Source organism: Kitasatospora sp. NPDC127111, assembly GCF_042677465.1.
In the GTDB taxonomy this organism is placed as follows: domain Bacteria; phylum Actinomycetota; class Actinomycetes; order Streptomycetales; family Streptomycetaceae; genus Kitasatospora.
The window spans coordinates 25,686-82,296 of sequence record NZ_JBHXTG010000023.1 but is presented as its reverse complement, the minus strand read 5'-3'; the positions used below and the strand labels follow the sequence as shown (position 1 = coordinate 82,296).

At 72.4% G+C, this 56,611-nt stretch carries 49 protein-coding genes, 1 tRNA gene and 1 riboswitch (1 of these 51 running past the window's edge); of the genes, 30 read left to right on the top strand and 20 right to left on the bottom strand.

Annotation, left to right across the window (positions count from 1 at the left end):
- The 4 genes from ACFVHB_RS16795 to ACFVHB_RS16780 all read left to right on the top strand — a co-directional run.
- Positions 1–1,018: the 3' portion of an NAD-dependent epimerase/dehydratase family protein gene (locus tag ACFVHB_RS16795; RefSeq protein WP_380321756.1), read on the top strand. Its footprint begins 131 nt before the window's first position; 1,018 of the gene's 1,149 nt are visible here — the last part of the coding sequence; its start codon lies beyond the left edge, outside the window; the stop codon is at positions 1,016–1,018.
- A gap of 160 nt (positions 1,019–1,178) precedes the next feature.
- Entirely contained in the window at positions 1,179–1,619 is a 441-nt protein-coding gene (locus ACFVHB_RS16790; RefSeq protein WP_380321753.1) for a molybdenum cofactor biosynthesis protein MoaE, read from the top strand.
- Positions 1,620–1,801: 182 nt separating this feature from the next.
- The gene (locus tag ACFVHB_RS16785) at positions 1,802–1,990 is read left to right on the top strand and encodes a hypothetical protein (protein WP_380321750.1); all 189 of its coding nucleotides are present in this window, start codon (positions 1,802–1,804) and stop codon (positions 1,988–1,990) included.
- Between the two features lie 42 nt (positions 1,991–2,032).
- The gene (locus ACFVHB_RS16780) at positions 2,033–3,118 is read left to right on the top strand and encodes a PDZ domain-containing protein (RefSeq protein WP_380321747.1); all 1,086 of its coding nucleotides are present in this window, start codon (positions 2,033–2,035) and stop codon (positions 3,116–3,118) included.
- 77 nt (positions 3,119–3,195) lie between these two features.
- Here the strand turns inward: ACFVHB_RS16780 and ACFVHB_RS16775 are convergent, their stop codons facing one another.
- On the bottom strand, positions 3,196–3,759 hold the full coding sequence (locus ACFVHB_RS16775) for a PPA1309 family protein (protein ID WP_380321744.1): 564 nt from the start codon (positions 3,757–3,759) through the stop codon (positions 3,196–3,198).
- Between the two features lie 186 nt (positions 3,760–3,945).
- On the opposite strand from ACFVHB_RS16775, the gene ACFVHB_RS16770 reads away from it, so the two are divergent.
- From ACFVHB_RS16770 to ACFVHB_RS16760, 3 genes are all read left to right on the top strand, one after another.
- On the top strand, positions 3,946–6,969 hold the full coding sequence (locus ACFVHB_RS16770; RefSeq protein ID WP_380321741.1) for a UPF0182 family protein: 3,024 nt from the start codon (positions 3,946–3,948) through the stop codon (positions 6,967–6,969).
- Positions 6,970–7,025: 56 nt separating this feature from the next.
- Positions 7,026–7,099, top strand: a tRNA-Met gene (locus ACFVHB_RS16765).
- 575 nt (positions 7,100–7,674) lie between these two features.
- Positions 7,675–9,438 (top strand): tetratricopeptide repeat protein, encoded by a 1,764-nt coding sequence (locus ACFVHB_RS16760; RefSeq protein WP_380321821.1) that lies wholly within the window; start codon positions 7,675–7,677, stop codon positions 9,436–9,438.
- A gap of 93 nt (positions 9,439–9,531) precedes the next feature.
- Here ACFVHB_RS16760 and ACFVHB_RS16755 read toward each other — a convergent pair whose 3' ends face one another.
- On the bottom strand, positions 9,532–9,951 hold the full coding sequence (locus tag ACFVHB_RS16755) for a Fur family transcriptional regulator (RefSeq protein ID WP_380321739.1): 420 nt from the start codon (positions 9,949–9,951) through the stop codon (positions 9,532–9,534).
- 106 nt (positions 9,952–10,057) lie between these two features.
- Here ACFVHB_RS16755 and ACFVHB_RS16750 point away from each other — a divergent pair, with 106 nt between their 5' ends.
- On the top strand, positions 10,058–11,536 hold the full coding sequence (locus ACFVHB_RS16750) for a catalase (protein WP_380321736.1): 1,479 nt from the start codon (positions 10,058–10,060) through the stop codon (positions 11,534–11,536).
- A gap of 136 nt (positions 11,537–11,672) precedes the next feature.
- On the opposite strand, the gene hisN is transcribed toward ACFVHB_RS16750, so the two are convergent.
- The 5 genes from hisN to ACFVHB_RS16725 form a co-directional block, all read right to left on the bottom strand.
- Positions 11,673–12,470: a histidinol-phosphatase gene (gene hisN / locus ACFVHB_RS16745; protein ID WP_380321733.1), complete on the bottom strand. Its 798-nt coding sequence runs from the start codon at positions 12,468–12,470 to the stop codon at positions 11,673–11,675.
- 111 nt (positions 12,471–12,581) lie between these two features.
- Positions 12,582–12,905 carry a DMT family transporter gene (locus ACFVHB_RS16740; protein WP_380321730.1) on the bottom strand — a complete coding sequence of 108 codons (324 nt, stop codon included), beginning with the start codon at positions 12,903–12,905 and terminating at the stop codon, positions 12,582–12,584.
- Between the two features lie 119 nt (positions 12,906–13,024).
- Complete coding sequence (gene rsgA, locus ACFVHB_RS16735; RefSeq protein ID WP_380321727.1) at positions 13,025–14,080, bottom strand: ribosome small subunit-dependent GTPase A; 1,056 nt, start codon at positions 14,078–14,080, stop codon at positions 13,025–13,027.
- Positions 14,081–14,096: 16 nt separating this feature from the next.
- Entirely contained in the window at positions 14,097–15,428 is a 1,332-nt protein-coding gene (gene aroA / locus ACFVHB_RS16730; protein WP_380321724.1) for a 3-phosphoshikimate 1-carboxyvinyltransferase, read from the bottom strand.
- 77 nt (positions 15,429–15,505) lie between these two features.
- A complete protein-coding gene (locus ACFVHB_RS16725; RefSeq protein WP_380321721.1) occupies positions 15,506–16,222 on the bottom strand; it encodes a M50 family metallopeptidase in 717 nt (238 codons plus the stop codon).
- A 155-nt stretch (positions 16,223–16,377) separates the two neighbouring features.
- Between ACFVHB_RS16725 and ACFVHB_RS16720 the strand changes: the two genes are divergently transcribed.
- The 8 genes from ACFVHB_RS16720 (at position 16,378) to def (ending at position 24,421) form a co-directional block, all read left to right on the top strand.
- Positions 16,378–17,130, top strand: a complete 753-nt coding sequence (locus ACFVHB_RS16720; RefSeq protein ID WP_380321718.1) for an SOS response-associated peptidase — start codon at positions 16,378–16,380, stop codon at positions 17,128–17,130.
- A gap of 60 nt (positions 17,131–17,190) precedes the next feature.
- Positions 17,191–17,826, top strand: coding sequence for an alpha/beta family hydrolase (locus ACFVHB_RS16715; RefSeq protein ID WP_380321715.1), 636 nt, complete (start codon positions 17,191–17,193; stop codon positions 17,824–17,826).
- Positions 17,827–18,119: 293 nt separating this feature from the next.
- Positions 18,120–18,863, top strand: coding sequence for a sigma-70 family RNA polymerase sigma factor (locus tag ACFVHB_RS16710; RefSeq protein ID WP_380321818.1), 744 nt, complete (start codon positions 18,120–18,122; stop codon positions 18,861–18,863).
- Complete coding sequence (rsrA, locus tag ACFVHB_RS16705; RefSeq protein ID WP_380321712.1) at positions 18,860–19,270, top strand: mycothiol system anti-sigma-R factor; 411 nt, start codon at positions 18,860–18,862, stop codon at positions 19,268–19,270. The genes ACFVHB_RS16710 and rsrA overlap by 4 nt, the downstream gene beginning before the upstream one ends.
- Positions 19,271–19,580: 310 nt before the next feature.
- Positions 19,581–21,020, top strand: coding sequence for an HD-GYP domain-containing protein (locus tag ACFVHB_RS16700; RefSeq protein ID WP_380321710.1), 1,440 nt, complete (start codon positions 19,581–19,583; stop codon positions 21,018–21,020).
- Positions 21,021–21,118: 98 nt separating this feature from the next.
- Positions 21,119–22,405: an HD-GYP domain-containing protein gene (locus ACFVHB_RS16695; RefSeq protein WP_380321707.1), complete on the top strand. Its 1,287-nt coding sequence runs from the start codon at positions 21,119–21,121 to the stop codon at positions 22,403–22,405.
- A gap of 328 nt (positions 22,406–22,733) precedes the next feature.
- Positions 22,734–23,723, top strand: a complete 990-nt coding sequence (locus tag ACFVHB_RS16690) for a tetratricopeptide repeat protein (protein ID WP_380321704.1) — start codon at positions 22,734–22,736, stop codon at positions 23,721–23,723.
- A 50-nt stretch (positions 23,724–23,773) separates the two neighbouring features.
- The gene (gene def / locus ACFVHB_RS16685) at positions 23,774–24,421 is read left to right on the top strand and encodes a peptide deformylase (RefSeq protein ID WP_380321701.1); all 648 of its coding nucleotides are present in this window, start codon (positions 23,774–23,776) and stop codon (positions 24,419–24,421) included.
- A gap of 64 nt (positions 24,422–24,485) precedes the next feature.
- Here def and ACFVHB_RS16680 read toward each other — a convergent pair whose 3' ends face one another.
- The 5 genes from ACFVHB_RS16680 to ACFVHB_RS16660 all read right to left on the bottom strand — a co-directional run bounded on the left by ACFVHB_RS16680 (position 24,486) and on the right by ACFVHB_RS16660 (position 27,067).
- Entirely contained in the window at positions 24,486–25,547 is a 1,062-nt protein-coding gene (locus ACFVHB_RS16680; protein WP_380321698.1) for a ferritin-like protein, read from the bottom strand.
- 206 nt (positions 25,548–25,753) lie between these two features.
- Positions 25,754–26,005, bottom strand: a complete 252-nt coding sequence (locus ACFVHB_RS16675) for a type II toxin-antitoxin system RelE/ParE family toxin (protein WP_380321695.1) — start codon at positions 26,003–26,005, stop codon at positions 25,754–25,756.
- Entirely contained in the window at positions 26,002–26,256 is a 255-nt protein-coding gene (locus ACFVHB_RS16670; protein ID WP_380321692.1) for a type II toxin-antitoxin system Phd/YefM family antitoxin, read from the bottom strand. The genes ACFVHB_RS16675 and ACFVHB_RS16670 overlap by 4 nt, the downstream gene beginning before the upstream one ends.
- Before the next feature lie 107 nt (positions 26,257–26,363).
- A complete protein-coding gene (locus ACFVHB_RS16665; RefSeq protein ID WP_380321689.1) occupies positions 26,364–26,633 on the bottom strand; it encodes a hypothetical protein in 270 nt (89 codons plus the stop codon).
- Complete coding sequence (locus ACFVHB_RS16660; RefSeq protein ID WP_380321686.1) at positions 26,630–27,067, bottom strand: ATP-binding protein; 438 nt, start codon at positions 27,065–27,067, stop codon at positions 26,630–26,632. The genes ACFVHB_RS16665 and ACFVHB_RS16660 overlap by 4 nt, the downstream gene beginning before the upstream one ends.
- A 230-nt stretch (positions 27,068–27,297) precedes the next feature.
- Here ACFVHB_RS16660 and ACFVHB_RS16655 point away from each other — a divergent pair, with 230 nt between their 5' ends.
- Positions 27,298–28,158, top strand: coding sequence for a helix-turn-helix domain-containing protein (locus ACFVHB_RS16655; RefSeq protein ID WP_380321683.1), 861 nt, complete (start codon positions 27,298–27,300; stop codon positions 28,156–28,158).
- Between the two features lie 5 nt (positions 28,159–28,163).
- Entirely contained in the window at positions 28,164–28,373 is a 210-nt protein-coding gene (locus ACFVHB_RS16650) for a DUF397 domain-containing protein (RefSeq protein ID WP_380321680.1), read from the top strand.
- Between the two features lie 62 nt (positions 28,374–28,435).
- Here ACFVHB_RS16650 and ACFVHB_RS16645 read toward each other — a convergent pair whose 3' ends face one another.
- Positions 28,436–29,431: a ribonucleotide-diphosphate reductase subunit beta gene (locus ACFVHB_RS16645; RefSeq protein ID WP_380321815.1), complete on the bottom strand. Its 996-nt coding sequence runs from the start codon at positions 29,429–29,431 to the stop codon at positions 28,436–28,438.
- Positions 29,432–29,451: 20 nt separating this feature from the next.
- Entirely contained in the window at positions 29,452–31,842 is a 2,391-nt protein-coding gene (locus ACFVHB_RS16640; protein ID WP_380321812.1) for a ribonucleoside-diphosphate reductase subunit alpha, read from the bottom strand.
- Between the two features lie 189 nt (positions 31,843–32,031).
- Positions 32,032–32,173, bottom strand: a riboswitch (cobalamin riboswitch).
- 319 nt (positions 32,174–32,492) lie between these two features.
- Here ACFVHB_RS16640 and ACFVHB_RS16635 point away from each other — a divergent pair.
- The 5 genes from ACFVHB_RS16635 (at position 32,493) to ACFVHB_RS16615 (ending at position 39,448) form a co-directional block, all read left to right on the top strand.
- Positions 32,493–33,833 carry a hypothetical protein gene (locus ACFVHB_RS16635; protein ID WP_380321677.1) on the top strand — a complete coding sequence of 447 codons (1,341 nt, stop codon included), beginning with the start codon at positions 32,493–32,495 and terminating at the stop codon, positions 33,831–33,833.
- Positions 33,834–34,166: 333 nt separating this feature from the next.
- Positions 34,167–35,633: a glycoside hydrolase family 26 protein gene (locus tag ACFVHB_RS16630; RefSeq protein ID WP_380321674.1), complete on the top strand. Its 1,467-nt coding sequence runs from the start codon at positions 34,167–34,169 to the stop codon at positions 35,631–35,633.
- Between the two features lie 155 nt (positions 35,634–35,788).
- Positions 35,789–36,655, top strand: coding sequence for a hypothetical protein (locus ACFVHB_RS16625; protein ID WP_380321671.1), 867 nt, complete (start codon positions 35,789–35,791; stop codon positions 36,653–36,655).
- 66 nt (positions 36,656–36,721) lie between these two features.
- On the top strand, positions 36,722–38,173 hold the full coding sequence (locus ACFVHB_RS16620) for a glycosyltransferase family 2 protein (protein ID WP_380321669.1): 1,452 nt from the start codon (positions 36,722–36,724) through the stop codon (positions 38,171–38,173).
- Positions 38,174–38,227: 54 nt separating this feature from the next.
- Positions 38,228–39,448 (top strand): glycoside hydrolase family 113, encoded by a 1,221-nt coding sequence (locus tag ACFVHB_RS16615; protein ID WP_380321666.1) that lies wholly within the window; start codon positions 38,228–38,230, stop codon positions 39,446–39,448.
- On the opposite strand, the gene ACFVHB_RS16610 is transcribed toward ACFVHB_RS16615, so the two are convergent.
- The 6 genes from ACFVHB_RS16610 to ACFVHB_RS16585 form a co-directional block, all read right to left on the bottom strand.
- Positions 39,418–41,664, bottom strand: coding sequence for an acyltransferase family protein (locus ACFVHB_RS16610; protein WP_380321663.1), 2,247 nt, complete (start codon positions 41,662–41,664; stop codon positions 39,418–39,420). The genes ACFVHB_RS16615 and ACFVHB_RS16610 overlap by 31 nt on opposite strands.
- Positions 41,665–41,789: 125 nt before the next feature.
- Positions 41,790–42,287, bottom strand: a complete 498-nt coding sequence (locus ACFVHB_RS16605) for a GNAT family N-acetyltransferase (protein ID WP_380321660.1) — start codon at positions 42,285–42,287, stop codon at positions 41,790–41,792.
- Positions 42,288–42,439: 152 nt separating this feature from the next.
- The gene (locus ACFVHB_RS16600) at positions 42,440–43,285 is read right to left on the bottom strand and encodes a histidine phosphatase family protein (RefSeq protein WP_380321657.1); all 846 of its coding nucleotides are present in this window, start codon (positions 43,283–43,285) and stop codon (positions 42,440–42,442) included.
- 166 nt (positions 43,286–43,451) lie between these two features.
- Entirely contained in the window at positions 43,452–45,065 is a 1,614-nt protein-coding gene (mctP, locus tag ACFVHB_RS16595) for a monocarboxylate uptake permease MctP (RefSeq protein WP_380321654.1), read from the bottom strand.
- On the bottom strand, positions 45,062–45,331 hold the full coding sequence (locus ACFVHB_RS16590; RefSeq protein ID WP_380321651.1) for a DUF3311 domain-containing protein: 270 nt from the start codon (positions 45,329–45,331) through the stop codon (positions 45,062–45,064). Before ACFVHB_RS16590 ends, mctP begins: the two co-directional genes overlap by 4 nt.
- 285 nt (positions 45,332–45,616) lie before the next feature.
- The gene (locus ACFVHB_RS16585; RefSeq protein ID WP_380321648.1) at positions 45,617–46,408 is read right to left on the bottom strand and encodes a GntR family transcriptional regulator; all 792 of its coding nucleotides are present in this window, start codon (positions 46,406–46,408) and stop codon (positions 45,617–45,619) included.
- A 336-nt stretch (positions 46,409–46,744) separates the two neighbouring features.
- Between ACFVHB_RS16585 and ACFVHB_RS16580 the strand changes: the two genes are divergently transcribed.
- From ACFVHB_RS16580 to ACFVHB_RS16550, 7 genes are all read left to right on the top strand, one after another.
- Positions 46,745–48,034: an extracellular solute-binding protein gene (locus ACFVHB_RS16580; protein ID WP_380321645.1), complete on the top strand. Its 1,290-nt coding sequence runs from the start codon at positions 46,745–46,747 to the stop codon at positions 48,032–48,034.
- A 42-nt stretch (positions 48,035–48,076) separates the two neighbouring features.
- Positions 48,077–49,102, top strand: a complete 1,026-nt coding sequence (locus tag ACFVHB_RS16575; RefSeq protein ID WP_380321642.1) for a carbohydrate ABC transporter permease — start codon at positions 48,077–48,079, stop codon at positions 49,100–49,102.
- Complete coding sequence (locus ACFVHB_RS16570; protein WP_380321639.1) at positions 49,099–49,929, top strand: carbohydrate ABC transporter permease; 831 nt, start codon at positions 49,099–49,101, stop codon at positions 49,927–49,929. The genes ACFVHB_RS16575 and ACFVHB_RS16570 overlap by 4 nt, the downstream gene beginning before the upstream one ends.
- Before the next feature lie 6 nt (positions 49,930–49,935).
- Complete coding sequence (locus ACFVHB_RS16565) at positions 49,936–51,489, top strand: glycoside hydrolase family 3 protein (RefSeq protein ID WP_380321636.1); 1,554 nt, start codon at positions 49,936–49,938, stop codon at positions 51,487–51,489.
- 449 nt (positions 51,490–51,938) lie between these two features.
- Positions 51,939–53,237: an extracellular solute-binding protein gene (locus ACFVHB_RS16560; protein ID WP_380321809.1), complete on the top strand. Its 1,299-nt coding sequence runs from the start codon at positions 51,939–51,941 to the stop codon at positions 53,235–53,237.
- A gap of 180 nt (positions 53,238–53,417) precedes the next feature.
- Positions 53,418–54,476, top strand: a complete 1,059-nt coding sequence (locus ACFVHB_RS16555; protein ID WP_380321633.1) for an SIS domain-containing protein — start codon at positions 53,418–53,420, stop codon at positions 54,474–54,476.
- A 498-nt stretch (positions 54,477–54,974) separates the two neighbouring features.
- Positions 54,975–56,495 carry a sensor histidine kinase gene (locus ACFVHB_RS16550; RefSeq protein ID WP_380321630.1) on the top strand — a complete coding sequence of 507 codons (1,521 nt, stop codon included), beginning with the start codon at positions 54,975–54,977 and terminating at the stop codon, positions 56,493–56,495.
- Positions 56,496–56,611: the final 116 nt, after the last annotated feature.

Genomic DNA, 56,611 nt, shown 5'->3' with positions numbered 1-56,611 from the left:
GCTCGGCGAGCGGGTCGCGGCCCGCCTGGTGGCCTCGCCCGGGGTGAAGAAGGTCCTCGCGGTGGACGACCGCCGCGGCGAGGTGCCGGGCGTGCAGTGGCGCGTCCTGGACGTCCGGGACCCCGCGGTGGCCGAGCGGCTGGCCGGGGTGGACGTGGTGGTGCACCTGGCGATGGACCTCGGCATGGAGTCCGACCCGCGCGCCCGCAGCGCCTACAACGTGCGCGGCGCGCAGACCGTGCTGACCGCGGCCGCCGCGGCCGGCGTGCACCGGGTGGTGCTCTGCACCTCGGCGATGGTCTACGGCGCGCTGGCCGACAACGAGGTGCCGCTGGCGGAGGACTCCGAGCTGCGGGCCACCGAGGAGGCCTCGCTGGTCGGGGACCTGCTGGAGATCGAGCGGCTGGCCCGGCGGGCCCCGCGCGCCCACCCGGGGCTGCAGGTGACGGTGCTGCGTCCGGCCGTGGTGGTCGGGCCGGGCGTCGACACCGTGCTGACCCGGCACTTCGAGGCGCCCCGGCTGCTGGTGGTGGCCGGCTCCCGGCCGTGCTGGCAGTTCTGCCACGTGGACGACCTGGCGGCGGCGCTGGAGTACGCGGCGCTGGGCCTGGTCGAGGGCGAGGTGACGGTCGGCTGCGACGGCTGGCTGGAGCAGGAGGACGTGGAGCGGCTGTCGGGGATCCGGCGGATGGAGCTGCCGGCCTCGCTGGCGCTGGGCACCGCGGCCCGGCTGCACCGGCTCGGTCTGACCCCGGCCCCGGCCGGGGACCTCGCCTACACGATGTACCCGTGGGTGGTCTCCGGCAGCCGGCTGCACGAGGCGGGCTGGCGGCCCGCGTACACCAACGAGCAGGTGCTGGCGGAGCTGCTGGCGCAGGTCTCCGGCAAGCACGCGGTGGCCGGCCGGCGGCTGGGCGGCAAGGAGGCCGCGACGAGCCTGGGCGCGGCCGGTGCGACGGTGGCGCTGGTGGGTACGGCGGCGCTGGTCCGGCGGGCCCGCAAGCGGCGCCGCTTCTAGCGCCGCCTCCGGGCGGGACCTGCCGGGACGGTCCGCCGGGGAGGCCCTCCCGGCGGACGCCCAAGAACCAGCGAGGGCGCGTTTCTCACGATGCGAAATTCCGCAATCGTGATGCGGAAGCCCCTGCCCGAAACCACCCGGGATGGGGAATCATGGGGTCATGTCCGAGAACCACGACGCCATCCGCCTGCTCGCCATCCGCGACACCCCGCTCTCGCTCGACGAGGTGTACGAGGCGGTCGGCGACGACGCGGCCGGCGGTACGACCGTCTTCGTCGGGACGGTCCGTGACCACGACGGCGGCAAGTCCGTCGCCGCGCTGGAGTACAGCTGCCACCCCACCGCCGAGCAGGAGATGCGCCGGATCGCCGAGAAGATCGTCGCGGACTTCCCGGTCCGCGCGCTCGCGGCGGTCCACCGGATCGGCCGGCTGGAGATCACCGACAAGGCCGTGATCGTCGCCGTCTCCTGCGCCCACCGCGGGGAGGCCTTCGCGGCCGCCCGCCGGCTGATCGACGACCTCAAGCACGAGGTGCCGATCTGGAAGCACCAGGTCTTCTCCGACGGTGAGGAGGAGTGGGTCGGCGCCGGCAACTGCTGACCTGCTACAACACTGCTGACACGCAGGCGCGCCGGACCCTCACCCGAACGGGTGTGGGCCGGTGCGCCGAATACTCCCTGGCAGTGAGCCGATCGGCCCTCCCGTAACCCGGATGGCGCCACCTGCGTTGTCCGCCGGGGTGGTTAATCTGCTCATAGACACGACGAGCTGGGAGTACTGACATGGCTGCGCTCGCCTGGTTGATCATTCCGGTTGTCGCCGCTCTGCTCGCGACCGTCTGGGCCGGCTGGGCCCAGCGGGCACCGAAGGCCACGGGGGACCCCGCTTCGCTCGCCGAACACCGGCGCTTCATGGCCGCGATGGAACGCACCACCGCCGGCACCGCACCGCGCGAGGGCTCCGGCCGGTAGCCCGGGGGGCACGCCGTCGGCCGCGTCCCGTACTGTCGAGGCATGCCACGCCGCTCTGCGACGATGCTCGCCGCCACCCTGCTGCTCATAGCGCTGCTCTGCGTCTCGGTGCTGATGAAGGTGCCGTACACGGAGATGAGCCCGGGGCCGACGTACAACACGCTCGGCGTGCAGGGGAAGACGGGGCAGCCGGTGATCACCATCACCGGCCACGAGTCGTACCCCACCAGCGGCCACCTCAACATGACGACCGTCCAGGTCACCGGCGCCCGGTACGAGCCGAGCCTGGTGAACGCGGTGCTCGGCTGGCTCCGGGGCGACGTCCTGGTGGTGCCGCACGACAACGTGTACCCGCAGGGGCAGAGCGACGCGGACGCCAAGAAGCAGAACGCCGAGGAGTTCGCGCTCTCCGAGGACCACGCGCGGACGGCGGCGCTCACCCAGCTCGGCATCCCGATCGGCAGCGAGCTGATCATCCAGTCGGTCACCGCCGGCGCCCCGGCGGAGGGCCGGCTGCACGCCGGCGACCGGATCATCGCGGTGGACGGCACCCCGGTCGGCGACGCGGACGCGGTCGCCAAGGCGGTCACCAAGCACCAGCCCGGCGAATCGGTGGTCTTCAGCGTGGTCCCGATGGCCAAGGACGCCGGCGGCAAGGCCGATCCGACGGCGGCCAGGACCGACATCACCGTCCCGACCGTGAAGTCCCCGGACACCGGCTCGGCGATGGTCGGCATCCGGCCCGGGGTCCGGCACACCTACCCGTTCCAGATCGACATCGGCCTGCAGGACGTCGGCGGGCCGAGCGCCGGGCTGATGTTCTCGCTCGGCATCATCGACAAGCTCACGCCCGGGGACCTCACCGGCGGCAAGTTCGTCGCGGGCACCGGCACCATCGACGACGCCGGCAAGGTCGGCCCGATCGGCGGGATATCGATGAAGCTGATCGCCGCCCGGGACGCCGGCGCCGAGTACTTCTTCACCCCGGCGGCCAACTGCGCCGAGGCGAGCAAGGACACCCCGTCCGGGCTGACCCTGGTCAAGGCCGAGACGCTGGACGGCGCGCTGAAGTCGCTGGAGCAGATCCGCTCCGGGCAGACCTCCGCGCTGCCGTCCTGCGCCAAGTAGCCGGGCACGAGCAAGCCGGGCACGGCCTCCAGTCGGGCGGGCCGGGCCTTCAGCCGGGCCGGTGGCCGGGCGGACGCCTAGGAGAAGGTCGCCAGCAGCGCGTCGGTCAGGCCCGGGACGAGGTCGGGGCCGGTCAGCACCTCGCGCGCGGAGTCCTTGGAACGCAGCCGCAGCGCGATCTCCTTCTTGCCGTCGCGCAGCACGGCGGCGGTGATCCGCACCTCCTCGCGCTTGGGGTGGTTGGCCACCCACTCGGCGAGCTGGGCGTCGGTCGCGTTGCGCGGGCGGGACTGCTCGGCGCCGGGCGGCAGCATCAGCCGCTCGACGACCAGGGCGCAGCCGGCCACCGCGTCGGGCCAGGCGATGGTGCCGAGGAACTTGTCCAGCTCCATGCCGGCCGGCAGTTCGTCCTGCTCGACGGGGGTGAGGCCGGGCTCGTCGCTCTCGCCGAGACCGAGCTGCTCGGCGATCCGGGGGTCGGCCTTGCGCAGCGCGGCGCTGTCCACCAGGGCGAACAGCCGGGCCGGGAGGTCCCAGCCGAGGGTGGCGGCGTACTCGTCGATCTCCAGGGCGGCCCGGGTCAGCGGGGTCGCGGCCGGGAGCTTGGAGACGTCGTCGGGGGAATGGGAGACATCGGACATGCCTCAATCCTCACACGCCGGGGGGCCGGGACGGCGCCACCGCGGTCGCGGGGCGGTGCGCCGGGGCCGGGGAGGGCCGGAGTAACCGTCTGCTAACGGTGGGAACTCGGCCGAAGCCTGGTTTAGTTGCACTGACGACCGACCGATTCCAGACGACACAGCCGAGGTGCCACCGTGGTGTTCCAGATGCCCGAACGCTCAGGGCCGGGTTTCCGGCGCAGGGTAGGCCCGCCCTCCCGGCGCGCGCGGGTGGCCCTGCTGACCCTGGGTGTGCTCGCGGTGCTGTTCCTGCTGTTCGTCATGTTCGCGGGGTTCTGGACGGACTGGCTCTGGTTCAAGTCGGTCCACTACTCCTCGGTGTTCACCACCCAGCTGTGGACGAAGATCGGCCTGTTCGCGGTCTTCGGCCTGCTGATGACGGTGGTCGTCGGCTTCAACATCTGGCTGGCGCACCGGCTCCGGCCGCCGCTGTCGGCGATGTCGGTCGAGCAGCAGAGCCTGGACCGCTACCGGGCCGGGCTGGCGCCGTTCAAGCGCTGGGCGCTGATCGGGATCTCGCTGGTGATCGGCCTGGTGGCCGGCGCGGCGGCGTCGGGCCAGTGGCGGACCTGGCTGCTGTGGACCAACGGGACGTCGTTCGGCGTCAAGGACGCGCAGTTCGGCATGGACGTCTCGTTCTACGCCTTCGAGCTGCCGTTCTACGAGTTCCTGCTCGGCTTCGCGTTCAGCGCGGTGATCGTCTCGCTGCTGACCTCGGTGCTGGTCCACTACCTGTACGGGGGCCTGCGGCTGCAGGGCCCGGGCCGCCGGGCCAGTGCCGGCGCGCAGGGCCACCTGGCGGTGCTGCTCGGCGTGTTCGTGCTGCTCAAGGCGGCGGCGTACTGGCTGGACCGGTACGCGCTGGCGGTGAAGACCGGCTCGTACAAGGGCGTCAGCGGCTGGACCGGGCTGCGCTACGTGGACGCCAACGCGTTCCTGCCGGCCAAGACCATCCTGTTCTTCGTCGCGATCATCTGCGCGGTGCTGTTCTTCCTGACCCCGGTCCGCCGCACCTGGGCCCCGGCGCTGATCGGCCTCGGGCTGATGGTGCTGTCGGCGGTGCTGATCGGCGGGGTGTACCCGGCGATCGTGCAGCAGTTCCAGGTCAAGCCGAACGAGCAGGCCAAGGAGACGCCGTACATCCAGAAGAACATCGACGCGACGCGGCAGGCGTACGGGATCGCGGACAGCGAGGTCACCCCGTACGAGCCGGCGAACGCGACCAACGCGGACGCGCTGAAGCCGGACGCCCAGACCATCACCGACATCCGGCTGCTGGACCCGAACGTGGTCGGCCCGACCTTCCAGCAGAACGAGGCGCTGCGGAAGTACTACGCCTTCCCGAAGTCGCTGGACGTGGACCGCTACGGCGCCCAGGACACCGTGCTGGGCGTGCGCGAGCTGGACCTCAACGGCATCCAGCGGAACTGGATCAACGACCACTTCAACTACACCCACGGCTACGGCGTGATCGCGGCCAAGGGCAACCAGGTCGACGCCAACGGCAACCCGGTCTACACCGAGTCCGCGCTGCCGACCAAGGGCGCGTTCGGCCCGTACCAGCAGCGGGTCTACTACGGCGAGAAGACCACGACGTACTCGATCGTCGGCGGCGGCTACCAGGACATCGACTACACCGCCGAGAACGGCACCCCGGTGCACTTCTCCTACGACGGCGGCAGCGGCGTCGCGCTGGGCAACCCGCTCACCCGGGCCGCGTACGCGGTGAAGTTCGCCGAGCCGCAGATCCTCTACTCCAGCGCGATCAAGGACGGCGCGAAGATCATCTACGACCGCACCCCCAAGGAGCGGGTCGAGAAGGTCGCGCCGTGGCTGTCGATCGACGCCGACCCGTACCCGGTGGTGCAGGCGGGCCCCAACGGCCAGCCCGGCAAGGTGGTCTGGGTGCTGGACGGCTACACCACCTCGGACGGCTACCCGTTCTCGTCGAAGACGACGCTCGGGGACGTCACCAAGGACTCGCTGACCAACCAGCGCGGTGAGCTGCTGACCGCCGCCAACCAGGTCAACTACATCCGCAACTCGGTCAAGGCCACCGTGGACGCGTACACCGGCGAGGTGACGCTCTACCAGTGGGACGAGAACGACCCGGTGCTGAAGACCTGGATGAAGGCGTTCCCGGGCACCGTCAAGGCGAAGGCCGAGATCCCGGACACGCTGATGCCGCACCTGCGGTACCCGCAGGACATGTTCAAGGTGCAGCGCGACCTGCTCGCCGAGTACCACATGACCGACGCCGGCGGCTTCTTCAACGGCACCGACATCTGGCAGGTGCCGGCGGACCCGACCACCAACTCCAACGAGGTCCAGCCGCCGTACTACCTGACGGTCCGGATGCCCGAGGCCAAGGCCGCGAGCTTCTCGCTCACCACCAGCTTCGCGCCGAGCGGGCGGGACAACCTGGCCGCCTTCATGTCGGTCAGCGCCGATCCGGGCCCGGACTACGGGAAGATCCGGATCGCCAAGATGCCGACCGGCTCCGGGGCGCTCGGGCCCAAGCAGGTGCAGGCGAAGTTCAACTCGGACCCGTCGGTCGCCAACCAGCTCACCCTGCTGAAGACCGGCACCGACTCCGACATCGAGTACGGCAACCTGCTGACCCTGCCGGTCGGCGGCGGCCTGCTCAACGTCGAACCGGTCTACCTGACCGGCCGCAGCGCCAAGGTGCCCGTGCTGAAGAGGGTGCTGGCGACCTACGGCAACGAGAACGCGGTGGTCGCGGTCGAGGACAACCTGGAGAAGGCCCTGGCCAAGGTCCTCGGCGGCGCGGTGACCGGCGCACCGGTCACGCCGACGGCGCCCGGCACCACGCCGACCGCCCCGACCACGCCCACGACTCCGACCACGCCCACGAACCCGGCCACGCCCACGAACCCGGCCACCCCGGCGCCGGGCGTCACCGTCACGCCCGAGCTGCAGAAGGCGATCGCGGACGTGCTGAAGGCCCAGGCCGACGTCGACAACGCGGCCAAGGCGGGCGACTGGGTGGCCCTCGGCCAGGCGCAGAAGGCCCTGAGCGAGGCGGCCAAGGCGCTGGCCGCGGCCCAGCAGAAGGCCGGCCTCGCCCCGGCGGCCACCCCGGCGCCGACGGGCACGCCGGCCGCCTCGCCCACCGCCGCACCGACGGGGTCGCCCACCGCGAGCCCCTGAGCAGCGTGAACGGATTCCCGTTCCACCTCGCACCCGTGCTATGGTTGAGAAACCGACGCGGGGTGGAGCAGCTCGGTAGCTCGCTGGGCTCATAACCCAGAGGTCGCAGGTTCAAATCCTGTCCCCGCTACTCAGTGGCCCAGAGGCCCGGAGGATCATCCTCCGGGCCTCTGGCGTTTTCCCCCGGGGGGTCGTGGGCCCGCTCCGGTACTATCGACCGTCGCCAAGGACGCCGGCAGCGGGGTTTGTGGGGCCGAAGTGTCGGGAAATCGACAAAGCGCCGAAGCAATTTCGTCGGCTTCGGGTCCGCCCCGCCGAAATCGGCCGGGGCAGGTGTACGCGGGTAGCGGGTGATGCGACGATGGGACACATGGGGGATGGTGCGCGGCTGCTGACCGGCCGTCGGATCCGGCACGTCCCCCGGTGGTCTTTCCGGCCGCGGGCCGGGGGCGGGTGCCGCGACACTCTGGGGGAGCGGGAGTCGGCATGAGGCTGATCGGCAGGAGCGGGCCCGGCGCCAAGCCCGCGGCGACCACCGAGGCGGACACCGATGCCTGGGCGGAGAGCCCGGAGAACCACCCCGGCGCACTGCCGGCCCAGCGCACCAGCGGCCTGACCGAGCGCCGGCCCGGAGGCTACGGCCCCGACAGCCTGGTGCACGTCTCCGCCCGCCAGTTCTCCGCCGCCATCGGCCCGTACGGCGCCATGACCGAGCCCGCCGACGGGGACGACGACCGCGGCCCGGCGGCCTACGACGACGGCGGTTTCGACCCGGCCAGCTTCGAGACCGCCCTCGCCGCCCGCGAGCAGGCCGCCCTGGAGTCCCGGCACCGGCAGGCCGCCGACGACGGCGACCCCGAGGCCGCCAGCCGGCTCGGCACCCTGCTATTGCGCCGCGGCGACCTGGAGGACGCCGAGCCGTACCTGCGCAGCGCCGCCGCCGCCGGGCTGCGCGCCGCCGCCAACAACCTCGGGGTGCTGCTGCACCAGCAGGGCCACCGGGCCGAGGCCGCCCAGTGGTGGCGGCAGGCCGCGGTGGCCGGCAGCGCCCCCGCAGCGCACGCGCTCGGACTCCAGCTCCGCGACCAGGGCGAGGAGGAGGCCGCCGAGTACTGGCTGCACTTCGCCGCCGACCACGGCCACCCGCTCGGCGCCTACGCGCTGGGCGACCTGATGGAGCACCGGCGGGACGTGCGCGCCGAGCGCTGGTTCAAGGTGTCCGCCGACGCCGGGCACCGGGAGGCCGCCTACCGGCTGGCCCGGATGCGCGAGGCCGCCGGCGACAAGGAGACCGCCGAGGCCTGGTACCGGATCGCGGCCGCCCGCAGCCACGCCCGGGCGGCGCTGCGCCTCGGCGTGCTGCTGGAGGAGCGGTGCGGCACCGACCAGGCGCTGCTGGACGAGGCCGCCCGCTGGTACCGGCAGTCCGCGCAGAACGGCGAGCCGCGGGCCGCCTGCGCACTGGGCTTCCTGCTGCGCGACTCCGGGGACCTCACCGCCGCCGCCGAGTGGTGGCAGGAGGCCGCCGAGGCCGGTGACGGCAACGCCGCCAACGCCCTGGGCGCGCTGCACGCCTCCCGCGGCGAGTGCGCCGAGGCCGAGCGCTGGTACCGCAGCGCGCTGGACGCCGGCGACCAGAACGGCGCCTTCAACCTGGGCCTGCTCTGCGCCGGCGCCGGCCGCGACCAGCAGGCCGAACAGTGGTACCGCCGCGCCGCGTACGCCGGGCACCGGGAGGCCTGCAACGCGCTGGCCGTGGTGCTGCTCCAGCGCGGGGACGAGTCCGGCGCCGAGCCGTGGTTCTCCAAGGCCGCCGAGGCCGGCAGCGTGGACGGCGCCTTCAACCTGGGCGTCCTGCACGCCGGGCGCGGCGAGCAGCGGCAGGCGCAGGAGTGGTACGCGCGCGCCGCCGCCGAGGGGCACGGCGAGGCGGCGCTCCAGCTGGCGGTGGCGCAGGAGCAGCGCGGCAACCTCGCGGGGGCGCTGGAGCGCTACCGGCAGGCGGCCGCGGGCGGTTCGGCGGAGGGCGCGTTCCGGCTGGCCTCGGTGCTGGACCGGCGCGGCGACGCCGACGAGGAGGCCGAGCACTGGTACGCGGTGGCGGCGGACGCCGGTCACCGGCGCGCGCAGGTACGGATGGGCGTGCGGGCGGCGGAGCGCGGGGCGCTGGAGATCGCGGAGAGCTGGTACCGGCGGGCAGCCGAGGCGGGCAGCCGCAGTGCGGCGTTCAACCTCGGGCTGCTGCTGGCCCGGCAGGACAGCGAGGCCGAGGCGATGCTCTGGTACACCCGGGCCGCCGACGCGGGCCACGGCCGGGCGGCGCTGCGGCTCGCGCTGCTGGCGCTGCGCCGGGGTGAGCCGGTGCAGGCGGAGAACTGGTGCCGGCGGGCCGCCGACTACGGCCCGGCCGAGGTCGCGGAGCGGGCCGGGCGGCTGCTGGGCGCGCTGCACGCGGAGCTGAGCGCGTAGTCCCGCGGCCGGCGCGGGCGTGCCGGCGGGTGCGTTCCGCCGCGCGTGCCGTGGGGCGGGTGTCCCGAGGCGTGGCGTGGCCGTGACGGGGGGTCAGGGTCTGTTGGCGCAGTCCGGACAGAGGCCGCGGTAGGTGATCTCGGCGCCGGAGACGGTGAAGCCGAACCGCTCGGAGGCGGGCAGCGCGGCCAGCGGGTCGCCCTGCGGGTGGACGTCGCGGATCGCACCGCAGCCCGAGCAGACCAGGTGCTGGTGGGCGTGGTGCGCGTTGGGGTCGTAGCGCTTGGCCCGGCCGTCGGTGGCGACCTCCAGGACCTCGCCGAGGCCGACCAGCTCGCCGAGCGTGTTGTAGACCGTGGCGCGGCTGATCTCGGGCAGGCGCTCCACGGCGCGGGCGTGCACCTCGTCGGCGGTGAGGTGGACGTGTTGCCCGTCCAGGACCTCGGCCACGACCCGGCGCTGCGAGGTCAGCCGCCACCCACGTCCGCGAAGTCGTTCCAGCAGGTCACTCATGGGGACAGGGTAAGTGAAGCTCCGAGATTGGTTCCAGTGTTGACTTAGACAAAGTCCAAGTTAGGATCGAGTCTGTCACGACCGGATCACGCGGAGGCACCCTCTTATGACTACCCAGGACGAGCTGCGCCCCACCCTCACCACGGAGGCGGGTGCCCCCGTCGCCGACAACCAGAACACCGAGACCGCCGGTGTCGGCGGTCCGGCGCTGATCCAGGACCAGCTGCTGTTCGAGAAGCTCGCGCACTTCAACCGCGAGCGCATCCCGGAGCGCGTCGTGCACGCCCGCGGCGCGGCGGCGTACGGCACCTTCACGGTGACCGCCGACGTCACCCCCTACACCCGGGCGAAGTTCCTCTCCGAGGTCGGCAAGCAGACCGAGACCTTCCTGCGGTTCTCCACCGTGGCCGGCAACCTCGGCTCCGCCGACGCCGTCCGCGACCCGCGCGGCTTCGCGCTGAAGTTCTACACCGAGGACGGCAACTACGACCTCGTCGGCAACAACACCCCGGTGTTCTTCATCAAGGACGCCATCAAGTTCCCGGACTTCATCCACACCCAGAAGCGGGACCCGTACACCGGCTCGCAGGAGGCGGACAACGTCTGGGACTTCTGGGGCCTGTCGCCCGAGTCGACCCACCAGGTGACCTGGCTGTTCGGCGACCGCGGCATCCCGGCCTCCTACCGCCACCTCAACGGCTACGGCTCGCACACCTACCAGTGGCAGAACGAGGCCGGCGAGTACTTCTGGGTCAAGTACCACTTCAAGACCGACCAGGGCATCAAGAACCTCACCCAGGACGAGGCCAACAAGCTCGCCGGCGAGGACCCGGACAGCCACCAGCGCGACCTGCGCGAGGCGATCGAGCGCGGCGAGTTCCCGACCTGGACGGTGCAGGTCCAGATCATGCCGGCGGCGGACGCGGCGAACTACCGCTTCAACCCGTTCGACCTGACCAAGGTCTGGCCGCACGCGGACTACCCGCCGATCGAGATCGGCAAGCTGGAGCTGAACCGCAACCCCGACAACGTCTTCGCCGAGGTCGAGCAGTCGATCTTCTCCCCGGCGCACTTCGTGCCCGGCATCGGCCCGTCCCCGGACAAGATGCTGCAGGGCCGCCTGTTCGCGTACGCGGACGCCCACCGCTACCGCGTCGGCATCAACGCCGACCACCTGCCGGTGAACCGCCCGCACGCCACCGAGGCGCGCACCAACAGCCGTGACGGCCACCTGTACGACGGCCGGCACGGCCGCCAGAAGAACTACGAGCCGAACAGCTTCGGCGGCCCGGTGCAGACCGGCCGTCCGCTCTGGGCGGCCACCCCGGTCACCGGCGCCACCGGCAACCACGAGGCGCCCTCGCACGCCGAGGACAACGACTTCGTGCAGGCCGGCAACCTGTACCGGCTGTTCAGCGAGGACGAGAAGCAGCGGCTGATCGCCAACCTGGCCGGCTTCATCGCCAAGGTCTCGGCGGACCGCGAGGACATCGTCGAGCGGGCGATCGAGAACTTCCGCAAGGCCGACGCCGACTACGGCCGGCGCCTGGAGGCGGCGGTGCGGGAGCTGCGCAAGCAGCAGTAGCGGTACCCCCTGAGCAGCGGGCCCGGTGACCGGAGAAGACTGGTCACCGGGCCCGCACCAGTGACCCGTCCGCTCGCCTCCGAGCCGGAGGGGCGTTCACCCGCCCTCGCCCCCGGAGCTGCCGGGGCGGGCGGGCTCAGACGCTCAGGCGGCGGAGGGCCTCCTCGTGGAGCAGGCCGTTGGAGGCGACGGCGTCGGCGCCGCCCGGGCCGGGGACGCCGTCCAGGCCGGTGAAGCGGCCGCCGGCCTCCTCGACGATGACGCAGTTCGCCGCCATGTCCCAGAGCGACAGCTCGGGCTCGGCGGCGATGTCCACCGCGCCCTCGGCGACCATCATGTACGACCAGAAGTCGCCGTAGGCACGGGTGCGCCAGCAGGCGCGGGTGAGGTCCAGGAACGGGTCGAGCCGGCCGCGCTCCTCCCAGCCGGAGAGCGAGGAGTACGAGAACGAGGCGTCCTCGATCCGGGAGACGCCGGAGACGTGGATCCGGCTGGCCTTGGCCAGGCTGCGGCCGGCGAAGGCGCCGAGGTCCTTGGCCGCCCACCAGCGGCGGTTCAGCGCGGGCGCGGAGACGATGCCGACCACCGGGCGCTCGACGCCGTCCGGGCCGTCCTCGAGCAGGGCGATCAGGGTGGCCCAGACCGGGACGCCGCGGATGTAGTTCTTGGTGCCGTCGATCGGGTCGATCACCCAGCGGCGCGGGCCGGAGCCCTGCAGGCCGAACTCCTCGCCGAGCACCGCGTCGCGCGGCCGGGCGCGCTGCAGCACCCCGCGCACCAGCTCCTCGGCGGCCTTGTCGGCGTCGCTGACGGGGGTGAGGTCGGGCTTGGTCTCGATCTTCAGGTCGAGCGCCCGGAAGCGCTCCAGGGTGACCGAGTCGGCCGAGTCGGCGAGGACGTGGGCGAGTCGGAGGTCGTCGTGGTAGTCGGCCATGGCCAAGACCCTAGCGAGCGTGCTCCGATCGGGACAGTCGGGCTCGCGGAGCGGGACGGGTCAATCGGACCGGAGCGGCCCGGAGGCGAACGGGCGCCGGGGAGCGGGCGGTCAGTGGGCCGAGCCGCTCAGCTGGAGGCCGATCACCCCGGCGATCACCAGGGAGATCGACACCAGCTTGAGCACCGAGGTGGCCTCGTCGAGGAAGAGCATCCCGTAGATCGCGGTGCCGGCCGCGCCGATGCCGGTCCAGACCGCGTACGCGGGGCCGACCGGCAGGCTCTTCAGGGAGAGGGTGAGCAGTCCGAAGCTGCTGAGGGCGAAGACGCAGAAGCTGATGGTGGGCCAGAGCTTGGTGAAGCCGTCGCTGAGCTTGAGGTTGATCGCGAAGCCGGTCTCCAGGAAGCCGGCCAGGATCACCAGGGCCCATGCCATCGCGTGCTCTCCCTGTCGATCGAGCGGTCGGGCCGCGGTCCGGCCCGACTTTCCTATGATCACCAGGCTGAGCCGCTCCGACACCTCGAACGCGCGACAACGGGCGGGCCCGACCGCCGTCAGTCGCCCTCGCGGGTCTCCTTGCTGGCCAGCAGCCGGCGCAGCGAGTACAGCCGCGCCTGCTCGGCGTGGCCGTCCGCGACCCAGGCGTCCAGCGCGCAGTCCGGCTCGTCGTGGCTGCACGCGCGCGGGCAGTCGACGGTGCCCGGCTCCAGGTCGGGGAAGGCGTGGATGACCCGGGACGGGTCGATGTGCGAGAGGCCGAAGGAGCGGAACCCCGGGGTGTCGATCACCCAGCCGGGGTCGAGCGCCTTCTTCGAGCCCGGCTTGACGCCCGGGGGCGGCGGCAGCCGCAGCGCCAGCGCCGAGACGGTGGTGTGCCGGCCGCGCCCGGTCACCGCGTTGACGCGCCCGGTCTGCCGCTGGCGGTCCGGCACCAGGGCGTTGACCAGGGTGGTCTTGCCCACGCCGGAGTGACCGATGAACACCGTCGAGCGGCCGCGCAGGTGCTCGCGGACCGCCTCGGCGCCGGCGGTGGCCAGCTCGTCCCGGCTGGTCACCACGTAGGCGATGCCGAGCGGGGCGTAGGCCTCCAGCAGCGGCGCGGCCGGGGCCAGGTCGGACTTGGTGAGCACCAGCAGCGGCTCCATGCCGGCGTCGTACGCGGCCACCAGGCAGCGGTCGATCAGCCGGGGCCGGGGCTCCGGGTCGGCCAGCGCGGTGACGATGGCGAGCTGCTCGGCGTTGGCGACGACGATCCGCTCGTACGGGTCGTCGTCGTCCGCGGTGCGCCGCAGGACGGAGCTGCGCTCCTCCACCCGGACGATCCGGGCCAGCGTGTCGGCGTCCCCGGAGAGGTCGCCGACGATGCTGACGACGTCGCCCACGACGACGCCCTTGCGGCCCAGTTCACGGGCCTTCATGGCGACGATCTCGCGTTCCTGCTTGGTCCCGGCGTCGACCAGGCAGGTCAGCCGGCCGCGGTCGACGGTGAGCACCATCGCCTCGGCCGCGTCCTCGTGCTTGGGGCGGATCCGGGTCCGCGGCCGGGAGCCCCGGCGCGCGGGGCGGTTGCGGATGTCGTCCTCGTCGGCGTCCTTGCCGTAGCGGCGCATGTGCCCAGTCTCCCGCTCAGCCGCCCGCCACCGCTCCGGTGAGCAGCTCGTCCCACATCCTGGGGAAGTCCGGCAGGGTCTTGGCCGTGGTGGCCACGTTCTCCACCTGGACGCCCGCGACCGCCAGGCCGATCACGGCGGCGGCGGTGGCCAGGCGGTGGTCCTCGTAGGTGTGGAAGACGCCGCCGTGCAGCGTGCGCGGGCGGATCCGCAGGCCGTCCTCGGTCTCGGTGACGTCGCCGCCCAGGTCGTTGATCTCCTTGGCGAGCGCGGCGAGCCGGTCCGTCTCGTGCAGCCGCAGGTGGGCGATGCCGTAGAGGTGGGACTCGGAGTCGGCCAGCGCGGCGACGGCGGCGATCACCGGGGTGAGCTCGCCGACGTCGTGCAGGTCCGCCTCGATGCCGTGGATCCGGCCGGTGCCGGTGAACTGCAGGCCCTCGTCGGTGAACGCGCAGGCCCCGCCCATCCGCGTGTAGATGTCGCGCAGCTGGTCGCCGGGCTGGGTGGTGTGCTTCGGCCAGTCGCGGACGGTGACCCGGCCGCCGGTGACCAGCGCGGCGGCGAAGAACGGCGCGGCGTTGGAGAGGTCCGGCTCGACCACCATGTCGCGGCCGATCAGGGCGCCGGGGGTGACCCGCCAGACGTCCTTCTCGCCGCCGTCCTCGGGCGCGTCGACCTGGACGCCGGCCAGCCGCAGCATCTCGACCGTCATCCGGATGTGCGGCAGCGAGGGCACCGGGCCGCCGACGTGGCGGACCTCGACGCCCTGGTTGTAGCGGGCGCCGGAGAGCAGCAGGGCGGAGACGAACTGCGAGGAGGACGAGGCGTCCAGCTCGACCGGGCCGCCGTCCAGCGCGCCGGTGCCGTGCACGGTGAGCGGGAAGGCGCCGCGGCCGCCGTCGTCGATCCGGGCGCCGAGCGCGCGCAGCGCGTTGATCACGCCGTGCTGGGGGCGCTCGTAGCTGCGCGGGTCGCCGTCGAAGTGCACCGGGCCGTCGGCGAGGACGGCGAGCGGGGGGAGGAAGCGCATGACCGTTCCGGCGTTGCCCACGTCGATCGAGGCCGGGCCGCGCAGCGCGGGCGCGGGGATGACCCGCCAGGCCTCACCGCCGCCGGTGCCGCCGGTGTCGTTGTTGACCTGCTCCTCGATGCCGACCCCCAGGGCGCGCAGGCCGTCGGCCATCAGCTGCGAGTCGCGGCTGCGCAGCGGGCGCCGCACCCAGCCGGGCTCGTCGGCGAGCGCCGCCAGCACCAGGGCCCGGTTGGTGACCGACTTGGAGCCGGGGATGGTGACGGTGGCGTCAACGGGGGTGGTCGCGACGGGGGCGGGCCACAGGGTCTCGGTCATGCAGCAAGTTTAGGGGCCGTACGGGAACTGTCTCCGCCGGTGGCCGGATGGCGGGACGGGGGAGGTCCGGCGGAGATTCAGAGCGGGCGGACCAGCCAGCTCGCGCCGACGGCCAGGCAGGTCAGGGCGACGACCAGGAAGAGCGCGATCCAGGCGAGGCCGGGGACGCCGGTGAGCCGGGCCAGCTGGTCGGCGTCGGAGTCCAGGGCCTGGCCGCGGCGGCGCTGGTGCTGCAGCTCCAGCACCGGCCGGACGGCGCCGAACAGCAGGAACCAGCCGCCGAGGTAGGCGAAGCCGGCCTGCACCTCGGCGCTGCCGAACCACGAGACCAGGAAGAACGCGGCGCCCGCCAGCACGACGGAGAGGAAGCCGAAGGCGTTGCGGATCCGGACCAGCAGGGCCAGCAGCAGCGCGATGGCCAGCCAGAGCAGCAGGGTGATCCGGTCGGCGGCGAGCAGCGCGGCGAAGCCGAGGCCGAGCAGGGCCGGGGTGGTGTAGCCGGCCGCCGCGGTGAACACCATGCCGGGCCCCGTCGGGCGCCCGTAGGAGAGGGTGAGGCCGGAGGTGTCGGAGTGCAGCCGGATGCCGGCCAGCCTGCGGCGGGTGGCCCGCGCGGCCAGGCCGTGGCCGCCCTCGTGGGCGATGGTCACGGCGTTGCGCGCGATCCGCCAGAGCGGGCGGACGGTCACCAGGAGCAGGGCGGTGGCGCCGGTGGCGAGGGCGAGCCAGCCGGGCGGGGCGGGCTGGGTGCCGGTGACCCGGTCCCACACCTCGCCGATGCTCTGTGCGTCCATGTCGGCTCTCCGCTTCCGTTCGCCCGGGCTCCCCGGGCCGCCGGGTCGGCGGACCGGGGTGGCAGCCTCCCATGCGGGGACGGCCGGGCGGGAGGGGGCGGTTCGTTCCGTGGGATGAGGAAGTGGTGAGAAGGGGCGCGTGGCAAGCTGACGTCATGTGCGGTCGCTTCGCCTCCAGCAGCAAGCCCGAGGACCTCGTCGAGCTCTTCGACGTCCGGTTGTGGGACCCGGCCGAGACGCTGGCGCCCAGTTGGAACGTCGCCCCGACCGAGCGCGCCTTCGTCGTGCTGGACCGGGTGCCCAAGGGGGAGTCCGCGCCGGTGCGGCAGTTGCGGGTGCTGCGCTGGGGGCTGGTCCCGGCCTGGGCGAAGTCGCCGGAGACGGCGGTCAAGATGATCAACGCCCGTTCGGACACCGTGCACGAGAAGCCCTCGTACCGGCAGGCCTTCGCCTCCCGGCGGTGCGTCCTGCCGATCGACGGCTACTACGAGTGGCAGACGCTGCCGGGCGAGCGCGGCAAGCCGCGGAAGAAGCCGTTCTTCGTCTCCCGGGCGGACGGCGCTCCGCTCGCGCTGGCCGGGCTGTACGAGTTCTGGCGCGACCGGAGGGTGCCCGCCGGCCACCCCGACGCCTGGCTGGTGACCTTCACGATCGTCACCACCGAGGCCGAGGAGCTGCTCGCGCCGATCCACGAGCGGATGCCGCTCTTCCTGGACCGCGACTCCTTCGACGACTGGCTGGACCCGGGGCTGAGCGACCCGGACGAGCTGCGCCGGCTGCTGATACCCCCGCCGCCCGGCGCGCTGCGGGCCACCCCGGTCTCCCCGGCGGTCGGCAGCATCCGCAACAACGGCCCCGAGCTGACCCGGCCGTGGGACGAGGCCGAGTACGCGACCACGCTGTTCTGACCCCTCTTCTCTTCCCCTCCCCTCCCTCTTCTCCCCCCTCCCCCCGCTCCGGAGCGCCCGATGACCACCGAACTCGTACCGACCCCGGCCGGGGACGCCCGGATCACCTGGCACCGCGCGGGCGTGCCGACGGCGGTGCTGGCGCTCGGGCACGGCGCCGGCGGCGGGATCGAGGCGCGGGACCTGGTGGCGCTGGCCGGGGCGCTGCCGGCCCGGGGGATCACCGTGGCGCTGGTCGAGCAGCCCTGGCGGGTCGCGGGGAAGCGGCTCGGGCCGGCGCCGCGGACGCTGGACGCGGGCTGGACGCCGGTCGCCGAGCGGCTGGCCGGGGCGGGGCTGCCGCTGGTGGTCGGCGGGCGCAGCGCCGGGGCCCGGGTGGCCTGCCGGACGGGTGCGGCGACGGGGGCGGTCGGGGTGGTGGCGCTGGCCTTCCCGTTGCACCCGCCGGGGAAGCCGGAGAAGAGCCGGGCGGAGGAGCTGCTGGAGTCGGGGCTGCCGACGCTGGTGGTGCAGAGCGCGGCGGACCCGTTCGGCGGGCCGGACGAGTTCCCGGAGCTGCCGGCCGGGCACACGCTGGTGCCGGTGCCGTACGGGAGCCACGGTTTCGAGGTGCCGAAGCGGGCGCCGATGGGGCAGGACGAGGTGCTGGAGCTGATCACCGGGGCGGTCGGCGACTGGGTGCTCGGGCTCGGCTGAGCCGGGCCGGAGGGGCCCGGTGGCAGGCCGCTCACCCGGGCGGGTGAAATGCCGCCGGGGGGCGGGAATGCGGGCGCGGTCGGCGTGGTTGACACCCTCGTCAGCTTGAGTCCCGGTGGAAGGCAGCACAGATGGGTTCGATCGCGTGCCCCGAGCGGCCGGAGGAGCGCGAGACCGCCACGGCCTTCGCCCCTGCTTGGTCGGACTGGCTCGTCGCGGGCGAGAAGCCCGTCAGCCCGATATCCTCCATCTCGGGGCGGCCTACGGTGGGTCGTGCCCGCCATGCCGAGGAGGTGGGTCCGGTCGTCGGGACCGAGCACGAGGCCGAGCCGGGCCGGGGCCCGGAGGAGAGCCTGCCCACGGGCGAGGCGCTCACCGGTGAGGAGCTGGCCGAGGCGATCGGTGAGGACACCTTCCGGGTGTCGGCGGAGGAGAGCGAGGAGGCCCGGCGGGAGCGCTTCGAGCGCGACGCCCTGGGCTACCTGGATCCGATGTACTCGGCCGCGCTGCGGATGACCCGCAACCCGGCCGACGCGGAGGACCTGCTCCAGGAGGCGTTCGCCAAGGCGTACGCGTCCTTCCACCAGTTCCGCGAGGGCACGAACCTCAAGGCGTGGCTGTACCGCATCCTCACCAACACGTTCATCAACTCGTACCGCAAGAAGCAGCGGGAGCCCCAGCGGACCGCCGCGGAGGAGATCGAGGACTGGCAGCTGGCCAGGGCCGAGTCGCACATGTCGACCGGTCTGCGTTCGGCCGAGACCCAGGCGCTCGACCACCTCCCCGACAGCGATGTGAAGGACGCCCTCCAGGCCATCCCGGAGGAGTTCCGCATCGCCGTGTACCTCGCGGACGTCGAGGGCTTTGCGTACAAGGAGATCGCGGACATCATGGGTACTCCCATCGGTACGGTGATGTCCCGGCTGCACCGCGGCCGCCGTCAGCTGCGCGGCATGCTGGAGGATTACGCCCGTGAGCGCGGGCTCGTCCCGGCCGGCAGCGGGGCAGGGCAGGAAGCGAAGGGCTCGGGCTCATGAGCTGCGGCGATCCGCACGACACCGAGTGTGGCGAGGTCCTCGACCACCTCTATGAATTCCTCGACAACGAGATGGCCGAGGGCGACTACGCCAAGTTGCGGGTGCACTTCGAGGAGTGCTCGCCGTGCCTGGAGAAGTACGGCCTGGAGCAGGCGATCAAGGCGCTGATCAAGCGCTGCTGCGGGTGCGACGACACCCCGGCCGACCTGCGCGGCAAGGTGCTGGCGAGGATCGACTCGATCCGGGCCGGGCAGCGCAACGGCGAGTCGGTGGTGGTCTCCGTCGACGCCACGGGGGACGTCCACGGCGAGGCGGCGGACGAGGGCCGGGAGACGCCGGCCGGCGAGGCCGCCAAGGCGGCGGCCAGGCCCGGCACCCCGGTCGAGGCGGGCGCACCGGCGGAGTGAGCCCGGCCGTGCGTCGTGCGCGGACGGCCCATCAGACGGACCAGGGCGGCCCCCGGAGCGTGTGCTCCGGGGGCCGCCCCCTTTCTGCTCGCATGCGCCGTCACTCGTTCGAGTGAGTTGGCGGTGCGCCAACTGCGGCATTCCGCGATCATGCGTCCTCGCGCCGGAACGGCGCCCTATCCTCCTGACGGGCGCTCACCGCCGGTCACCCCGGCACTCCGAGCGCGGACCGGGCCAGGACGGCGGGGAGGTCGAGATCGCTACCAACAGTGGAGACGAGGACCTGCCGGCGGCGGCGGCGCGCTACCTGGTGGCCGTGCCGGTGGCGGCGCTCTGCTGCCTGCTGCCGCTGCTCACCGCGGCACTTCCGCAGGGCGTGCCACGGTGGCTCGGCGCCCCCGTCGACTGGCCCAAGGTCGGCCTGCTGGCCGTCCTGCACGCCTGCTGGGAGTCGCTCGCCCAGGGCCTGCCCACGCCCTGCCTGCGGCTGGTCCGCCTGCTGCTGCGCCGGCCGAGGCTGCCTGCTCGGCCGCCGGCCAGACCCTGCGCCAACGCCTTCTTCCCGGTGCTGTTCGCCGGGGTGCTGATGCTGCCGCCGGCCGCGGCGGCCCTGGTCGCGGTGCCGCCCGCGCTGGTCGGACCCGCCGGGGCCGGCGGCCGGCGGCGGCAGCTGTGGAACGGCTCCCAGCTCGCGCTGTCCGCGTTCGCCTCCTCGGTGGTCTTCCACCTGCTGTCCGGGCCGCAACTGCTGCTCGGCTCCCGGTTCCCGGCCGCACTGCTGCCCGGATTCGCCTCCCTCGCCGCCTTCTGCCTGGTCAACGGGCTCCTGGTGGGCACCATGCTGGTGCTGGCCGAGGGCCGGCCGCCGAAGGTGACGCTGCGCGGACCGGCGGCCACCGCGATCGGCCTGCCGGTGCTGGTGCACGCGGCCGGCGGGCTGATGGTCGCGGTGCTCTGGCAGGGCCCGTACGGGGCCTTCGCGGCGCTGCTGGCGCTGCTGCCGCTCTCCATCTCGGCCTGGGTGTTCGCCCAGGGGCACCGCGAACGGGACGCCCACCAGGCCACCGTCCAGGCCCTGGTGCAGGCGGTCGAGATCAAGGACGCGTACACCCGGGGGCACAGCGAACGGGTCGGCAGGGCCGCCGTGCTGATCGCCGGTCAGCTCGGCATGGAGGCCGAGCGGCTGCGCACCCTGCGGTTCGCGGGGATCCTGCACGACGTCGGCAAGCTGGGCGTCGCCACCGAGCTGCTGCGCAGAAACGGTCCCCTCACCGAGGCCGAACGGCGGGCCGTCGAGGTGCACCCGGTGCACGGGTACGAGCTGGTGCGCGGGATCGCCTTCCTCGGCGAGGCGCACGCCGGGATCCTGCACCACCACGAGCGGATGGACGGCCGGGGCTACCCGAGCGGGCTGGTGGGCGAGCAGATCCCCGAGTTCGCGCGGATCATCTCGGTCGCCGACGCCTTCGACTCGATGACCTCCACCCGCTCCTACCGGCGCGGCCGGCCGGTGACCGAGGCGGTGGCCGAGCTGGAACGCTGCTCGGGCAGCCAGTTCGACCCGGTGATGGTCCGGGCGCTGGTCGACGCGCTCGCCGTGCACGACTGGCAGCCGGTGCTTCCGCCGCCGCCCGGCGACTGCATCCGCGTCGTGCCGGACATCCCGCTCGGCGTGCCCGAGCCGGTCCGGGCGGCCCCGCGCCCGGTGCCCGCGCAGGGCGGCACCGTGCCGACGGCCGGGTCGTCGTGATCGCGGCGACCGGCGGCGGTGCGCGGGCGCCGCGGCGGGCCCACCGACGGCCGTCGGGCCGGTCCCGGCCGGGCGGGCCGCCGCCGGGAGCCTGGCCGGTGCACGGGGGCACGCTGGCGGTGCACGGCGGGGCGCTCGCCCTGCTGGCTCTGGCGTTCGGGGCGGTGGCGGTGCGCGGAGTCGCCGAACCCGGGGTCGCGCTGGCCTTCACGGTGCTGATCGCGCTCGGCGAATGCGTCCGGATCACTCTTCCGGGCGACCGCGAGCAGGCGCCGATCGGCGCGGCCGGCGCGCTCGCGTACGCGCTGCTCGGGCCGCTGCGCGGGCTGCCGACGGCGCACGGGGTGCTCCAGGTGGTCGCGGTGACCGGGACGGGCCTGCTGCTCGCCCTGCTGCCGGCGCTGCTGCTGCCGCACCGCGCCCGGCGGCACCGGTCCGCGCCCTGGCGGGACCGGGCCCGGCGGGACGGCGCCGCCCGGCGGCTGATCGGCGCGGGCTTCGCGGCGGCGGTCTTCCAGCCGCTCTACAACAGCGGCCTGGTCGACCGGATCTCACCGGACGGCCCCGCGTACGGGGTGTTCCTGACCCTGGTGGCCGCGCTGGCCGCGCTCTGCGACGCCACCCTGGCGGCCGTGCTGCGGCGGGACCGCAGCGGGCGGCGGTTCCCGGCGGCCCTGGAGGACGAGCTGCGGTCGCTGTTCGGGATCGGCTCGGCGATCACCGCCACCGGGCTGCTGGTCAGCCTGGCCGCGGGCGAGGTGGGGCTCTGGGCGCTGCCGCTGTTCTGCGCGCCGCTGCTGCTGGCCCAGGTCTCCTTCCGGCGGGCCGCCGCCGTCCGGGCGACCACCGGCCAGACCATCGCCAGCCTGGCCAGGGCCACCGAGGTGGCCGGCTACACCCCGCCCGGCCACGCCCGCCGGGTCGCCGACACCGCGTGCGCGGTCGGGCGCGAGCTGGGGCTGGGCACCCGTGAGCTCGCCCTGCTGGAGTACGCGGCGCTGATGCACGACATCGGGCAGCTGTCGCTGGTGGAGCCGGTGCCGGACGGGGCGACCGCGCTGCTGCCGGACGAGGAGCAGCAGCGGATCGCCCGGCTGGGGAGCGAGGTGATCCGGCGGACCGGGGTGCCGCGGCAGGTGGCCGAGCAGGTCGCCCGGCTGGCGGACCCCTGGACCGGGCGGCCGGACGAGGACGAGCGGACGGTGCCGCTGGCGGCCCGGATCATCCGGGTGGCGAACGCGCACGACGACCTGCTCACGGCCGCGCGCGGGCGCGGGGTGGGCGAGGCGGTCGGGCGGCTGGAGGTGCTGGAGCTGCTCCGGCTGGGGCGGGGCCGGGTCTACGACGCCCGGGTGGTCGACGCGCTCGTCCGGGTCCGGGGGTAGCGCGCCCGGGGTGCCGGGGCGAGGAGCCCGGGGTTTCCGGTCCGGGGGTTCCGGTCCGGGGGTTTCCGGTCCGGGGCGGTGGCCAGGGGTTCCCGACCGCCGCGGCAGGGGCGGGCGCCGGGTCCGTTGGGGTTGAGGCCGGGCGGCGGGGCGGGCAGGCTGGGTAAGGGCAGGAGCCGGTGGCGGGGGCAACCGCGGCGGTGGGGAGCGCAGGCGGCGGCGGGCGTGGTTGGATGCGGTCGTAGCGCGGAACACCGACCCGGGGCACCGGGACCCGCGACGCGGGAGCGGATGCGGACTTGAGCGGACGACGACGGCAGGGACGAACGTGAGGATCTTCCACCGGGCACGGCACCGGCCGTCCGCCACCTGGCGGCAGACGACCGATCGGGCCTTCACGCTGATCGGCGACGGCCGGTACGAGGACGCGGGTGCCCTGCTGGTGATGGCCGCCGACCTGGAACCGTGGCTGTCCGACTCGTGGTTCAACCTGGCCCTGCTGCACAAGTTCCGGCGGGACTGGGAGCAGGCGCGGGCGGCCGGGCTGCGGGCGGTCGCGCTGCTGGACCGCGAGCAGGGGGCACCGGACTGGTGGAACCTGGGGATCACCGCGACGGCGCTGCAGGACTGGCCGCTGGCCCGCCGCGCCTGGCAGGCGTACGGGCTGAAGCTGCCCGGCGGCCCCGGGGCGCAGCCGGTCGGCCCGGTGAGCCTGGACCTGGGGACGACGCCGGTGCGGCTGTCCCCGGACGGCGAGTCCGAGGTGGTCTGGGGCCGGCGGCTGGACCCGGCCCGGATCGAGGTGCTGTCCATCCCGCTGCCGTCCTCCGGCAGACGCTGGGGCGAGGTGGTGCTGCACGACGGCGCCCCGCACGGCGAGCGGGTGACGGACGGTGTGGCGTACCCGGTGTTCGACGAGATCGAGCTGTGGGCGCCGTCCCCCGTCCCGACGTACGTGGTGCTGCTGCAGGCCGCCACGGCCGGCGACCGGGACGCGCTGGAACGGCTGGTCGCGGAGGCGGGGTACGCGGCGGAGGACTGGACGTCCTCGGTGCGGCTGCTCTGCCGGGCCTGTTCGGAGAGCCGGATGGCCTCGGACGACGGCCACACCGCGCACCACGACCCGCACGACGACGGTGACGCCGCCCACCCGGGGCACCTGAGCCACCTGAGCCAGGGCGCGGGCGGGATGTCCTGGCTGGTCGAGCGGGAGTGCGGGATCGCGGCGCCGGCCGACCTGGTCCGCGCGCTGCTGGACCGCTGGGTGGCGGACTCCCCCGGCACGCGGGCGTACCGGGATCTCGAAGAAGTCTGCTGAGTACCCTGGTGAGGTACGCGTAGAGATCTATGGAAGCGGAAGCGGAAGACATGGCGGAGCAGGCCGAGCAGCACGACCACGAGCACGAGCACGACGTGGAGGGGGCGGCGCCCGAGGCCCCCGTGAAGGTGGTCGGTGAGGAGCCGGACCTCTCCAAGGGCACCGCGCGCCCGATCACCGTGGTCGGCAACCCCGTCCTGCACCGCGAGGTCAAGGACGTCACCGCGTTCGACGGCGAGCTGTCCGCGCTCATCGACGACATGTTCCAGTCGATGTACGCGGCCGAGGGCGTGGGCCTGGCCGCCAACCAGATCGGCGTGGACCTCAAGGTCTTCGTCTACGACTGCCCGGACGACGAGGGCGTGCGCCACATCGGCCACGTGATCAACCCGGTGCTGGAGGAGTTCCCGAAGGACCGCCGGCGGGTGCTGGACGACGGCAACGAGGGCTGCCTCTCGGTGCCGACCGCGTACGCCGAACTGCCGCGCCCGGACTACGCCGCGGTGACCGGCGTGAACAAGGACGGCAAGCCGGTCCGGGTCGAGGGCACCGGCTTCTTCGCCCGCTGCCTGCAGCACGAGACCGACCACCTGTACGGCACCCTCTACATCGACAAGCTGTCGAAGCGGGACCGCAAGGACGCCCTGCGCCAGATGGCCGAGGGGACGCCGCGGTACGCCACCGTGCCGAACGAGTAAGGCCGGTCTGACGTCAGCAGGCGGGGCCGGTACGGGACTTCCGTACCGGCCCCGCGCTTTTCGATCACACCGCCGGGACGAGGAGCCACTCCGGGCCGTAGGTGAAGCGGGGTTCGGCGGGGAGCTTGACGCCGTTGATCTGCTGGGCGGCGCGGCGCATCTGGCCCATCAGGCCGATGGCCGGGCCGATCGAGTCCGGCCCGCCGGCGCCCCAGGCGTCTTCCAGGGCACGCAGCATGTCGCTGTAGTGCTGGTTGAAGGTGTGCAGGAGAGCGGCGGTGGTCGCGTCGGGCTCGTTGCCGGGGGAGTTGGCCCAGCCGCCGGCGGGGACGCGGGCGACGGGTGCGGTGTCCGGCAGCGGGAGGTCGGGGCCGGCGAACTCGAACTTGCCCGTCTGGTCGTCGAAGATGAGCTTCTTGCCGACGGCGATCTCCTTGAACGCGTAGTAGTGGGCGAGTTCGCCGGGCGAGCCGGGGAAGGGGTTCACCGGGGAGGCCGTGGTGCCCTCGCCCTGCTCCTGGATGACGGTGAGCGCCTTCAGCACGTCGTCGATGGTGTTCATCGGCACGATGTCGTTGCCGGCGCCGTGGCTCGACCCGAGCGGGAAGCTCACCTGCCGCTGCCCGGTGAGCAGGTGGGCGAAGGTCGGGAAGAGTTTGGCGATCCGCTGGTAGAAGGCGCCGATGGTGTTGCCGTCGGCCGCGAAGGCGAGGGGGTTGTCGGGCTTCTCGATGTCGGCGAAGAGGCTGGCCGAGTCCCGGGAGAGCCCGCTGAGGGAGACCTCCAGCCCGGGGTTGACGCCGCCGGGGAGCTGGCCCGGGTACTTGGGGACGGCCTTCGGGTCGGTGAGGACGACGGTGCCGCCGATGCTGGTGAGCATGTTGCAGACGAGGCCGAAGTGCGACATCTCGTCGAAGACGATCTCCCGGATGGTGTGGCGGACCGGCTTGCTGTTGTCCGGGTCGGTGATCGACCAGAGGGCGGTGGCGTACGGCGGGATGGTGGAGAGCTCCAGCAGGATCGCGTGCTGGAGCGCGTCCTTGAGCTCCTGCTCGGTCCAGTCCTCCTCCGCCATGCTCATGAGCTGGACGATGCCGTCGCCCTCGTAGTCCAGAACCGCGGCCATGGGCTGCCCCTTTCGTTCGGCTGGTGGGCCGGACGCTAACCGGGGTCCGGTCGCGCAAGGACGCATGTCAGCGGTGCGCCCCGGGAGTTCATCCGGACGGGTGGCGCGAACGCTGTGCAGGGCGGGGACGAGCGAGTTCAGCCCGCAGTGACGGCGCTGCCCCGCACGGGCGATGGCCGTGCGGGGCAGCGCCGGAGGCGTGATCCTCAGAGGATGCGGCCGAGGTGGATGACCACGATGGTCACCGTCTGCTCGGTGATTTCGTACAGCACGCGGTACCGGCCGATGTGGATCCGGCGGAGGTCCGGTGAGCCGTAGGCCGCCGAGCCGGCCGGCCGGGGATCGTCAGCCAGCAGGTCGACGGCGTCCATGACTTGGCGAAGGCCGTCGGCGTCGTCCTTGAGGAACCGGGCGGCCGCGTTGATCGCCGGCTCGTCCCAGGTGATCCGGTAGGTCATTCACGCTCCAGGCCCAGGATGGAGCGGACGTCCTCGTGGGGCACGCTCGCAGCGGTGCCGGCGGCTTGGCGGGCACGGTAACGAGCGATTGCGAGCTCGTCTTCCAGATCGGCCAGTTCCTGCGGATTGATCAGCACGGCAGCGGGCTGACCGTGGTCGGTGATGGTGATGCGTTCGCGGCTGTGGGAGGCGCGGCGCACGAGAGTGCCGAATCTCGCTCGTGCCTCGGTGATGGGCAGAGTCTCATTCATGACAGAACTGTACACTTCCCGCGGGTTCTGTGCACGACCTCTCTTCAAGTCACGGCCCGGTCGTGGCCGCATTGCCCGGCGTGGGCGCCGGGCAATGCGGCTGGAGTTCAGGGGTGGGGGGTGATGGTGATCGGGTGGGCGGTCCAGTCGGTGAGTTCGCCGACGTAGAGGGTGATGCTCCAGTGGCCGGAGCGGGCGAGGCAGTGGGCGACGCCGTCGCCACTGGCGGGGCCGATGCAGGACCGGACGAACTCGCGGTGGGCTTCGCGGACGGGGAGTTCGCGGACGTGCTCCCAGAGGACGGGGAGGGCGAGGTCGAGGCTGGGGAAGAGAGCGGGCGGCATGATGCCGGTGATCTCGGCCCGGACGGCGGTCACGCGGCGGCCGCCTCGGGGGAGATGTGGCACCAGACGAACTTGCCGATGCCGCCCCGGCGCGGGCAGCAGCCCCAGCTCTGCGCCAACTCGTGGACGAGGAGCAGCCCCCGGCCGGCCTCGTCGTGATCGGTGGCGTCGCGGAGCGCCGGCTTCTCGCTGTCGGCGTCGTGCACCTCGATCCGGAGGAGGTTGCGGGCGAGCCCGAAACGGATCTGGATCAGGCGGCCGCGGGCCGTACGGGCATGCTGGATGGCGTTGGTGACCAGCTCGGAGAGCAGCAACTCGCCGGTGGGGAGCAGGTGTTCGCTCTCCGGGTGGTCGGCGAGGAAGCGGCGCAGCTCCCGCCGGGCCGCACCGGGGGACTTCCGGTGCCGGGGGAGCCAGCAGGCGTGTTCGGTGGGGGCGATGGGGGTGGGGGAGACGGTTTCGGGCATGGCGGGGCCACCTCCGAGGGGTGTGGGGTGAAGAGAGCTGAAGAAGGCATGGGGATGCCCGGGTGGATGAGCCGCGATGATCACGTTGTGTGGCGTATCGGACTACGTTCAGTAGCATGCCTCTGGGGACTTCCAAGGTGCAAGTCCCCACTTTGGAAGTGATCAAAGATTGTTGGCGGACAGCAGGGGAGGGCAGACTGGCAGATCACAGAAGTGGGGAGGTCGCGACGATGCCCGTGAACCGGAATCCGACAGTTCGGCAGCGGCGGCTGGCCCGAACGCTCAAGGAGATGCGGACGGAAGCGGATCTGACGATCGCCCAGTCGGCTCGGCATCTCGCTTGCGCTGAAAGCAAGATCAGTCGGATCGAGGCCGCGCAGTCGGGGATTCGGTTGGTGGATCTTCGACTGCTGCTCGACTTGTACGGGGTGACGGAGCCGGCGACGCGAAGTCGGCTGGAAGCCCTGTCGCGTGAGGGCCGACTACGCGGATGGTGGGATCGCTACTCGGACACGCTGTCGCCGCTCTATGCCGACTACATCGCACTGGAAGCCGATGCGTCGGACATGTACAGCATCCAAACTCTTCTGGTGCCCGGGATCTTGCAGACCGAGGACTACACCAGGGCTGTCGTCAGGGCGCAGATAGAAGACGCGACGCCGGATCAGATCGAGACACTGACGAAGGTCCGCCAGGAACGTCACTCAGTTCTGGCGGGGGACACGCCGTTGCGGGTATGGGCCGTGATCTCGGAGTCCGCGCTCAAGCATCAGGTCGGTGGGCCGTCGGTCATGCGCGAACAGCTTCGATCACTTGCGGCTTCCGCCGAGCGTCCCAACGTCAACGTGCAGGTTCTGCCGGAGACGTCGGAGGTTCACGCGGCGCTCTTCGGTCCTGTCACCATTCTCAGCTTTCCGGAGGTGACCGAGATGGACGTGGTGTACGTCGACAGCCTCCTCAGCACTCTGTACATCGAGGAGCCGGAGGAAGTGTTCAAGTACGCGAATCTGTTCCGCCGCGCGCTGGCGGAGTCGCTGCCCCGCAACGAATCGATCGCGCTCATCGAGCGCATCGCGAGTGAGAAGGTCTAGAGATTGTGAGCGAGTTTTCCGCCGAGGGGCTTGAGTGGCGCAAGTCCTCGTACTCGGGTGCGCAGAGCGAGTGCGTTGAAGTAGCCAGTGGTGTGACCGGTGTCGTACCGGTGCGGGACTCCAAGGACCCGGGTGGGCCGGCTCTGCTCTTCCCGGCTGATGCTTGGTCGGCCTTCCTCGCCGGGGTCAAGTCCGGCGAGTTTCCGGCCGACTGAAACAACAGAGGTGCCCCGCACGGGCTGTGGCCGTGCGGGGCACCTCTGTCCTACCTGACCGCTTAGAAGTCGTCGTCGAAGGAGACCGAGCCCTCGACCGCGACCTGGTACGCCGACACGCGGCGCTCGAAGAAGTTGGTCAGCTCCTGCACGTTCTGCAGCTCCATGAAGCCGAACGGGTTCGTCGACCCGTACCGGATCGGCAGACCCAGCCGGGCCAGACGCTGGTCCGCAACGGCCTCCAGGTACTGGCGCATCGAGGCGGTGTTCATGCCGGGCAGGCCGTCACCGCACAGGTCCTGGGCGAACTGGAGCTCGGCCTCGACGGCCTCCTCCAGCATCTCCGTGACCTGCTTGGCCATCTCCTCGTCGAAGAGGTCGGGCTCCTCCTCGCGGACCGTGTCCACCACGGAGAACGCGAAGTCCATGTGCATGGACTCGTCGCGGAACACCCAGTTCGTCCCCGTCGCGAGACCGTGCAGCAGACCCCGGCTCCGGAACCAGTACACGTAGGCGAACGCGCCGTAGAAGAACAGCCCCTCGACACACGCCGCGAAGCAGATCAGGTTGAGCAGGAACGCCCGCCGATCTTCCTTCGTCTGCAGCGACTCGATGTGGTCGACCGCGTTCATGTACTTGAAGCAGAACTTGGCCTTCTGCGCGATCGACGGGATGTTCTCCACCGCCGCGAAGGCCGCCGCGCGGTCCTCCGGGTCGGGCAGGTAGGTGTCGAGCAGCGTCAGGTAGAACTGCACGTGCACGGCCTCCTCGAACAGCTGCCGGCTCAGGTACAGCCGGGCCTCCGGGGAGTTGATGTGCTTGTACAGGCTCAGCACCACGTTGTTCGCGACGATCGAGTCACCCGTCGCGAAGAAGGCGACCAGCCGGCCGATCATGTGCCGCTCGCCCTCGCTCAGCTTGGCGAGGTCGGCGACGTCGGAGTGCAGGTCCACCTCCTCCACCGTCCAGGTGTTCTTGATCGCGTCCCGGTACCGGTCGTAGAACGACGGGTAGCGCATCGGGCGCAGGGTCAGCTCGAAGCCGGGGTCGAGCAGCATCTTGCGGTCGTCGGGGGTGCTCACTGGCAGGCCTCGCAGGACTCGGGGTTCTCCAGGGAGCAGGCGATGGCGTCCTGCTCGGCCTGGGTCATGGTCGGGGTCGGGAGCGGCGCGGCCGTGCGGGCGGCACCGGACGCGGCCTGGGCGATCCGGGTCGCCGGGCGGGAGCGCAGGTAGTAGGTGGTCTTCAGACCGACCTTCCACGCGTACGCGTACATCGAGCTGAGCTTGCCGATGGTGGGCGCCGCCATGAAGAGGTTCAGCGACTGGCTCTGGTCGAGGTACGGCATGCGCGCCGCGGCCAGGTCGATCAGCGCGCGCTGCGGCAGCTCCCAAGCCGTCCGGTACAGCGAGCGCACCTCGGCCGGCAGCCAGTTGAACTCCTGCACCGAGCCGTTGGAGTCCCGCAGCGCGTCCCGGGTCTGCTGGTCCCAGACGCCGAGCTCCTTGAGCTCGCGCACCAGGTACGGGTTCACCTGCAGGAACTCGCCCGACAGCGTCTCGCGCTTGAACAGGTTGGACACCTGCGGCTCGATGCACTCGTAGACGCCGGCGATCGAGGCGATCGTCGCGGTCGGCGCGATGGCCAGCAGCAGCGAGTTGCGCAGGCCGGTCTCGGCGATCCGGGCGCGCAGCGCCGTCCAGCGGTCGGCCCACTGCGGGGCGGCCGTCGGGAAGTGGTCGATGTGCAGCTCGCCGCGGGCGGCACGGGTCTCGCCGTACGCCTCGTGGCGGCCCAGCTGCTCGGCCAGGTCGGCGGAGCGCTCGTACGCGGTGAGCATGATGCGCTCGGCGATCAGGGTGGAGAGGGTCTTCGCCTCGGCGGAGTCGAAGTCGATCCGCAGCTTGAAGAAGACGTCCTGCAGGCCCATCACGCCCAGGCCCACCGGCCGCCAGCGGGAGTTGGACGTCCCGGCCTCGACCGTCGGGTAGAAGTTGATGTCCACCACGCGGTCGAGGAAGGTGACGGCGGTGCGCACGGTGGCGTCCAGCCGCTCCCAGTCCATCGCGCCGAGCAGGTCCTCGGCCGACGCGCCCTCGGCCACGTGGGCGCCGAGGTTGACCGAGCCGAGGTTGCAGACGGCGGTCTCGGAGTCGTCCGTGACCTCCAGGATCTCGGTGCAGAGGTTGGAGCTGTGCACCGTCCGGCCGGGCAGCGCGGTCTGGTTGGCGGCGCGGTTGGAGGCGTCCTTGAAGGTCATCCAGCCGTTGCCGGTCTGCGCCAGGGTGCGCATCATCCGGGCGTACAGGGTCTGCGCGGGGATGGTGCGGACGGCCTTGCCGGCCAGCTCGGCCTTGCGGTACGCCTCGTCGAAGTCGGCGCCCCAGAGGTCGACCAGCTCGGGCACGTCGGCCGGGGAGAACAGCGACCAGTCCTCGTTGGCGTTGACCCGGCGCATGAACTCGTCCGGGATCCAGTGCGCCAGGTTGAGGTTGTGGGTGCGCCGCGCCTCCTCACCGGTGTTGTCGCGCAGCTCCAGGAACTCCTCGATGTCCGCGTGCCAGGTCTCCAGGTAGACGCAGGCCGCGCCCTTGCGGCGGCCGCCCTGGTTGACGGCGGCGACCGAGGAGTCGAGGGTGCGCAGGAACGGGACGATGCCGTTGGACTTGCCGTTGGTGCCGCGGATCAGGCTGCCGCGGGAGCGGATCCGCGAGTAGGAGAGGCCGATGCCGCCGGCGTGCTTGGAGAGGCGGGCGATCTGGGCGTACCGGGAGTAGATCGAGTCCAGGTTGTCCAGCGGCGAGTCGAGCAGGTAGCAGCTCGACATCTGCGGGTGCCGGGTGCCGGAGTTGAACAGGGTCGGCGAGGAGGTCAGGTACTCCAGCCGGCTCATCAGGCGGTACAGCTCGGCCACCTCGCGCACCGACTGCTCGCTGTCGCCGACCGCCAGGCCGCTGGCGACGCGGAGCAGGAAGTGCTGCGGGGTCTCGACCACCTTGCGGGTGATCGGGTGGCGCAGCAGGTAGCGGGACTGCACGGTGCGCAGGCCGAAGTACTCGAAGCGGTCGTCGCCCTGCGGGTCGATCAGCGCGTCCAGCGCGGCGGCGTGCTTGGCGACGAAGGCGGCGGTGCTGTCGCCGATCAGGCCCTCGGCGTGGCCGACGGCGATCGAGGCGGAGAAGGAGACCGAGCCCTGGCTGTTCGCCTCGTCGACGATCTCCAGCGCGAGCAGGCGGGCGGCCAGCTTCGAGTACTGCGGGTCCTCGGCGATCATCGACGCTGCGGCGTCCACGGCCAGCCCACGCAGCTCGGCGAAGTCCGAACCGGCGTGACGGCCGCGCAGCGCGGCGGCGGCGACATGGCCGGGGTCCACCTGCGGCAGGTCGACACTGCGGTCGGTCAGCAGCCGGAGCAGCGCGCCGCCCGGGTCGGAGACCGTCGGGTCGGCGGGGGAACCCTGGGCGGGCAGGGCGGCTGAGGCAGCGGTGGTCAAGGCGCTCTCTCCTGGCGGCGATCGGCGGCGGTGGATCGGGGCACCGGGCCGTTCGAGGCAGGGGAGCACGGCGCGACGGCCGGACGGCGTCGCGCGACGGTGTCATCCCCGGCCCGCCCGCGAGGCCCGGAAGTACTGCTCGTGGCTGCAGGCCTCTGCGGGGAGGCCGGAAGGCACGCCGTCGGCAGGTATTCGGACTCGCGGGCTCTGGTCGGAGCCGCCCGCACACCGCTGCGGGGCAGTCCCGGACTCGCACCGGGTTCCCCTGCGTCGACAGCAGGAGTGAGCATACATCTAGTGGTGTCCGCTCGATGCGGCACCACATGTTGTGCAGCGCCGCGTGTTGGCGTGATGACCGGTGGTACCGGCACGGAGGCCTTGCGGGGCCTGGGAGGGGCCGTCGCGGGGGCCCCGGCGGTGCCGTCGCGGGGCCCGGGAGGGGCCGGTCGCGAGGCCGGTGCGGGGCCGGTCGCGGGGCCCGGGCGGGACCGGCGGAGAGGTCGCGGCGGGGCCGCGGATGGCCCGCCGGTGTCCGGATTGGGAAACGGTATGGTCACCGGGCGGAGCCACCGTCAGGAGCATGCCCTACGATCTCGGCTCATGAGGGAGCGGAGCGAGGGGGACGCATGACCGACGGAACGGGTGCACCCGGACAGGCACCGCAGGGGCAGCCGCCGGCCGCGCCGGTGCCTCCTGCGCCGTACCCCGGCGCGCAGCCGGTGCCGCCGGCGCCGGGCGGGTTCGGACCGCCGCCCGCCTCGTACGGGCCGCCGGTGCCGCAGCAGCAGCCGGTGGTACCGCCGGTGCCCGCCGTGCCGCAGCCGCCCGCGCCGCAGCCGGTGCAGCCGCAGCCGCCCGCGCCGCAGCCGGTGCAGGCCCCGCCGCCCGCGCCGCAGCCGGTGCCGCAGCAGGTCCAGCCCCCGGTACAGCCGCAGCCGCCCGCGCCGCAGCCCGTGCAGCCTCAGCCCGTGCACCCGCAGCCGGTGCAGCCTCAGCCGGTGCCGCCGCAGCAGGTCCAGCCTCCGGTGCAGCCGCAGCCTGTCCAGCCGCAGCCGATGCAGCCTCAGCCCGTGCAGCCCCAGCCGCCCGTGCAGGGGATGCCGCCGCAGCAGCAGTGGCAGCCCCAGCCCCAGCCGGTCCAGCCGCAGCTCTCCAGCGAGCCGGACTGGGCGGCCCTGGCCGACCGGAACGAGGCCGAGGCCAAGCGCAAGGGCCGGATGAAGATCATCGGCGCCGCCGTCGCCGTCGTCGTGGTCGGTGGCCTGATCGCCGGCGGTCTGATGTTCATGAAGAAGGACGACGGCGGCAAGAAGACGGTCGCCGAGCCGACCCCGACCGCCACCGCGACCACCCCGGCGTCGTCGCCCTCCGGCAAGCCGTCCGCGAGCGGCAGCCCGAGCGCCGCCGTGCCCGAGGACCCGTCGAAGCCGATCTGGGAGGCCACCACCGACCCGGCGCCGCAGGACGCGGCCGCGCTGTTCTCGGCGCTCACCGTGACCGTCAACGGCGCCACCTGGAACCGGACCGTGGTCTCGCTCGACTCGCCCTGCTGGGACGGCAACTCCACGGTCGGCGGCCTCGGCAAGGTCCTCGGTGACCAGGGCTGCCGCCAGGTGCTCCGGGCCACGTACGTCTCGGGCGACAGCGCGGTGACGGTCGGCGTCGCGGTCTTCGACCACAAGCAGCAGGCCGAGACCTCGATGAAGAGCTACGTCGGCCACCTCAAGGGCGCCGCCGCCCCGGGCTCGCCGGCCTTCTGCGCCACGCCGGGCTGCACCAACACCAAGGCCACCCTGGGCCGGTACGCGTACTTCACCGTCGAGGGCTCCGCCAAGGGCGGCAACACCGCGGACGCCACCGCCACCGCGGCGGCCCCGGGCTTCGGCGAGCACGTGAAGAACCAGCTGCTCCAGCGTGCCAAGTCGGCCGCCCCGGCCGGCGCCCCGGCCGCCACCCCCGCGGGCTGACGCCCGCTCCGGACGCGTAGCGGGTGCGCCCCGGCCGGGAGACCGCCGGGGCGAGCCCGCACGCCCGGGCCCGTCGCACGCCCGGGCCCGTCGCACGCCCGGGCCCGCCCGCACCCAGGCCCGTCCGCACGCTCAGGCCGCCCGCGCCCAGGACCGCCGCGCCCGGCCCGCCCGTACGCGGTGACCGCCCCCGCACCCCGACCCGAAGCACCGGGCGCGTCCGCTCGCCCGGGTCCGGGGAGTGTGGCAGGCTCACCGCCAGTCAGTCAGTCGTACGTGTGTTCCGGTTGTGACGGCGCAGGCCGGTGCCGGTCAGCATCCGGAGGAGTGTCCGTGGCCCTGCCCCGAGCGCTGCGCGCCAAGCCGGCCGTGCTGGCGGCGGCCGGTGCCGTCCTGGCCGCCGGGGCGGTCGTCCTGGCCGGCCACGACGGCCGGGCCGACGGCGAGCCCGCGCCCGGGCCCACCACCCGCAGCGAACTCACCCTCAACGGCGCCGGCCGCACCCTGCCGCCCGAGGTCGGCCGCGAACTGCTGGCCCGCGACCCGAAGGCCTCCCCGAACGCCCGGGCCGTCCAGCAGCTCCTCGCCGACCTGGAGCGCGAGGCCCGGGCGGGCCGTTCCGGCGGGACGGTGATCGGCCAGCACGTCGAGGCGCACAACGAGCGCTACAACCCCCAGTACGGCGACTACCCCGGGGCCAAGCCGGTCGGCTACTACTACCGGAAGGCCGCCGACATCACCGGCAAGCTGCCCGGTTTCGTGGAGACCGACCTCGGCCCCGGGTACGGCCAGACCGGCTGGGGCGTCGGCAACCCGCGCTCGTACTCGCAGGGCCGCTGGCCGGCCTGCGCCACCGGCTGGCAGTACACCGACGACGCCGTCGACCTGATGACCGCCGTCTGGTCCGGCCACCCGCGCGCCGAGGACGGCACCTACGGCGCGTCCGGCGTCCAGAAGAACTGCGACGGCACCACCACCGAGCTGCCCGACAACGGCGGCGCCCCGGCCGGCCTGGTCGGGATGTCCTTCCACCAGCCCTACCCGGGCTCGGACGTGAAGTCCTTCGACCGGGTGCTCTGCTCCTCCTCGCCCGCCGCCAAGGACCCGGGCTGGTTCGGCCGCGTCGTGGACAGCGCGGGCGACACCCCCGAGTACCGCGCCCTGCTCAAGGACCTCTCCTACCTGGCCGACCACCTGGAGTACCTGGCCGCGCACGACGTCCCGGTGCTGCTGCGCCCGTACCACGAGATGAACGCGGCCGACTGCACCCGCGGCTTCTGGTGGTCCGGCCGCAAGCCGGCCGAGTACCAGGCGCTCTGGCGGATCACCTACCACTACCTGGTGGAGACCAGGGGCCTGCACAACCTGCTGTTCGCCTGGACCCCGGTCTCCTGGGACGGCGCCCCGGGCGTCGACCCGTGGGACTACTACCCGGGCGCGCGGTACGTCGACGTGGTCGGCGTGGACGACTACAGCGGCAGCCCGGCGCACCCGATCGGCACCGGCGAGGTGTGGACCAAGCGCTACTACGACGGACTGGCCGGCTACGGGAAGCCGCGGATCCTGGCCGAGTCCTTCGCCGTCCCGGTCAACGCCCGCCAGCCGGACACCCTGCGCCGCACCCCGTGGACGATCTGGACGGTCTGGGGGCAGTCGCTGACGGACGGCAACCTGACGCCGGACCAGCCGCGCAACTCGAACGCCGACGTCAAGGCCACCTACGGCAACGGCCTGGCACTCACCGGCGGCTCCGGCACGTTCAACCCCGGCGTCGACTGGAGCGGCCTGCACGTACGGTGACCGGCCGCGCGGCCCGGTGCCGCCCCGGTGACTTTGGTTACACGCCGCGGGCGCCCCGAACCCCGGGAATTCCGGGTCCGTTCGCGCGTGTGGCATCCTGTGGCGCGGAATCGGGTTGACGCCGGGAGCGCCCGGCAGGGGCGGGGGTACGGGAGATGACACAGGCGCGTCCGAACCGCCTGGCCGGCGGCCTCGCCGTGGCCTGGGGGGCCGTGCTGCTCGCGTGGGCGGCGTACAACTGCTTCTGGCAGGTCGGCTTCATGACCTTCGTCAAGGGCATCTTCTACTACGGCGGTTCCTCGATGGGCGCCGAGACCGGCAGCCTCAACTACGCCGCCCTGTACCTGACCTCGGGCATCCTGCTGCTCCGCGGCCGGGAGTGGGCGCGCGGGGTGGCGGTCGGCGTGGCGCTGGTCGAGGGCTACAACCGGGTGCGCAGCCTGACCGGCGCCCTGCTGGACGAGCCGCAGCGGAGCTGGTTCACGGGCACCACCCAGGGCTGGCTGAAGCTGTTCACCTTCGGGGCCGGCGTGCTGGTGACCGGCGCGCTGGTGCTGCTGCTGGTCACCTCGCTGCGCCGGGGGGCCGGGGCGGGCTGGGCGCCGGCGCCGGCGGCGTGGGCGGGCGGCGGGCAGCCGTCGCCGTTCGCGACGCAGCCGGACCAGCTGCACTGGTCGTTGCGGCAGACGCTCCCGCAGGACCAGGCCCCGGGTCAGCAGCCGGTCCAGTCGCAGCCGTTCGGCGGTCCGCCGCAGCCCCAGCCGCCGGTGCAGCCCCAGCAGGCGTGGCCGCAGCCGCTGCCCGCCCAGCAGGTGCAGCCCCAGCAGGTCCAGCAGCCCACCCAGCCCGCCTGGGCGCCGCAGCAGCCACCGGCCCAGCCGCCGCAGGCCCAGCCGCAGCCGCCGGCGCCCCAGCAGCCCTGGCCGGCCCCGCCGGTCGCCCCCGGCCCGGTGGCTCCCGGCCCGGTGGCCCCGGGGCCGGTCCCGCCGGCCCCCGGCACCCCGCCCCCGCACCAGGGATAGCCCGTACGACCCGCCCGGACCGGGCGGGTGGACGACCGACGAACCAGACGAGGAACCACTGTCACCATGTCATCAGCAGCACCCGTGCGGACGGTCCTGACCACGTCCCGCGAGGCGGCTCGGCTCGCCGACCGGCAGATGTCGTGGAAGCCCCGGGTCTCCCCGTTCTACGTCTCCTTCCTGATCATCTTCTGCTTCTCGGTCTGGGCGTACGTGCCCAACCCGACCCCGCTCGGATGGGCCATCACCATCCTCTGGGGCATGCCGGTGTTCGGCGTGCTGATCGGTTTCCAGGGCGTGCTGATGGTCCGCCGCCGGCTGCGGCAGGTGGACAAGATGACCCCGCCGGCGCCGGCCGAGGACGACTACCTGATCGTGCTGGTGCCGACCATCGGGCGGCACGACACCTACCCGGCGCTGGAGCGCTCGGTGCTCTCGTACGTCGAGCACCTGCCGGCGTACTTCCCGTGGATGCGGGTGGACATCCTCACCGAGGAGGGCTGCGCGGCCGCCGAGAAGATCGACGACCTGGCCGCCACCCACCCGCTGATCCGGGTGGTGACCGTCCCGAAGGCGTACGAGACGCCCAACGGCACCAAGTTCAAGGCCCGCGCCAACCACTACTCGCACGAGCTGCGGATCGAGGAGGGCGAGGCCGAGGACGACGTCTGGGTGCTGCACATGGACGACGACACCGGCGTCGGGCCGGACACCGCCGCCGCGGTCGCCCAGTTCATCAACCGGCAGCGCCGCGCCGGGGACGACGCCAAGCACATGGCGCAGGGCATCCTGACGTACCCGCGGGAGAACGCCGTCTCCACCTTCACCTGGCTCGCCGACGCGATCCGCCCGGCCGACGACATCGCCCGGTTCCGCGCGATGACCGGTACCGGGACGCCGATCGCCGGCGTGCACGGCGAACTGCTGCTGGTGCGCTCCTCGGTGGAGGCCACCATCGGCTGGGACTTCGGCCCGAAGACCATCGTCGAGGACGCCCAGATGGCGCTGAACTTCTGCCTGCGCTACCCGGGCCGCAGCGACTGGTTCAACGGCCGCTGCTACGGCGCCTCGCCGGCGGGCGTCAAGGACTTCCTCAAGCAGCGCGAGCGCTGGGCTTGGGGCCTGGTGGCGCTCTGCTTCAACAAGACCATCCCGCTGCGGTTCCGGCTGTTCATCGGGATGGGCATGGTCAGCTGGGTGCTCGGCCCGCTGCAGCACGTCGGACTCGTCCTGCTGGTCGCCTGGTTCACCGGGACGATGAACACCTCGCCGGTGACCCAGTCCGTGGTGCTGCTCTGGTCGATCAACTTCGCCTACGTCATCTGGACGTACTGGGAGGGCCTGCGGCTCAACGTGGTGGGCTCGGCCAACCACCGCCGCAAGTGGTGGGAGCCGATCGTCGTGGTCGCCGCCATCCCGCTGTTCTCCTTCCTGGAGGGCTGGGGCGGCCTGCGGGGACTGATCAAGTTCCTGCGCCGCGAGGAGAACAAGTTCGTCGTGATCGCCAAGCCGGCCTGACCGCCGGCCTGACCGGCGGCCGGGAACTGCTGCCAGGAAACTGCTGCCAGGACTATGAAACGCTTCGTCATCTTCATCCTGCCGACCGCCGTGCTCGGCATCACCGTGGCCGTCCCGCTCGTCTGGGGCGACCACCCGCTCAAGTTCGACCACAAGCGGCCGACCGAGGTGCACTGGGCCGGTGCCGCCCAGGAGCAGGGCCGGGTCTGGGGCTTCGGCAAGGACGCGCCGGCGGCCGAGGACACCGGCCCCAAGGTGGCCCGCCCGTGGGCGAAGGGCAGTCCCGAGTGGGGCGTCCAGGTGTACTGGCTGGACGACCCGGCCGACCCGGAGACCTTCGTCCAGGGCAAGGCGGACCGCATCGTCAAGTACGTGGTCGGACTGAACGCCAACGCGCTCTCGGTCTCGTTCCCCTTCTACACCACGGGCGCCAAGTCCAACGCGGTCGCCGCCCGGCCGACCACGCCCGCCCCGGAGCGGCTGGCGCTGCTGCTGGACACCGCGAAGCGGGCCGGTCTGCGCACCACCGTCCGGCCGATCCTGGACGAGGAGTCGCTCAAGGCGGTCAAGGACGGCTGGCGCGGCAACATCGCCCCCACCGACAAGGACGCCTGGTTCGCCAGCTACGCGACCTTCCTGGCGCCGTACCTGAAGACCGCCCAGGAGCACGGCGCGACCGAGTTCACCATCGGCACCGAGTTCAACTCGCTGGAGAACGCGCCGCAGTGGGCCGGGCTGGTGGAACAGGCGAAGAAGACCTTCCACGGCGAGGTGGTGTACGACGCCAACTGGGACAACTGGTCGAAGGGCGCCATCCCGGTGCCGACCGAGCAGACCGGGGTCGACGCCTACTTCCCGGCCAAGTCGCTCGGCGACGACGCCTCGGTGGCCGACCTGGCGGCCAGTTGGCACGGCTGGCTGGACAAGCGCGGCAAGGGCCCGCAGCCGGCCACCAAGCTGACCGAGGTGGGCATCCCGGCGCAGAAGGGCGCCTACAAGACGCCCGGTGACTTCTACACCAAGCGCGAGCTGAACGAGCCCGTGCAGGCGACCTGGTTCACCGCGGTCTGCCAGGTGGCGCAGGAGCGCAAGCTGGCCGGCGTCTACTTCTGGTCGCTGTACTTCGGCATCGACCCGACCCTGCCGACCAACCAGGACACCCCGCGGATGGACTTCGCGGGGCGTCCGGCCTCCGAGGAGGCCATCCGCAAGTGCTTCGCGCAGACCTACGAGGTGCCGGCGGCTCAGCCGCCCGCGGCGGCCCCGGCCGGCTGACTCGCCGCCGGCTGGGTGGCCCTCGGGCTGCTGCTCGGCTTGCGGCTGGGGCTGGGGCTGGGCCTGGTGGTCGGTGGGTGCGACGGGGTGGGCGACGCGGTCGGGGCCGGCTGCTCGGCCGCGGGCGCCGGGTCGGCCGGCCCGGCCTGCGGCGGGGCGGCGGTGGTCGCCGCGGGCCGCGGGGCCGGAGCGTCCGGGGCGGAGGCCAGGACGTCCGAGATCTGCTTCTCCAGCCAGGGCGTCACCAGCCGCATGCCGGCCGGGGTCAGGTGCACGCCGTCGGTGGCGGGGGAGACCAGGTGGCCGTCGCGGTCCTTCCAGAGGCACGTCCCGCCGGGGCAGTAGAAGGCGTTCAGGTCGACCAGGTGGACGGAGCCGGCGGAGGCCTTCACGAAGTCGGCGATCTGCTGGTTGTAGCAGGTGCCCCAGGTCTTGTCGATCGCGCCGTTCTGCACCCGCTCGTTCATCAGCAGCACCCGGGCGCCGTGCCCGCGCTCGCGGACCAGGTCCACGGCCCGGGCCAGCTGGGCGGTGTAGTGGTTGCGGTAGTCCTCGTCGCAGGGGTTGAGCCAGGTGCCGTCGAGGTACTGCTCGGCGGCGTCCCAGCCGAGGTGCAGGACGACCGCCTTGGCCCCGGCGTCGTCCAGCTGCCTGGTCCAGAGCGAGGTGCGGTCCCGGCAGGCGTCGGTGGTGTCGAACTCCACCTTGGACGTGCCGCGCACCTTCTCCGAGCCGAACACGCCGCAGCCGCTGATCCCGCCGTCGACCACCCGGTACCGGTCGCCGTGCCGGTACAGGCCGGTGGCGAGGTCCTCCGAGAAGGAGTCGCCGAGCGCGAGCACCAGCGGCTTGTCGGCCGAACCGGAGCGCATGTCGTGCTCGACCCAGGCCGGCAGGAACCAGGCGCCGGCGGTGGCCGTCAGGGTGGCGGCGGCCAGCAGCGGGATGGTCGGCCAGGGCCGCCAGCGCAGCACCCGGACCTTCTCGGTGCCGGTGTGCAGCAGCCAGGCCAGCACCCAGGAGACCGGGGCGCCGATCGCCAGCAGCAGCTGCGGCGAGATGTCGTCGACGAAGCGCTGGAGCATCCAGTAGACCGGCAGGTGCAGCAGGTAGAGGCTGTACGAGATGGTGCCGGTGAGCCGCAGCGGGGCGAGCGACAGCAGCCACACCAGCGGGCCGCGGTCGTGGCAGAGCGAGGCGGCGAGGACGGCCGCGAGCGCCGCGACGCCGGCCAGGCCGCCCTGGTAGAGCCAGGGCTCGTGGTAGGTGTCCACGCTGAGGCTGGCCCAGACCAGGCCGCCCAGCGCCAGCGTGCCGAGGGCGGTGAGCACCGCGGTGCCGGCCGGGCCCGACCGGGCCTGCGAGCGCCGCTCGGAGCGCGAACCGGACTCCCCGGCCTCCTTGGCCCTCCGCCGCAGCCGCAGGTACACCACGAAGGCCGCGGTGGCGCCGGCCGCGAAGCCGACCGCGCGGGACTCGGTGCCCAGGTAGAGGCGGTCGCTGTTGGAGCCGTTCCACATCAGCGGGGCGACGGCGGCCGCGCCCGCGAACAGCACGGCGGTCACCGCGCCGGCCGCGGCGAGCGAGCGGCGGCAGACGGCGAAGATGATCAGCAGCAGCAGCGGCCAGACCACGTAGAACTGCTCGGTGATGCTGAGCGACCACATCGCGGCCAGCGGGTCGATCCCGGCGAAGTGCTGCCAGTAGGCGTCACCGCGCTCCAGCTGGGCCCAGTTGGCGATCTGGGCCAGTGCGGCCAGCGCCTGCGGCCGCAGGTCCCGGACGTCCTTGAGCGGGCTGAACAGGGCGGAGAGGACGACCACCAGCAGCACGGTCGCCAGCAGGCCGGGCAGCAGCCGCTTGGCCCGGCGGCGGTAGAAGACGCCGAGGGCGATCCCGTCGGTGCGGTCCAGCTCGCGGATCAGCACCAGGGTGACCAGGAAGCCGGAGAGGACGAAGAACGCGTCGACGCCGAACAGGCCGTTCTGGAACCAGTTGGTGTGGTAGAGCAGGACGGACGCGATGGCCAGGCCGCGCAGTCCGTCCACCGCGTCGAAGCGCACCGACGGCGGCACCGGGTGGCGGGGCTTGGGCGGTTCGGCGGGGATCGCGTACCGGCTGCCGCGGGGGGCCGGGATGCCCCGGGCCTCCCGCATGTCCTGCAGCGTGGGTCCGCTCGCCGTCGAGGGCGCGCCGAGGCTGGGCCCGTCGTACATGAGGTGCAACTCCCCGGATCGATGGGCTACCACGACGTGTCTCGATCAGAGGTTTATATCAAAAGACCTGCTTTGATCGTCCGTCGGCCACCCCCCTGAAGGGCGCTCCGTCGGCGAACCGTCCGTCAGAAGGCCATCGTGTAGACCAGCAGGTCCGCGCCCGGGTACGGCGACCAGTCGCGTTCGGGCGTGCGCCGGAAGCCGAGCCGCTCGTAGATCCGGTGAGCGGCCGTCATGTCGGGGCGGGTGGAGAAGGCCATCCCGGCCAGGCCGAGTTCGCGGCTGCGGGCCACGCAGGCCCGGACCAGCGCCTCGCCGACACCCCGGCCGCGGGCGGCCGCGGCGGTGGCCAGCATCCGGATCTCGCCCTCCTCGGGGGTCGCGATGTCCGCCCACTCCGTGCCGCCCGCGGCGAAGGTCACGCAGCCGACCACCTCGAAGCCGTCGGCCGGGGCGGCCGCGACGAGGAGCTCGGCCTCCCGGGCCCGCCGGGCGGTGTCGCGCAGGAGCCCGACGTACTGGCTGTCGGGCGAGGTGAAGCCCCCGCCGACGAAGGCCTCGACGCTGATCCGGCCGGCGGCTTCGAGGTCCTCTTCCCGGGCGGGGCGGATGACGATGTCCATCCGGCCAGTCTGCCCGAGCCGCCGCGGGCGGGCGGACGCCGGGGCGGACGCCGGGACGCCGGGACGGACGGCGGCGGGGCCACGGGACGGCGGAACGGCGGGACGGACGGCGGCGGGCCGGCACGGGCGGGCGGCGCCGGCTGGGCCCCGTCTCAGCCCGCGGCCAGGTGCCCGGTCTCGTTCCAGTGCGCCGGGCGCAGCCGCCCGCCCTCGGCGCGCCAGAGGCTGGTGGAACAGTTGCGCACCGGCTCCAGCGCGGTCAGCTGCGCCTCGGTGAGCCGGTCCAGCGCGTAGCGGAGCATCAGCACCGTGCAGTCGTGCGCGACCAGCAGGACGGGCCGGCCGGCCTCCTCGGCGCAGAGGTCGCGGAGCAGGCTGCGCACCCGCAGCGCCACGTCCGCCCAGGACTCGCCGCCGGGCGGCCGGTAGTACAGCTCGCCCATCTTGCGCCGTCTGGCGGCCTCCTCCGGGTGCTTGGCCTCGATGGCGGCCTTGGGCAGCATCTCCAGGACGCCCAGCTCGCGGTCGCGCAGCCGCTCGTCGTAGCGGACGGGCAGCGAGACCGGGACGGCGCCCAGCCCGGCGGCCTGGGCGAGCGCGATCCGGGCGGTCTCGGCGGTGCGCACGTACGGCGAGCACCAGACGCTGCGCGGGCGGTCGGCGCTGGGCAGGCCGGCCCACCAGCGGCCGAGGGCCTGGGCCTGCTGCCGGCCGTGCAGCGACAGCGGGATGTCGGCGTCCCGGCAGCTGATCGGCACGCTCAGCGCGCCGGTCGCCTCGGCGAGCTGGAACTCCACGTTGGCGGTGGACTCGCCGTGCCGGGTGGCGATCAGGACGGACGGCAGCACGCTCCCGGGCGCCGCGGAGGGCGGCGCCGTGGCGGGCCCCGCGACGGGCGGCGCCGTGGCGATCGGCGGCGGCGCCGCCACGCCGAGCGGTGCGCCGGGCGCGTGGGTGGACTGGTGCTGGCCGTTGAGAGTGGTGCCGGTTTCTGCCATCGCCGCTGCTCCCCGTGGGTCGATCCGTGGGTCGGTCGGTCGGCCGGCCGGCTGCCGGCTCGTCCGGTGGTACCCGGTGCGTGCGGCCGTTCATACATATGATCGCGCCGCCTCCTCCAGTGTTCACGGAGGAGACGGCGCGATCACAGGGCGCGCGCACGGCCAATCAGTGCGCCGCCACGGGCTCCGGCGCGTTCTTCAGCTCTTCGTCACCGGTTTCGGCGCTGTAGTCGCCGGGGCGGGTCTCGTCCGGGCCCTCCGGCGCCTTGACCGCCTTGAGCACCAGCGTGAGCACGACCGAGACCAGCAGGTTGAGCACGAAGGCGGTCAGCCCGATGTAGCCGAGCTCGCCGATGCCGGGGATCTCGGCCGCGTTGCCGCCGAAGTGCTTGGTGGCGGGGCTGGCGATGTCGTACGCCTCCCAGGTGCCGTAGATCATGCCGACCGCCCAGCCGGCGAACAGCGCCCAGTGGTGGAACCAGCGGGTGAACAGGCCGCCGACGATGGAGACGAAGGTCTGCAGGATCCAGAGGCCGCCGAGCAGCTGCAGGTTGATCGCCGCCTGCTTGTCCATGGTGAGCACGAAGACCAGGGCGCCGACCTTCACCAGCAGCGAGGCGATCTTGGCGACCCGGGTCTCGTCGGCCGGGGTGGCGGCCGGCTTCAGGTACTCCTTGTAGACGTTGCGGGTGAACAGGTTGGCCGCCGCGATCGACATGATCGCGGCCGGCACCAGCGCGCCGATCCCGATCGCCGCGAAGGCGACGCCGGTGAACCAGTCCGGGAACATGTCCTCGAACAGCTGCGGCACCGAGAGCTGGGCGTTGAACTTCTTGTCGCCCTTGCCGATGCCGGCCGCGATCGCCATGAAGCCGAGCAGCGCCAGCAGGCCCAGCATCAGCGAGTAGGCGGGCATGATCGCCATGTTGCGGCGCACCGTGTTGCGGGACTTGGACGCCAGCACGCCGGTCACCGAGTGCGGGTACATGAACAGCGCCATCGCCGAGCCGAGCGCCAGCGTGGCGAACGTCCACTGCTTGTTCTCCGGCACGGTCAGCGAGCCGGCCGCCTTGGGGGCGCTGAACTTCTGGCCCACGGCGTCGAAGATGTGGCCGTAGCCGCCGAGCCGGATCGGGATGTAGATCACCGCGACGATGATCACGATGTAGATCAGGGTGTCCTTGACGAACGCGATCAGCGCCGGGGCCCGCAGCCCGGAGGAGTAGGTGTACGCGGCCAGCACGCCGAAGGCGATGAACAGCGGAAGGTCCTTGACGAACCAGTTGGCGTTCTCGCCGCCGCCGACGCCCAGCACGTCCAGCACCGCCTGGATGCCGACCAGCTGCAGCGCGATGTACGGCATGGTGGCCAGGATCCCGGTCAGCGCCACGACCAGCGAGAGCGGCTTGGAGCCGTAGCGCCCGCGCACGAAGTCGGCCGGGGTGACGTACCCGTGCACCCGGGAGACGGACCAGAGCCGGGGCAGGAAGAGGAACACCAGCGGGTACGCGATGATCGTGTACGGCACCGCGAAGAACCCGGCCGCACCGGTCGCGTACACGGCCGCCGGGACGGCCACGAAGGTGTAGGCGGTGTAGAGGTCGCCGCCGAGCAGGAACCAGGTGACCCAGGTCCCGAAGCTGCGGCCGCCCAGGCCCCACTCGTCCAGGTGCAGGGCGTTGTCGGCCTTGCGCCAGCGCGAGGCGAGGAAGCCCATCACGGTGACCAGGAGGAAGAAGAGCACGAACACCGTCAGGGCGGGCACGTTGACGCCGTTCATCGCGCGCCACCCGCCTTCCGGGCGGCCTTGCGGGCCTTCTCGTCCCGGTTGATCAGCAGGTACGCGGCCACCGTGAACACGGCGGAGACGGGCACCCAGAGCAGCTGGTACCAGTAGAAGAACGGCACCCCGCCCGCGTACGGGTCGGTCTTGTCGTACGAGGACACCCAGAGCATCGCGACGATCGGGACGAGCAGGGCGAGCCCCGCCAGCACCCGCTCCGGCGTCACCGCGGGCACGGGGGCCGGGCCGGGTGGCTCGGGCATGACAGGTTCGGTTTCGACTTCTGACGACATGGATCGGCTCCGCTCCCGAGGAGGGCTCACCCGGTCGGCGCCGCAGCCCCGCGGGGCCGCACGATCCCCCCGAGACCCGCCGAGCAGCACCACTGGTGATCGGCAGTCATAACGGCTGCGAAATCTAGAGCATGAAGTGATCTGTGTCACCGGAAAAGACAGAACTTCCCGATATCCGGACACACGCGAGCCCCGGCGCACGCCTGCGCACGCCGGGGCTCGGAGGGTTTCGGTGGGGTTCGGAGGGCGCTCGGTCTACTCCGGGCGCTTCAGCCGGGTGATGAACTTGTAGCGGTCGCCGCGGTAGATCGAGCGCACCCACTCCACCGGGTTGCCCTCGGCGTCGAAGGAGTGCCGGGAGAGCTGGAGCATCGGCAGGCCGACGTCGGAGCCGAGCAGCCCGGCCTCGCGCGGGGTGGCCAGGGTGGTCTCGATGGTCTCCTCGGCCTCGGCCACGGTGACCCCGTACACCTCGCGCAGGGCCGCGTACAGCGAGTTGTGCTTGGCCAGGTTGCGGCGCAGGGCGGGGAAGCGCTTGGCGGAGAGGTGGGCCACCTCGATCGCCATCGGGTCGCCGTTGGCCAGCCGGAGCCGCTCGATCCGCAGCACGCGGCCGCCGGGCTTGATGTCCAGCAGCGGGGCGAGCCGGTCGTCGGCGGTGATGTAGCCGATCTCGATCAGCCGGGAGGTGGGCTCCAGGCCCTGGGCGCGCATGTCCTCGGTGTAGGAGGTCAGCTGGAGGGCCTGGGCGACCTTGGGCTTGGCGACGAAGGTGCCCTTGCCCTGGATGCGCTCCAGCCGCCCCTCGACCACCAGCTCCTGGAGGGCCTGGCGGACGGTGGTGCGCGAGGTGTCGAACTGGGCGGCCAGCGCCCGCTCCGGCGGGACGGGCGTGCCGGCGGGCTGGGTCTCGGTGAGCTGCAGCAGGTGGCGCTTGAGGCCGTAGTACTTCGGCACCCGCGCGGTCGGGTCCGCACCGGACTGCGTCGGGAGGTTCTTCACCTGGGGGTCGTTGACCTGGGCCGTGCTGCCCCCGTCGCTGCTCATCGGACCTGTCTCCCGCTTCTCGCGCGGCCCTTCGGGGCCCCGCCACATCGTTAACAGCTCACATCGTTGCATGTATGGCTACGGAACGAATACCTCATCACGCGATGAACGATGTGCGGTGTCGGCTTGATAACGGGTGGTCCGGATGGCTCGAACAGCCGTTGACAGGCCCATTGGTCTAGGCCAAGCTCCAGGCATCTGGTCTACACCACTAGGCCGGTCACTACGAATCCCCCCACCCGTTCGCTGGGGTCCGCGGCACCGTTCCTCCCGCTTTCCGCGGGTATGCCGCTGCCACCCGACGGGGGTAACCCAGGCATCCCTCAGGAGGATGGCGTGAAGCGTCAGCTCATCGCGGCGGTCGGCGTCGCAGCAATGGTCGTCGGCCTGGCGGCTTGTGGTTCGGACGCCAAGAAGGACGGCGGCGACGCCAAGGGCGGCTCGTCCTCCGCGGCGGCCAAGAACTACAGCGGCAAGACCCTGACCGTGTGGCTGATGGACGGCTCCGCCCCGAAGGGCTGGACGGACTCCGTCAAGGCCGACTTCGAGACCGCCTACCCGGGCGCCAAGGTCGACTTCCAGATCCAGAAGTGGAACGGCATCGGCGCCAAGGTCACCGCCGCGCTGTCCGAGGGCTCCGTCGACGTCCTGGAGGTCGGCAACACCCAGACCGCGGGCTACGCCGCCACCGGCGGTCTGCTCGACATCACCAAGGACAAGGCCGCCCTGGGCGGTGCCGACTGGGCCGCGAACCAGAACGACTCCGCGATCCTGGAGGGCAAGCAGTACGCCGCCCCGTGGTTCGTCACCAACCGCGTCGTCGCCTACAACAAGGACCTGTGGGCCAAGGCCGGCCTGAGCGCCGCGCCGAAGACGCTGGAGGAGTTCTACGCCGACCTGGAGAAGCTGAAGGCCACGGCGGGCGTCACCGACCCGATCTACATGCCGGGCCAGGAGTGGTACACCTACTTCGGTCTCCTCACCAGCGAGGGCGGCAAGCTGGCCAAGAAGGAGGGCGACAAGTGGGTCGGCGGCCTGTCCTCCCCCGAGGCGCAGAAGGCCTTCGAGACCTACAAGAAGCTGCAGGGCTACTCGGCCACCGGTCCGAAGGACAAGGACGAGGCCACCCCGCAGCAGAAGGACGTCTTCGGCAAGGGTGACATCGGCGCCATCATCGGCCTCGGCTGGGAGCTCCCGAAGGAGGAGGTCCTGCCGGCGAGCAAGATCGGCTTCTTCCCGCTGCCGGGCAAGGCGGCCGACAAGTCCTCCGGCGTCTTCCTCGGCGGCTCGAACCTGGCCATCGCCCAGGCCAGCAAGAACACCGACATGGCCAAGGACTTCCTGAAGATCGCCCTCAACGACAAGAACGAGGGTCTGGTCGCGGCCGCGGGCAACGTCCCGAACAAGGCCGCGCTGAACAGCCAGGTCACCGGCGACTTCGCCAAGGCCGCCCTGCCGGCCTCGGCCAACGGCGCGATCACCCCGAACACCCCGAACTGGGCGAACGTGGAGAACGAGCCGAACCCGATCAAGGAGTTCCTGACCGGCGCCCTGACGGGTGACTACGCGGCCGCCGCCAAGAAGGCCGACGACGAGATCGCGAAGCGTCTCAACCAGAAGCAGTAAGCAGTCGAGCGGCGTCGGTCAGGTTGTCAGGAAGAGAGAACGATGGCTGTGCATTCGGAGCGGGTGCGGACGCAGTCCCCGGATTCAGGGAAGGCTGCTGTGGCCGGTACGGAGGAGGGTGACGTCCTCGTCGCCCGAGCCACCCCGAAGAAGAGCGGCAGACCGGTCGGGGCGCGCGCCGCGCGCGTGAGCCCGACGCCGTACCTGCTGCTGTTGCCGGCCATCGCGGCGACCCTGGTCCTGCTCGGCTGGCCGCTGCTCAAGACCGTCCTGGTGTCGTTCCAGAACCTCAACAAGCGTCAGCTGATCCAGCACCTGACCGAGTGGAACGGCCTGGAGAACTACACCGACCAGCTGACCAACGCGGAGTTCTGGTCGGTCACCGGCCGCACGGTGGCGTTCACCGCCGTCAACGTCGTCCTGATCATGTTCTTCGGCACCCTCGTCGGCCTGCTGCTCGACCGGCTCGGCAAGCGGATGCGGCTCGCGCTCTCGATCTCGCTGATCCTGGCCTGGGCGATGCCGGTGGTCGCCGCGACCACCGTCTACCAGTGGCTGTTCGACCAGAACTTCGGTGTCGTCAACTGGTTCCTGGACAGGCTGGGCTGGCACGGCATGGCCCACTACAACTGGACCGAGGGCCAGTACTCGACCTTCTTCGTGATCGTCCTGCTGATCGTCTGGGGCTCGATCCCGTTCGTGGCGTTCAACATGTACGCGGGCCTGACCACCATCCCGAAGGAGCTCTACGAGGCGGCCCGGATGGACGGCGCCGGAGCGTTCAAGATCTTCGGCGCGGTGATCTACCCGATCATGAAGCCGTTCTTCCTGGCCACGACCTTCCTGGAGGTCATCTGGGTCTTCAAGGCCTTCACCCAGGTCTACCTGATCAACAAGGGCGGCCCCGACGGGCTCACCCGGACCCTGCCCGTCCACGCCTTCCTCGAAGGCTTCGGCTCCCAGCGCTTCGGCGTCGGCTCCGCGATCGCGGTACTCACCATCCTGATGCTGGCTGCGCTGATGGCGTACTACTTCCGCATCATTCTGAAGCAGGAGGACGAGCTGTGAGGCGCTCGCTCATCGGACGCACCTGGCCGAACGTGATCGCGGTCGTCCTCTTCGTCTTCTTCATCTTCCCCGTCTACTGGATGTTCGCGACCGCCTTCAAGCGGGACAACGACATCATCAGCCGGACCCCGGTCTTCGTCCCGCTGGACGCGACCCTGGAGCACTTCCAGAAGGCCGTCGACGCCCCGCACTTCTGGACGTACGTCACCAACAGCCTGGTCGTCACCGTCGGCGCGGTGCTCGGCTCGCTGGTGATCGCCACGCTGGCCTCCTTCGCGATCGCGCGGATGCGCTTCCGCGGCCGCAAGAGCTTCGTGCTGGTCGTGATGGCGGCCCAGATGGCGCCCTGGGAGGTCATGATCATCGCGGCGTACCTGCTGGTCCGCGACAACGACATGCTCAACAGCCTGGTCCCGCTGACCGCGCTCTACCTGATGATGGTGCTGCCCTTCACGATCTGGACGCTGCGCGGCTTCATCGCCGCCGTGCCCAAGGAGCTGGAGGAGTCGGCGATGGTGGACGGCTGCACCCGCACCCAGGCCTTCCTGAAGGTGATCTTCCCGCTGCTCGCGCCCGGTCTGATGTCGACCTCGCTGTTCGGGTTCATCACCGCGTGGAACGAGTTCCCGCTGGTGAACATCCTGAACAAGAAGGAGGAGTTCCAGACCCTCCCGCTCTGGCTCTCCTCGTTCCAGACCAACTTCGGCACCGACTGGGGCGCCACCATGGCCGCCTCCACCCTCTTCGCGGTCCCGATCCTGATCCTCTTCGTCTTCCTGCAGCGCAAGGCCGTGGGCGGACTGACCGACGGCGCCGTGAAGGGCTGACCCCACGTGAGCATCCTCATCCCCACCCTGCCCGCCAGTGACCAGCTGCACCGCGACGCGCTGACCGTCCTCCAGCCCGGCTTCGTCGGCACCGAGCCGCCGGAGTGGGTCCGCCGCCACCTGGCGGCCGGGCTCGGCTCGGTCGCGCTGTTCGACCGCAACGTCACCGACCTGGAGCAGCTCGCCGCGCTCACCGGGGCGCTGCGCGAGGAGAACCCGGACCTGCTGATCGCGATCGACGAGGAGAGCGGCGACGTCACCCGCCTGGAGGCCGGCTCCGGCTCCTCCTGGCCGGGCAACTTCGCCCTCGGCGCGATCGACGACCCGGCGCTGACCCGCGACGTCGCCCGCGAGCTCGGCCGGGCGCTGGCCGCGGCCGGCGTCAACTACAACTGGGCGCCCACCGCGGACGTCAACTCCAACCCGCGCAACCCGGTGATCGGCGTCCGCTCGTTCGGGGCCGACCCGGAGCTGTGCGCCCGGCACACCGCCGCCTGGGTGGAGGGCCTGCAGTCGGCCGGCGTGGCCGCCTGCTCGAAGCACTTCCCCGGCCACGGCGACACCGCCGTCGACTCGCACCACGGCCTGCCGGTGATCGACGTCGACCTGGACGTGCTGCGCGCCCGCGACCTGGTCCCGTTCGAGGCGGCCATCGCCGCCGGGACCAAGGCCGTGATGACCGCCCACATCATGATCCCGGCGCTCGACCCGAAGCTGCCGGCCACGCTCAGCCCGCGGGTGCTGCGCGACCTGCTGCGGGCCGCGCCGGCCGACGGCGGTCTCGGCTACCAGGGCCTGATCGTCAGCGACGCGATCGAGATGGGCGCCATCGCCGACACCTTCGGCATGGGCGAGGGCACCGTGCTGGCCCTGGCGGCCGGTGCGGACGCGATCTGCGTCGGCGGCGGCCTGGCCGACGAGGAGACCGTCCTGATGCTGCGCGACGCCATCGTGGCGGGCGTGCGGTCCGGGAAGCTGCCGGAGGAGCGGCTGGCCGACGCCGCCGGCCGGGTGCGCGCGCTCGGCAGCTGGGGCCGGATCGCGGCCCAGGGGGAGCGGCTGGAGCCGGACCTGGCGGTCGGCCTGCGGGCCGCCCGCCGGGCGCTGCGGGTGGTCCGGGCGCCGGGCCGCGAGGTGCTGCCGGTGACCGAGCGGCCGTACGTGGCCTCGTTCTCGGACGAGCCCAACATCGCCGTGGGCGACGTGACCCCGTGGGGCGTGGGCGGCATGCTGGCCGACCGCTTCCCCGGCACCCGCACCCGCGAGGTGGGCCCGCAGGAGGCCTCGCCGGAGCGGCTGGACGCGCTGGTGGCCGAGGTGCTGGCCGGCGCCGAGGGCCGCCGCCTGGTGCTGGTGGTCCGGGACGCCCACCGGCACGAGTGGATGTCGGCCGCGCTGGCCCGCCTGGTGGCGGCCCGGCCGGACGCCGCGGTGGTCGAGATGGGGCTGCCGCAGTCCGAGCCGGTCGGCGCGCTGCACATCGCCACCCACGGCGCCGCCCGGGTCTGCGGCCTGGCGGCCGTGGAGGTGCTCACCGGGCAGCCGGGAGCGATCGGCTGAGGTCCGTCAGGACCGTGACCCGGGGTGCCGGGAGGCACCCGGGAACGGGCCCGTCATGCGCATGTCGCATGACGGGCCCGTTCCGTTTCCCCGCCCCTCGCCCCCGTGTTGACCTGCGGGGACGCCGGGTGGCGGGGGTCCCTCAAATCCGTCTTAAGACAGCCTTAAGTCCTACTTAGGGTGATGGCGCCGCGACTGATCGCCACGCGGTACAACAGGTCTGCAACGGCCTTTGCGGCCGGGCCATTTGGCGTTGACACCACCAGTGGTCTAGGCCAGGCTCCAGTCCATCCGGTTCGAACTTCAACCTCGCCGGATGTGGTATCGGCCCTTCCCGAAGCACATCGCCGCCCCTTCATGGAGACGACTCCCCGACGGGTGCCAGCACGTTGCCGGCGGGCATCCAGGCTCTAACACCCTCGGAGGATGGCGTGAAGAAGCGTCAGCTCATGGCGACGACCGCGATCGTGGCGCTGGCCGCCGGACTGACGGCCTGTTCCCCGGGCGGCTCGCCGTCCACGGACGGCAAGGGCGGCCCGGCCGACCCGAAGTCGGCGACCGGGACGGTCACGGTCTGGCTGATGGAGGACGCCCAGAAGAACTGGCCGGACCTCGTCCAGCGGGTCAACGACGAGTTCGCCCACAAGTACCCGAACGTCACCCTGCGGCTCTCCTACCAGGGTTGGGCCGACAAGGTCACCCGGCTGGACAAGGCGATCGCCGAGGGCAACGCCCCGGACGTCGTGGAGCTCGGCAACACCGAGACCATGAAGTACGTGCTGTCCGGCGCGCTGGCCCCGGTGGAGCGCAGCAGCTTCGACAACGCCGACAGCTGGATCAAGGCGCTCGCCAACACCTGCACCTACCAGGACAAGCTCTGGTGCGTGCCGTACTACGCGGGCGCCCGGGTGGCCGTCTACAACTCGGCGGCCTTCCAGGCGGCCACCGGCAGCGCGGACTTCCCCAGGACCGAGGACGAGCTGCGCTCGGCGCTGGACCGGGTGGCCGACAAGAACAAGGCCGACAAGACCTACTCCGCGCTCTACCTGCCCGGCCCGTACTGGTACGCCGCGATGAGCTACGTCTCGGCGTACGGCGGCGCCATCGCCCGCTTCGACGGCAGCGGCAACTGGCACGGCACGCTCAGCGACCCCAAGTCCGTGCAGGGCATCAGCCACTTCGTCGAGCTGGTCCGCAAGTACAACAAGGGCGACCTGGCGGTGAACGAGCTGAACCAGTACGAGGCGATGGCGCGCGGGCACGCCGCCGCCTTCTACGGCAACGGCTACGAGGCGGCCAGCGTGGTCGCGCCGGTCACCGGTGACCCGAACCTCAAGGACGCCGTCAAGGTGGCCACCATGCCCGGCCCGGGCGGCAAGCCGCTGCCGACCTTCATCGGCGGCTCGGACCTCGCCGTCACCGCCAAGTCGCAGTCGGCCGCGCTGGCCGCCGACTGGATCCGGATGTTCACCAGCACCAAGTCCCAGCAGGCGCTGGCCGACAAGGACATCCTGCCGAACAACCTGACCCAGCTGAACCCGCTGAAGAGCAAGCCGGCCACGGCCGCCGCGGCCAACGCGGTGCCGGACGCCTGGTTCACGCCGCTGGCGCCGGGCTGGGGCGCGATCGAGAAGCAGAAGATCCTGCCGGACATGCTGACCGCCATCCTCAAGAACAACAAGCCGGTGGACCAGGCCGCCAAGGAGGCGGACGCCGCGATCGACCAGCTGATCAACAAGGCGGGCTGACACCCGCCCGGCGCGCGCGGGCGACCGCCCCCGGGGACGGCGATGTGCTCCCCGGGGGCGGCCCCCGTAGGATTGCCGCAGGAATCACCGCAGCGAGTGTGCGGACTCGCCGCCGTAGAGGTCCCCGCCGGGCATCCCCGCCCGTGTGGGGTAGAACCATCTCATCGGAGGCACACCCAGATGTCCGACACGCAGACTGTCCCCGTCCCCGGCCGGATCATGGCGGCGGAGATGGCCGAGCAGCCGGCCGTCCTCCAGCGCATCCTCGACGAGGGCGCCCCGAAGATCTTCGAGATCGCGGCCGAGATCGCCGCCCGCAACCCGCGCTTCGTCCTGCTCACCGCGCGCGGCACGTCCGACAACGCGGCGCTCTACGCCAAGTACCTGATCGAGATCCTGCTCGGCAAGCCGGCCGGCCTGACCTCGATGTCGACCACCACCGCGTACGGCGCCAAGCCGGACCTCACCGACGTGCTGGTGATCACCGTCAGCCAGTCCGGCGGCTCGCCGGACCTGGTGGCCTCCACCAAGGCCGCCCGCGAGGCCGGTGCCATCACCCTGGCGGTCACCAACAACGCCGCCTCGCCGCTGGCCGAGGTCTCCGAGTTCCACATCGACGTGCTGGCCGGCCCGGAGAAGGCGCTGCCCGCCACCAAGACCTACACCGCCGAGCTGCTGGCGCTCTACCTGCTGGTGGAGGGCCTGCGCGGAGGTGACGGCTCGGCCGCCAAGGAGCTGCCCTCGCTGGCCGCCGGCATCCTGGCCCGCCAGGGCGAGGTGAAGGCCCTGGCCGAGCGCTACCGCTTCGCCCAGCGCCTGGTCATCACCTCGCGCGGCTACGGCTACCCGACCGCCCGCGAGGCGGCGCTGAAGCTGATGGAGACCACCTACATCCCGGCCTCCCCGTTCTCCGGCGCCGACCTGCTGCACGGTCCGCTGGCCATGGTCGACAACGTCTCCCCGGTCATCGCGATCGTTCCGGACGGCAAGGGCGGAGAGGCCCTGCAGCCGGTGCTGGACCGCCTGCGCGGCCGCGGCGCGGACCTGGTGGTGATCGGCCAGCAGGCGCAGGTCGACGCCGCCTCGGCGGGCTTCGCGCTGCCGGCCGGGGTGCCCGAGGAGGTCCAGACCATTCTGGAGATCCTGCCGCTGCAGCAGCTGGCCTACGAGGTCACCATCGCCCGCGGCCAGGACCCGGACGCCCCGCGCGCCCTGGCGAAGGTCACCGAGACCCACTGACGCCCCCGGCGAGCGGGCGAGCAGCGACCGGAACGCCGAACCCCGTCCACAGGCTGTGGACGGGGTTCGGCGTTCCCGTGAGCGGCGGAACGCGGCTTCGCGCACCCGGAAAGCACTACGGGCCACGGCGCCGACACGGGACCCTCAACCCGTGCGGCACCGCAGCCCGGAGCTGTCGTCGGGCGCCGGGGACGACCGAGGACTGTGCGGGGTCCTCGCTCGACGGCGTCCGACCGAGGAGGGGCCTCGCGCGGGTCAGGGCAGTTGCGCGGAGGGCCTCTCCTTGGTGCCCTTCCATTGTGGACTAGACCAATCTGGCTTGTCCAGGTCTCCCCGGAAATTGGTCTAAACAACCTCGGGGCAGGGCCCGCGGCACTCCGGAGGGCCGGCGCGGGGGACCAGTGCGGGCGGTCGGTGCGGTCGGTGCGGCCGGTGCGGGCGGTCGGCGCGGGCGGGTGCGACAGGCCGCTCCGGCGACCCTGGAGCTACCCTCGCCATGTGCCCTCGCTGAACGAACTCGTCCGCCGCCACACCACCCTGACCGGTGCCGATGTGGAGTGGCTCCACATGCTGGTCTCGGAGTGGCAGCTGCTCTCCGACCTCTCCTTCGCCGACCTGGTCCTGTGGATCCCGACCTGGGACGGCATCCGGTACGTCTCGGTGGCCCAGATGCGCCCGAACACCGGCCCCACCTCGTACCAGGACGACATGGTCGGCCACCTCGTCCCGCGCGGCCGCCGCCCGCTGCTGGACGCCGCCTTCGACGAGGGGCGGATCGTGCGCGAGGGCGACCCGGAGTGGCGCGAGGAGGTGCCCGTCCGGGTCGAGTCGATCCCCGTGCGGCGCGAGGGCAAGGTGCTCGGCGTGATCGCCCGCAACACCAACCTGCTGACCGTCCGCACCCCCAGCCGGCTGGAGCTCACCTACCTGCAGAGCGCCTCCGACCTGGCCCAGATGATCGCCGCCGGCGCCTTCCCGTACCCCGGCGTCGAGCAGACCGACATGGACGCCGCGCCCCGGGTCGGCGACGGTCTGATCCGCCTGGACGCCGACGGCATCGTCACCTACGCCAGCCCCAACGCGCTCTCCGCCTACCACCGGCTCGGCCTCACCACCGACCTGGTCGGCAGCCACCTCGGCCGCGCCACCGCCGAGCTCGTCCCGCCGTCCCGGGCGGCCGTGCACGAGGCGCTGGTGAAGCTGGCGAGCGGTTGGGCGCCCCGGCAGACCGAGGTGGAGGCCCAGGGCGGAGTCGTCACCCTGCGGGCCATCCCGCTCAAGCCCAAGGGCACCCTGACCGGCTCGCTGGTGCTCTGCCGCGACGTCACGGAGCTGCGCCGGCGCGACCGCGAGCTGATGACGAAGGACGCGACCATCCGGGAGATCCACCACCGGGTGAAGAACAACCTGCAGACGGTGGCCGCGCTGCTGCGGCTGCAGTCCCGCCGGATGGAGTCGGAGGCCGGCCGGGCCGCGCTGGACGAGGCGGTCCGCCGGGTCGGCTCGATCGCGATCGTGCACGAGACGCTCTCGCAGGCGCTGGACGAGCAGGTCGCCTTCGACGAGATCGCCGACCGGGTGCTGGCGATGGTGATGGAGCTGTCCCAGGACGGCCGGGTGGCGACCCGCCGCACCGGCAGCTTCGGCATCCTCTCCGCGGAGGTGGCCACGCCGCTGTCGATGGTCCTGACCGAGCTGCTGCAGAACGCCCTGGAGCACGCCTTCGGGCCGACCGCCTCCGGCAACCTGGAGGTCTCCGCGCTGCGCGGCCGGGCGCCGGCCACCGGCATGGGATGGTCGGACAGCTGGAACGGCGGTGCCAAGCCGGAGGAGTACCTGCTGATCACCGTGCAGGACGACGGCAAGGGGATGCCGGAGGGCTTCGACCCGCAGCAGGCGGGCAACCTCGGGCTGCAGATCGTCCGCACCCTGGCCACCGGCGAGCTGGGCGGCACCTTCGACATGGTGGCCGGCCCGAACGGCGGGACCAAGGTCGTCCTGGAGATCCCGGTGCGCTGAAGGGGGCCGGTGCGGTGAGGTGCGCCGAGCAGTGGGAGGGGTGGGGGGGCCGCGGGCCCCCCGCCCGCCGCCCCCCCCCCCCCCCCCGGCGGGGTACACCCCGCGCACCGGGGGCG

Excerpts from the sequence above, each read along its gene's own strand:
- ACFVHB_RS16615 (WP_380321666.1), top strand. The coding sequence starts at position 38,228 with ATGAAACGCTTCGTCATCTTCATCCTGCCGACCGCCGTGCTCGGCATC.
- ACFVHB_RS16780 (WP_380321747.1), top strand. The coding sequence starts at position 2,033 with ATGCCACGCCGCTCTGCGACGATGCTCGCCGCCACCCTGCTGCTCATA.
- ACFVHB_RS16555 (WP_380321633.1), top strand. The coding sequence starts at position 53,418 with ATGTCCGACACGCAGACTGTCCCCGTCCCCGGCCGGATCATGGCGGCG.
- aroA (WP_380321724.1), bottom strand. The coding sequence starts at position 15,428 with ATGACCGAGACCCTGTGGCCCGCCCCCGTCGCGACCACCCCCGTTGAC.
- ACFVHB_RS16785 (WP_380321750.1), top strand. The coding sequence starts at position 1,802 with ATGGCTGCGCTCGCCTGGTTGATCATTCCGGTTGTCGCCGCTCTGCTC.
- ACFVHB_RS16720 (WP_380321718.1), top strand. The coding sequence starts at position 16,378 with ATGTGCGGTCGCTTCGCCTCCAGCAGCAAGCCCGAGGACCTCGTCGAG.
- ACFVHB_RS16790 (WP_380321753.1), top strand. The coding sequence starts at position 1,179 with ATGTCCGAGAACCACGACGCCATCCGCCTGCTCGCCATCCGCGACACC.
- ACFVHB_RS16675 (WP_380321695.1), bottom strand. The coding sequence starts at position 26,005 with ATGACCTACCGGATCACCTGGGACGAGCCGGCGATCAACGCGGCCGCC.
- ACFVHB_RS16715 (WP_380321715.1), top strand. The coding sequence starts at position 17,191 with ATGACCACCGAACTCGTACCGACCCCGGCCGGGGACGCCCGGATCACC.
- ACFVHB_RS16620 (WP_380321669.1), top strand. The coding sequence starts at position 36,722 with ATGTCATCAGCAGCACCCGTGCGGACGGTCCTGACCACGTCCCGCGAG.
- ACFVHB_RS16610 (WP_380321663.1), bottom strand. The coding sequence starts at position 41,664 with ATGTACGACGGGCCCAGCCTCGGCGCGCCCTCGACGGCGAGCGGACCC.
- ACFVHB_RS16775 (WP_380321744.1), bottom strand. The coding sequence starts at position 3,759 with ATGTCCGATGTCTCCCATTCCCCCGACGACGTCTCCAAGCTCCCGGCC.
- ACFVHB_RS16760 (WP_380321821.1), top strand. The coding sequence starts at position 7,675 with ATGACCGAGCCCGCCGACGGGGACGACGACCGCGGCCCGGCGGCCTAC.
- ACFVHB_RS16770 (WP_380321741.1), top strand. The coding sequence starts at position 3,946 with ATGCCCGAACGCTCAGGGCCGGGTTTCCGGCGCAGGGTAGGCCCGCCC.
- rsrA (WP_380321712.1), top strand. The coding sequence starts at position 18,860 with ATGAGCTGCGGCGATCCGCACGACACCGAGTGTGGCGAGGTCCTCGAC.
- ACFVHB_RS16590 (WP_380321651.1), bottom strand. The coding sequence starts at position 45,331 with ATGCCCGAGCCACCCGGCCCGGCCCCCGTGCCCGCGGTGACGCCGGAG.
- ACFVHB_RS16625 (WP_380321671.1), top strand. The coding sequence starts at position 35,789 with ATGACACAGGCGCGTCCGAACCGCCTGGCCGGCGGCCTCGCCGTGGCC.
- ACFVHB_RS16655 (WP_380321683.1), top strand. The coding sequence starts at position 27,298 with ATGCCCGTGAACCGGAATCCGACAGTTCGGCAGCGGCGGCTGGCCCGA.
- ACFVHB_RS16585 (WP_380321648.1), bottom strand. The coding sequence starts at position 46,408 with ATGAGCAGCGACGGGGGCAGCACGGCCCAGGTCAACGACCCCCAGGTG.
- mctP (WP_380321654.1), bottom strand. The coding sequence starts at position 45,065 with ATGAACGGCGTCAACGTGCCCGCCCTGACGGTGTTCGTGCTCTTCTTC.
- rsgA (WP_380321727.1), bottom strand. The coding sequence starts at position 14,080 with ATGCGCCGCTACGGCAAGGACGCCGACGAGGACGACATCCGCAACCGC.
- ACFVHB_RS16660 (WP_380321686.1), bottom strand. The coding sequence starts at position 27,067 with ATGCCCGAAACCGTCTCCCCCACCCCCATCGCCCCCACCGAACACGCC.
- ACFVHB_RS16680 (WP_380321698.1), bottom strand. The coding sequence starts at position 25,547 with ATGGCCGCGGTTCTGGACTACGAGGGCGACGGCATCGTCCAGCTCATG.
- ACFVHB_RS16560 (WP_380321809.1), top strand. The coding sequence starts at position 51,939 with ATGGCGACGACCGCGATCGTGGCGCTGGCCGCCGGACTGACGGCCTGT.
- ACFVHB_RS16605 (WP_380321660.1), bottom strand. The coding sequence starts at position 42,287 with ATGGACATCGTCATCCGCCCCGCCCGGGAAGAGGACCTCGAAGCCGCC.
- hisN (WP_380321733.1), bottom strand. The coding sequence starts at position 12,470 with ATGGCCGACTACCACGACGACCTCCGACTCGCCCACGTCCTCGCCGAC.
- ACFVHB_RS16645 (WP_380321815.1), bottom strand. The coding sequence starts at position 29,431 with ATGCTGCTCGACCCCGGCTTCGAGCTGACCCTGCGCCCGATGCGCTAC.
- ACFVHB_RS16600 (WP_380321657.1), bottom strand. The coding sequence starts at position 43,285 with ATGGCAGAAACCGGCACCACTCTCAACGGCCAGCACCAGTCCACCCAC.
- ACFVHB_RS16725 (WP_380321721.1), bottom strand. The coding sequence starts at position 16,222 with ATGGACGCACAGAGCATCGGCGAGGTGTGGGACCGGGTCACCGGCACC.
- ACFVHB_RS16670 (WP_380321692.1), bottom strand. The coding sequence starts at position 26,256 with ATGAATGAGACTCTGCCCATCACCGAGGCACGAGCGAGATTCGGCACT.
- ACFVHB_RS16635 (WP_380321677.1), top strand. The coding sequence starts at position 32,493 with ATGACCGACGGAACGGGTGCACCCGGACAGGCACCGCAGGGGCAGCCG.
- ACFVHB_RS16750 (WP_380321736.1), top strand. The coding sequence starts at position 10,058 with ATGACTACCCAGGACGAGCTGCGCCCCACCCTCACCACGGAGGCGGGT.
- ACFVHB_RS16755 (WP_380321739.1), bottom strand. The coding sequence starts at position 9,951 with ATGAGTGACCTGCTGGAACGACTTCGCGGACGTGGGTGGCGGCTGACC.
- def (WP_380321701.1), top strand. The coding sequence starts at position 23,774 with ATGGCGGAGCAGGCCGAGCAGCACGACCACGAGCACGAGCACGACGTG.
- ACFVHB_RS16740 (WP_380321730.1), bottom strand. The coding sequence starts at position 12,905 with ATGGCATGGGCCCTGGTGATCCTGGCCGGCTTCCTGGAGACCGGCTTC.
- ACFVHB_RS16575 (WP_380321642.1), top strand. The coding sequence starts at position 48,077 with ATGGCTGTGCATTCGGAGCGGGTGCGGACGCAGTCCCCGGATTCAGGG.